This is a genomic window from Alteromonas profundi (assembly GCF_010500865.1).
GTDB lineage: Bacteria > Pseudomonadota > Gammaproteobacteria > Enterobacterales > Alteromonadaceae > Alteromonas > Alteromonas profundi.
Genome location: NZ_JAAAWN010000017.1, coordinates 1 through 57,671 on the forward strand (window position 1 = coordinate 1; position 57,671 = coordinate 57,671).

Sequence of the window (57,671 nt, forward strand, 5' to 3'; positions counted from 1 at the left end):
TATTAGCCACATCACTGGCGTCTCACCGACATTTATCGAAACAGGTCGTTGCTATTTATCGCCAGCGCATGCAGATTGAAGAAGGCTTTAGAGACATGAAAAGTACCAAATTCGGGCTTGGCTATGAACAGAATAAAAGCATAAGAAAGCAGCGTCTAACAACACTAGTATTGTTGACCACGTTAGCGTCACTAGTGGCTATATTATTGGGTATGGTGCTCGTCTCATCGAATAAGCATCGGCGCTTCCAAGCCAATACCGAAGCCAGAAGCGTGCTGTCATTCCATTACCTTGGACTCAGGGCTGTCGCTTGCCGAATACGATTCACTATGCGACAGTGGAAAGCTGCACTCAAATGGTACAGCTCTATAGTAGACGGGGCCTGGGCCGGAAGCGCATGAAATTAAATTCGTGGGGATCCCTCAGGGTCAGAGTACTTTCTCTGAATATTCTTCTTCAATTTCTATCGTATTTAATTTCCCACAGTTTATAGCTACTTCGCTTCTCCGTTAGAATATCCCTCTTTCTATACATGGCGCTATAGGGCAACGCTCTTTTTAGGTTATTGCCCTTTAAACAACGACACACTTAACGACCGCTTATTCTAGTTAACAAAGAATTAGCAAAAGTAACGATAATTCCATCCATATTTGTGTAACATAATGAAAAGTGCACTTTATCTAGCAATCTTCGCTCAGTACATAGAGGGGTTTGGCTAAAGCAATGACAAAACTATTTTCTTATGCTGCGCTCAAAGCGTTGCTCTTAGGAGTATCTCTACAATGTGCATATGCTACGCAAAATGAGTTCGCTGAGCCGGATACGCTTGTATTAGGCGTGGTTCAATTTCCCCCCTTATCATTAGAGATCTGAAGAACTATCGATGTTATGGAAGTACGATAGATCATTCTACGGCCATACTCGAAGAATTAGGTTATCAGGTACACGTTGAGTGTATGCCAGCCGCGCGACTTTTTACCTTGGTAGAGGCTGGCAAAGTGGACGTAACTATTAATATCAGTACGACAGGGGCATTGGAAAATAAAGTTACTATTATTTATCCACCTTACACGTATCTATCTATTGTATTAGCTAATCATGCAGAAAAAAGCGATGGAGAAACTGTCGCAGCGATTACGGGATATGACTATACCGGTTTACGCCAAGAGCTTGTTAAGCAGGGTTATACCTTTATTGACGTTCCTTCCTCTTTAGATGCCATAAACCTATTTTTACACAATCGTACCAGTAGTCTCATTTCCTATTTACGACCTTATGAATACTATCTTGATAATCGAGTACCTGATAAAAGTGTCAAAACGCACCATATTAAACGGGATATTCCAACTTACTTTGCTATCTCTCGTACGTCGAAGTGGCATGATGAATTAATCAAAAGATTTAAAGACTACAGCGAAAGCCAACAAATTAGCCTCTTTATCGAAAAGTTTAAACAAACTACTAGCAAACAGTTGGCCCCCGCACAGAAAAACGCAACATCCACTAATTAGTTTAAGACATAAAAAAACCAGCTTATCGAAGCTGGTTTTTAATTTACGTAGAAACGAAGGATTACTTCGCTTGACCTTGCTTAGCTACTGCATCCATCATGGCCTTTACAGCCTCAGGATCGCCAAGGTATTCTTTTGAAATAGGCTTTAAGTTTTCGTCCAATTCGTATACCAAAGGTACGCCGGTAGGAATATTCAACCCAAGTACTTCTTCATCAGACATACCATCGAGGTACTTAACTAATGCGCGTAAGCTATTTCCGTGCGCTGCGATAATAATGCGTTTGCCATCTTGAATATTTGGACGGATAACATCATGCCAGTAGGGGAGAACGCGTTCGATAGTAAGCTTAAGGCTCTCACCACGAGGCAGAATTTCTGCATCTACGTTGTTATAACGGCGATCGTGGCCTGGGAAATGTTCGCTTTCTGTTTCTACAGCAGGCGGCGGTATATCGAAGCTACGACGCCAAACTTTAACCTGCTCTTCACCATGCTTGGCCGCTGTTTCCGCTTTATCCAGCCCAGTGAGTGCACCGTAGTGACGTTCGTTTAATCGCCAGTGTCTCTCTACAGGAAGATAATGTTGACCCATTTCTTCAAGTGCAATATTAAGTGTTTTAATGGCGCGTAGTAAGACTGAGGTGTAGGCTTGATCAAATTCAAAGCCCGCATCTTTTAAAAGTTTACCTGCGGTTTTTGCTTGCGCAACACCCGTTTCGGTTAGGTCCACATCGTGCCAACCAGTGAAACGGTTTTCAAGGTTCCACTGACTTTCACCGTGACGAATAAGTACCAGTTTATACATAGTAAAGTTACCTGCGGCGTTAAAGTTAAAATGCCTGACACTAATTTAACCAACTCACTCATTGGCTAGACGTGCAGACGTATATATTAATAATCTGGCTATCATCCTTGATTGCTAATAAAAAATCCAGTTTGTCTCGTTGTAAATACACTGGTAAGCGTAGACTGTGTGCGTATAAGGAATACCGTACATCCCTCAGACATTTGTATTATGCGACATTCCTTTATAGTGTTAGCAACACCGCATAGATAAAAGGCGGAAGAAAGATGAACTTTTTTTCACCTTGTATGCGTATACACAGTGAGTGACGGTCATTTGAGTTGCCATCTCGCTTCGCGCAAAAAAGCATATTTGCTAACGGGCTATTCTGCTTTCTTATGTACCGTCTATAAAAATATATTGAACAGGCAAATAAGGAAGGTGAGCACGTGAAATATCAATCATTTACCACTATCGAGAGCAATGGATCTTCTTATAAGGCCATAAGCTTTGATAACTTAGACTCTCACTACGCGTTAGACCGACTTCCTTTTTGTATCAAAATCTTGTTAGAAAACCTGCTTCGTCACGAAGACAAAGAATTTGTAACAAGTGAAGATATCGAACAGGTTGCAACGTGGAATACCCAAAATCATGTTGATCATGAAATTTCTTTTGTTCCTGCCAGGGTAATATTGCAAGACTTTACCGGCGTTCCCGCTATTGTTGACTTAGCCGCTATGCGCGACGCAATTGATAAATTGGGCGGCGATGCACAAGCTATCAACCCATTAAACCCTGTTGAACTAGTAATTGACCATTCGGTAATGGTTGACTACTTTGCCCAAGAAGATGCACTAGAAAAGAACACTGACATTGAAATTGAGCGTAATAAAGAGCGCTATCAGTTTTTGAAGTGGGGGCAGTCCAGCTTTGATAATTTTAAGGTGGTTCCACCGGGGCGCGGCATCGTCCACCAAGTAAATCTTGAGTATCTTGCTCGATGTGCATTTACCAAGCAGCAGGACGATGAAAACCTCATTTACCCCGACACTCTCGTAGGTACTGACTCCCATACAACCATGATCAATGGTTTGGGCATACTAGGCTGGGGTGTAGGCGGCATTGAAGCCGAAGCAGCCATGCTTGGCCAACCTGTAACTATGCTGTTGCCTAAAGTAGTAGGCTTTAGATTATCTGGGGAGCTCCCCGCCGGCGTTACCGCTACCGACATGGTGCTTACTATTACGCAACAACTGAGGCAGCATGGTGTAGTGGGCAAATTTGTTGAATTCTACGGTCCGGGCCTTAAGCATCTAACGACCGCTGACCGTGCTACCATCGCTAATATGGCACCAGAGTACGGCGCCACTTGCGGTATCTTCCCTATTGATGATATAGCCTTGGACTACCTTCGCTTAACCGGTAGAGATGAAGCGCAAATTGAGTTAGTTGAGACGTACGCAAAAGCGAGCAACCTGTGGCACGACGATACCACCAAAGATGCTGAGTATCACGAGACCCTTGAACTTGATCTTGGCGAGGTTGTTCCATCAATAGCTGGTCCTAAGCGGCCTCAAGATAAGATTGCGTTAGACGAAGCTGCTAGTGCGTTTAGGGAGTGGCATCGCACGCAAATTGACGTCAAAGTATTGGACGAAGAAACTGACCTCATTGCTGAAGCGGGATTAGGTAGCAGCGATGATGTGGACGAAGATCATGATTCTTTCGTCGAATTTAGAGGGAGTAAGTTTAATTTAGAAGACGGTGCAATTGTTATTGCGGCAATAACCAGCTGTACCAATACTTCAAATCCCTCGGTGCTAATAGGTGCCGGTTTGTTAGCACAAAAAGCGGTTGAGAAAGGATTAACCACGAAACCATGGGTAAAAACATCGTTAGCGCCGGGATCACAAGTGGTCACCCAGTACTTAGAAGATGCACAACTTATGGAGTCATTGGAGGCGCTTGGTTTTAACCTAGTAGGCTATGGTTGCACCACGTGTATTGGTAATTCTGGCCCTCTCCCCGATGCAGTGACTGACGCGATTAGAAAGGCAAAGCTGACAGTAACCTCGGTGTTGTCAGGCAACCGTAACTTTGAAGGGCGTATACATCCTGACGTGGCAGCGAACTATTTGGCTTCGCCTCCCCTTGTTGTCGCGTATGCCCTTGCGGGTAATATGAACATAGATATTACCAAGGAGCCGTTAGGGCAAGACCAAGACGGAAGCCCCATTTACCTTAGAGATATTTGGCCGAGTAAAGAAGAAATTGACGAACGCATTGCTAAATATGTTTCGGGCAAACTGTTTAAAGAAAAGTACGCCGACGTGTTCAAAGGCAGTGGTGAGTGGAATGCGCTCTCTGTAAGTGAAACCTCGGTTTATGATTGGCCTGATTCTACTTACATTAAGCACCCGCCATTTTTCCAAACAATGGGAAGTGAGCCGGAAGCGCTGACGTCTATAAATAACGCACGTTGTTTAGTAAAGGTTGGCGATTCCATTACTACCGATCATATCTCGCCCGCGGGCGCGATAGCTGTCGATAGCCCCGCAGGGGAATATCTACAGGAAAAGGGGGTATCGCCAAAAGACTTTAACTCTTATGGCTCACGTCGAGGTAATCATGAAGTAATGATGCGTGGCACCTTCGCAAATGTGAGGCTACAAAACCAACTTGCACCGGGTACAAAAGGCAGTGCCACTACTCACTTCCCTAGTGGGGATGCGATGTCTATCTTCCATGCTGCTATGCGCTATAAGGAAGAAGGCGTACCCGCCGTTGTGATTGGTGGGAAAGAATATGGTACGGGGTCGAGTCGTGACTGGGCAGCAAAAGGACCTTCGTTAATGGGCGTGAAGGCCGTACTTGCTGAAAGTTATGAGCGTATTCACCGCTCAAACTTAATTGGCATGGGTATTTTACCCTTGCAGTTTAAACAGGGCGATAGCGCAGACTCGTTGAATATTCGAGGAGATGAGACCTTTTCAATTGATAGTGTAACGCGTGGTCAAAAAGAGGTTCAGGTACGAATGTCCTCCTCTAAGGGCGAGGAAAAGACCTTTATGATGGATATACGAATCGACACTTCTAACGAGTTTACCTACTTTGAACACGGCGGTATTTTGCACTACGTAATACGCGAGTACTTAAAGCAAGGCTAGAATGTTCTTCGTACAACTGCCATAGACTATTATCAAAGAGAGCCACAGGAATGTGGCTCTCCTTTTTAGGGAGTTAGTCGCCACCAATAATTTGAACTTGCGCCAGATCGGTATCGCCTTTAAGCACTTTTAATATGGCATCTTGTACCAGTGTACGCATCCCATCGGCTGCTGCTTGTTGCTTCATATCAGCGACGCTCGCTTCTTTATACACCAAGGAGCGTAATTCAGGGGTCATACCGAGTAATTCGTGCACCCCCGTTCGGCCTTTATAACCAGTATTGCCACATAGTTCACAGCCCTTTGCACGATACAAAGGAAGGGGAGAGGGAAGAGATAGCTCTGCCATATATTTTTCACCGTATTGGCGTGTAATAAAGGCGAGGTCTTTTTCGCTGGCCGCATAGGCTTCTTTGCAATTACCACATAGCGTGCGAATAAGGCGCTGGGCTAGTATGCCTACGCACGCATCCGAAAAGTTCACTGGGTCTAAGCCTAAATCTAACAGACGGGTAATGGTTTCGGGCGCCGAGTTTGTATGTAAAGTAGACAAAACTAAATGGCCGGTTAGCGACGCTTCAATACCTGCATGGGCGGTTTCTTTATCGCGCATTTCACCAATTAGAATAATATCGGGGTCGGCTCGAAGGAAAGCCCTTAACGCATTTGCGAACGTAAAACCAATTTTGGGACTGACCTGAACTTGCTGTAAACCAGGCTGGGTAATCTCAACAGGATCTTCTGCTGTCCATATCTTCTTCTCAGGGGTATTTAAATAACCGAGAATGGCATGAAGTGTGGTGGTTTTCCCCGAGCCGGTCGGGCCCACAACCAATAAAATACCATGAGGTTTTTTGATCATATCTTCAAGGCGACGCCAGTTATTCTTAGCTAAGTTCATCTTCTCGATAGGCATGGCGCCACCAGTGGCCAGAATACGCATTACTACGCCTTCGCCCGCTACGGTAGGAATTGTTGCTACACGAACCTCAACTAGCTGCCCATTCATTTTAAAGGCAAGCTTGCCATCTTGGGGCACACGCTTTTCAGCAATATTCAGATTAGACATTATTTTAATGCGTGCAATCACCGCGTTATGGTGGGAATTAGGCACTTGGCTCATATCGCGGCACACACCATCTACCCGCATTCTAACTCGCGTAGGGGCGTTCTTTTCGGGGTCGATATGAATATCGGAAGCACCCAAGCGTTTCGCATCATGCAAAACACGACTGACTAAACGCACCACGGCCGGAGCATCGTCAGATAGCTCATCTACTTGATCGTCACTCTCTTCTGTCGAGCTTCCAATCTCATCGAGAATCTCACTCATTTCCCCCGGCGCGCCGCCCCCTGTGCCTTCACCAAGGTATTGCATAACATGATTAGGGAGTGATACCGCAATATCATAGCTGTCTATCCCTAAGGCACTCTCTATTTCCATGAGTAACGCCGCATTATTAGGTTCAGCCATCAACACGATTGGTTTTTCATGTACATCAGCGATAACCACAACTAAATTTCGTTTTAGATAAGACAGATTTAAGCGGCTATCGCTTTGGTACATATGATACTTATCAGGGTGATAGGCAATGAAAGGAACTTGGTAGTGAATAGATAAAGAGTGGCCTATTTGCGCTTCTGAAATACGTTGTTCTGATATTAAACGCTGGATAACCTGGCTTTCATTTTTGCTTGACTCAATGAGTTCGCGAAGGGCTTGTTCGCTCATAATATTTTGGTGAATGAGTAAATCAAAGGGATTATTCGTGCCGCCTAGTTCGTAGCGGAATTTCGCGCCCATGATAGTAGCGAGTTCTTGCGCAGCTTGAAGGTCGTCGCCATTAAAGCTACCCACTTGCTTATTAATAATCTGCATCACCCCCATTAACACGCCAGCGTTAAGGATGGGCACGCACAATATATTACGGGTTTTAAAATCACTGGTTTTATCAAACTTATCGGCAAAGCGAAGACGGGGATGAACTTCTCTCAGTTCCTGCGCATCATAGGGATTAACAATTATCAAAGGTGTTTGAGCAAGAGCAACGTATCCAGCAATAGACATTGGGCTAATGGGCACCTTGATTTCCAGCGTTTCTTTGCCTGTCTTAAAACGCGCGACTAAGTCTTGGTGCTGGCGGCGGCGCTGAAAGATACTCATTCTTTGGGCGCCAAACATCGCTAAGATAATAGGCTCTAATTCACTATAGGCATCCATTAGTGAAAAATGGCGGCTAAGAATACTTTTTATTTTTTGTAGTGTTTGCTGTCTGTCGGTGTCTAACATGCTTTAACGAACTTCACGCTGCCTGGTTACTTACAATGTATCATACTGGGATAACGAAAGTTTTAAACGGCATTTTGTTCAGATAGCGACTAATGGTGTAAGAAAAAAAGCGTCTGTTTGGGTAAATTTCGTCTACTGATAAAGAATCGAAAACCAAGGCGCACCAAAAAGATGAATATTTACACAGCAAAAGCTTGCGTTAAAAGCAAATGCCTGTATAATTCGCGCCCACTGCCTACATAAGGCATTGAATTTTTAGCCACGACCTCACTGTTTTTAGGGTGGTTGTCAAAGCAACAGGTTCATCATTACTGATAAGACTGTCGCGGGCGTGCTGAGAATAAAGAACAGGGTTCCAATTGGGAACCATCGGTTTACGCACATCCTTTCTTTCCGAAATAAGTGGAAGAGGAAGGGTGAATTTTTTTGTTCTTTCGATTGGAGCTTAATCGATGCCAAATCAAAGAATTCGTATTCGTTTGAAAGCGTTTGATCACAAGTTGATCGATCAGTCTACGGCTGAAATCGTTGAAACGGCGAAACGTACTGGTGCTCAGGTCAGCGGTCCTATTCCTCTGCCTACTCGCAAAGAACGCTATACAGTATTGACATCTCCTCACGTAAATAAAGATGCACGTGACCAATATGAGATTCGTACTCACAAGCGTTTGGTAGACATCATCGAACCAACTGACAAAACAGTTGACGCGTTGATGCGTTTGGACTTGGCTGCCGGCGTTGATGTTCAAATCAGCCTGGGCTAACAAGAGAGGGTAATAACAATGGCGATTGGTCTAGTCGGTCGTAAAGTGGGTATGACTCGCATCTTCACTGAAGATGGTACGTCTATCCCTGTGACTGTTATTGAAGCGACCCCAAACCGTGTTACTCAGTTACGCACTGAAGAAACAGATGGTTATCGCGCTCTTCAGGTTACTACTGGAACTAAGAAAGCTAACCGCGTCAACAAAGCTGAAGCAGGTCATTTTGCTAAAGCTGGTGTTGAAGCTGGTCGCACTCTAGTTGAGTTTCGCCTTGAAGATAATGAAGGTGTTGATATTGAAGTAGGCGGTGAAATCACTGTTGAAATCTTTAACGACACTAAGAAAATTGATGTAACTGGTACATCAAAGGGTAAAGGTTTTGCTGGCGCAATCAAACGTTGGAACTTCAGTTCACAACGTATGACGCACGGTAACTCTCTATCTCACCGTGCACCTGGTTCGATTGGTCAAAACCAATCACCTGGTAAAGTTTTCAAAGGTAAAAAAATGGCTGGTCAGCTTGGTAACAAGCAAGTAACTACCCAATCTTTGGAAGTTGTACGTGTTGACGTAGAAAATAGCCTTATCCTTGTTAAAGGTGCCGTACCTGGCGCAACTGGCGGCGATGTAATCGTTAAGCCAGCTGTTAAAGCGTAACGTCTGGGGAGTGAACTGATGGAATTAACATTGAAAGATGCGCAAAGCGCTCTTGAAGTATCCGAAGCGACCTTTGGACGTGAATTCAACGAAGCCCTGGTACACCAGGTCGTTGTAGCTTACGGAGCAGGTGCTCGTCAGGGTACAAAAGCGCAGAAAACTCGCGCTGAAGTTCGTGGTGGTGGTAAGAAACCATGGCGTCAAAAAGGTACTGGCCGTGCTCGTGCTGGTACTATCCGTAGCCCAATTTGGGTTGGCGGTGGCCGTGCATTCGCAGCTAAGCCTCGTGACTTTGATCAAAAAGTTAACAAGAAAATGTACCGCGGTGCACTTAAGAGCATCTTGTCTGAACTTATCCGCCAAGACCGTTTGGTTGTAGTAGAGAAGTTTGGTGTGGAAGCACCTAAGACTAAAGAGCTTATTTCAGCACTTAACGAATATGAACTAAATGATGTTCTTATCGTTACTCCTGAAGTTGATGAAAACTTGTTCCTAGCGGCACGCAACTTGTACAAAGTTGACGTACGTGACGTAGCAGGCATCGACCCAGTGAGCCTGATTGCATTTGAAAAAGTGCTAATCACTGCTGATGCGGTTAAACAACTTGAGGAGGCGTTATCATGAAAGAAGAACGTCTACTGAAGGTGCTAGTAGCACCGCACGTTTCAGAAAAGTCTACTATGGCTGCTGAAGCAAACAACACCGTTGTATTTAAAGTAGCGAAAGACGCGAACAAAGCTGAAATCAAAGCTGCAGTTGAAAAACTGTTTGAAGTTGAAGTTGAAGGCGTTCGCACTGTTAACGTTAAGGGTAAAACCAAGCGTCACGGTATGTCTTTCGGTAAACGCAGCGACTGGAAAAAGGCCTACGTGGTTCTTAAAGAAGGTCAGGACATCGACTTTGTCGGTGGCGCTGAGTAAGAAGGGGATTAGAAATGCCATTATTGAAAGCTAAGCCAACTTCTGCCGGTCGTCGTCACGTTGTTCAGGTTACTAACCCTGACCTGCACAAAGGTGCACCGTACGCACCTTTGCTAGAAAAGAACAGCAAATCTGGCGGTCGTAACAACAATGGTCGTATTACTACGCGTCACATTGGTGGTGGTCATAAGCAACACTATCGTGTGATCGACTTTAAACGCAACAAAGATGGCGTTCCAGCCAAAGTTGAGCGTTTAGAATATGATCCAAACCGTTCTGCAAACATTGCACTAGTATTGTACGCAGATGGTGAACGTCGTTACATTCTGGCTCCAAAGGGTATGAAAGCAGGTGATGCAATCCAGTCTGGTTCGGGTGCTCCGATCAAGTCTGGTAACACACTACCTATGCGTAACATCCCTGTAGGTACTGTTGTACACGCAATTGAAATGAAGCCTGGTAAGGGTGCACAAATTGCACGCTCTGCTGGCGCTTACGCTCAGATCTTAGCACGTGACGGAAACTACGTTACCTTGCGTCTACGTTCTGGCGAAATGCGTAAAGTACTATCTGATTGCCGCGCCACCATTGGTGAAGTGGGTAATGCAGAACACATGCTTCGTTCACTAGGTAAAGCTGGTGCAACTCGCTGGCGTGGTATCCGTCCTACCGTTCGTGGTGTTGCCATGAACCCGGTTGATCACCCACACGGTGGTGGTGAAGGACGTACGTCAGGTGGTCGTCACCCAGTAACTCCTTGGGGTGTTCCTACCAAAGGTAAGAAAACCCGAAGCAACAAGCGTACTGATAAGCTTATCGTACGTCGTCGAAACAAGTAATAGCGAGGATTCACCATGCCACGTTCTCTCAAGAAAGGTCCATTTATTGACCTTCACTTGCTGAAGAAGGTAGAGGCTGCAGTGGAAAAGAACGACCGTAAACCAATTAAAACTTGGTCTCGTCGTTCTATGATCATCCCAGATATGATTGGGTTGACCATTGCGGTCCATAACGGTCGCCAACATGTACCTGTCATTATTAGTGACGAAATGGTCGGCCACAAGTTGGGCGAATTTGCGCCAACGCGTACTTACCGCGGCCATGTCGCGGATAAGAAAAGCAAACGTTAAGGGGTAGGATAAATGGAAGCATTAGCTAAACACCGTTTTGCCCGCACGTCGGCTCAAAAAGCACGCTTGGTTGCGGATCAAATTCGCGGTTTACACGTTGAGAAAGCTTTAGAAGTTCTTGCGTACAGCCCGAAGAAAAGCGCAGCGCTAGTAAAGAAAGTTTTGGAATCTGCAATTGCTAACGCAGAGCACAATGAAGGCGCGGATATCGACGAGCTAGTCGTTGCCAAAGTTTTCGTTGACGAAGGTCCAACTATGAAGCGTATCAAGCCACGTGCTAAAGGCCGTGCTGATCGTATCTTTAAGCGCAGCAGTCACATCACTGTGGTTGTAGCGGATAACTAGGAGTAGATAATGGGACAGAAGGTACATCCTACAGGTATACGCCTGGGTATCAGCAAACCATGGACTTCTACCTGGTACGCTAATACTGCAGATTATGCAGATAACCTGTATAACGATCATCAGGTACGTCAGTATCTGACTAAACAGCTTAAAAACGCTTCACTTTCTAAAATCGTGATTGAGCGTCCTGCTAAGAGCATCCGTGTGACTATTCACACTGCTCGTCCAGGCGTGGTTATCGGTAAGAAAGGCGAAGACGTAGAAAAGCTACGTAACCACGTATCTAAGCTAGCCGGTGTGCCAGCTCAGATCAACATTGCCGAAGTACGCAAGCCAGAGCTAGATGCTCAGCTAGTGGGTGATAGTATCTCTAGCCAGCTAGAGCGTCGTGTAATGTTCCGTCGTGCTATGAAGCGTGCGGTACAAAATGCAATGCGTCTTGGTGCTAAAGGTATCAAAGTTGAAGTTAGTGGCCGTTTGGGTGGAGCTGAAATCGCTCGTTCTGAATGGTATCGTGAAGGTCGCGTACCTCTGCACACATTCCGTGCAGATATCGATTACGCAACTTCAGAAGCTGCAACTACCTACGGTATCATCGGCGTAAAAGTATGGATCTTCAAAGGTGAAGTATTAGGCGGTCTGCCTACAACTCAAGAGCAAGTACCACCTGCTCAACCTAAGAAGAAAGGCCGCAACGCTAAGCGAGAGGGCTAATCATGTTACAACCAAAGCGTACGAAATTTCGTAAAATGCATAAAGGTCGTAACCGTGGTCTTGCTATTGCGGGGAGCAAAGTAAGCTTCGGCACTTACGGTCTGAAATCAGTTGGCCGTGGTCGCATGACTGCACGCCAAATCGAAGCAGCGCGTCGTGCTATGACTCGTCACGTTAAACGTCAAGGTAAAATTTGGATTCGAGTTTTCCCTGACAAGCCAATTACTGAGAAGCCTCTAGAAGTGCGTCAAGGTAAAGGTAAAGGTAACGTTGAGTACTGGGTATGCCAAATTCAGCCTGGTCGTGTTCTTTATGAGATGGAAGGTGTTCCTGAGTCTCTAGCACGCGAAGCGTTTGAACTGGCAGCGGCAAAACTGCCATTTAAGACAACCTTTGTAACTCGGACGGTGATGTAATGAAAGCGACTGAACTGAAAGAAAAAAGCGTAGAAGAGCTGAACGCAGAGTTAATTAACCTGCTACGCGAACAGTTCAACTTGCGCATGCAGCACTCTACTGGTCAACTTGAAAAGACTGACCAATTGAGAACTGTACGTCGTAACATCGCGCGTGTTAAAACCATTCTGACTCAAAAGGCTGATGCGTAATGACTGAGCAAAAAATTCGTACAGTACAAGGTCGTGTGGTTAGCAACAAAATGGATAAAACCATTACTGTTGTAGTTGAACGTTTTGTTAAGCACCCTATCTACGGGAAGTTCATCAAGCGCTCTACTAAGCTTCACGCCCATGATGAAAGCAACGTATGCAACAAAGGTGACGTAGTAACGATTCGTGAATGTCGCCCATTGTCTAAAAACAAAAATTGGACTCTAGTTGACGTTGTGGAAAAAGCTGGCGTTTAATCGCTAACTTTTAATACGATAAAAAAAGCCGCTCTTAGTAGCGGCTTTTTTATACCTAAAGTTTGACGACTTGGTGATAAAGTGAGCTATAGCTTTTAGCCATATGTGCTGGGCTAAAGTGGGTGCTGATATGCTTATAGAGGTTATCTCCCAGCTTTCTGCAAAGCGCTTCATCATCCAATAAACGTATAATTGCCTCTGACATACCCTCTATATCGCCAGGAGAAATCATAATGCCGGTTTCTTCATGTTCTACAATTTCTGGTATTCCCCCTACCGGGCAGGATATAACCGCTTGTTTGCACGCGCCAGCTTGTAACAATATAACGCCCAAACCTTCCGCATAAGCGGGATGTAATACCATATCAACACAGGGCAAAATTTTGTCTACATGCTGAGTAAAACCGCATAGTTTGATATGGCTAGTGAGCTTGTGTTCATCAATAAGTGATTGGTAGTAATGCTGCAGCTTACCTTGTCCAAAGAGCAGGCAGGTTACATTAGGATTAAGGTTAATCACTTTTTTCATAGCCAAAATGATATCGGCTTGGCCTTTTCTTGGGATGAGTTGCGCAAAGTTAGCAATTACTTTGTGATGTTTATCAATAGCGAACTGTTTGTACAACCAGCCTTTGTGACCACAGGGCTCGAAGTCATCTAATTCTACACTTGAATGAATAATAGGCAGCAAGCGAACATCTTCGCAATGCTGTTGTACTACCTTATGCACGCCTTTAGAGATACTGGCTACGGCGGCATATTGGCGATATTTGTACTTTGCCAACGTGGACTCTTTATTATCGACGCGACGGGTACAAATTGCAGGTATTTTGGTTAGTTTTGCTAACAGTGCTCCCCATACATCGGCACCTCTTCGGCTGTGAATATGTAATACGTGGGGTTTTATAGCACTGCAAATGCGCTTCATTCTTATAAAACCAAGTACGTCCATTTCTCCGCTATAGGCAATAGGATGCTGTTGACAGTTAGCGATAGGGGCGTCGCTAATTTCGCTATCAAGTGGGCATATTAGATGATTCTCAATGGTCTTGGTTTCGGCCAGTGCGTTTAGCAAGTAGGTTACTTGCTTAGCGCCGCCGTATAGGTGCCTGCCTAGTTCAATGTGTAATATACGTAATTTCATAAATATCCCCTTATTGCTGAAATTACATGAGTAGGCTCAATTTCACGCATGCAGCTATAAGCCCCTTTACACGTTGGCTTTCGCCTACAAGGTGCGCAGGCTAAGTTTCTGTAAAGTACCTGGGTATAAGGGCTGTCGGTTTCAGTGTAGGGGCATGTTGAGCCAAACAGCGCAACAGTAGGTATTGAAAAAGCCGTACCTATATGGGTAAGACCGGTATCCACGCCAATGAGCACAGCGCAGTGTTTGATGATAGCAATAGACTCAGGCAAGCTGGTGTGCCCTGCTAAACAATGCACATCGGACTCACTAAAAGACAAAGCTTGTGCTTCACACTCATCGCCTGGCCCGCCAAGAACAGCGATCGGCGCGCTTGTTAGCTTTCTTAATTCATTAATTAAGCTTAGCCAGTGTGCTAATGGCCAATGCTTTTGAGGGCGAGTGGTGAAGGGGGCCAGTGCGATGTAAGGAGACGTGATGTTTAGCCGTTGAAGCGAGGCTAAGGCGTTTTGATTAGCGTTGTAACTAATTTGTATATCGAGTACATAGTCACTGGTGCCGAGCCATTTAGCCAATGCACGATATTCGCTACTTATCATAGTAGATACAGGCTTATCGATAGCATGGGTTAAAAGGGCATGGCTATGCTCTTTACTAACAAATCCAATACGCTCTTTTGCGCCACTTAGCCATGCTAGAAAAGCACTTTTTAGTAGCCCTTGCGCATCTATCGCAAGCGTAAAACCCTGCGCTCTAAGCTCACTGCGAAAATGCCAGATAGCCTTCAGTAGCGCAAAATAACGTTTTTTTGAAGCCAATTTTTGCCATGTACTTTTAGGCCAGCAAATAACCTCGTCTACCTGCGAATGATGCCGCACCATGTCTGCATAAGCCGGTTCAATTAACCAGGTTACCTTGGCATTGGGCATCGCCCTTTTTATGCTGGACGGGAGACCTGAAGCCATTACAATGTCGCCTATTGCGCTTAGTCTAATTAGTAATACGTTTGGCGGAAGGGAAGTTGACGGCATAATACTTAGAAGTAGTTTAGAATGCCCTTTAGCTAATCATAAGTTCGCGACACTTTGATTACGGAATTAGCTTCATATATTTGACGCTTGCGGTGGGTAATGTTACTCACTACCTAGCCTTTCATTAGAGTAAACATTGGTCATGTCAGTGGTAAATAACAAACAATATCGTCCAACGCTTTTAGAAGATATATGCAGATGGGGATACTCATTTCTTTTAGTTCTCGCTATCCCATTTGCGTTTGTTACCTTAATGCGCCGAGGGCAGACCCGTAATAAAGATTATAATCGTCGTCGTTTCGAACGTTTTGGATTTGTTTCACACCCTCGTAAAAAAGAAGGCTACCTATTCCACTGTGTTTCGGTAGGGGAAGTTGTAGCGGCTTCTTGCATAATTAAACGGATAATGCAAGACGAGCCAGATATTCAAATAACAGTTACAACCACTACGCCCACGGGATCGGCCCGGGTACAAGATATATTTGGAGATTCGGTACATCATTTCTATCTGCCTTACGATTTACATATGGCAATGGCGGGCATGATTAAGCGCATCAGGCCCAAAGCCGTCTTTATTACCGAAGTAGAATTATGGCCGAATCTTATCCATGCATGCTGGAAGCGGAATATACCAACCATGGTTGTCAATGCCAGAATGACAGACCGCTCGGCAAGGCGCTATAAAAAAATCGGTAAGCTTTTTAACCCCATGCTTAATAAGTTGAGTCATGTGTGCGCTCAAGGTAAACGAGATTATGATAATTATTTATTTCTAGGCATGCCGCAAACACGGCTAACGCTTACCAACAATATAAAGTTCGACCAAGTAGCTTCGTTAACGAATATACCCAATAACTTTTGTGGAATAGAAAAGGGCAGTTGTCCTGTTTTGGTGGCAGGCAGTACCCATGAGCTAGAAGAACAGATGATGATAGATACATGCTTAAAGCTATGGCCCAAGCATGCTGATTTAATACTCGTTATTGTGCCCCGCCACCCAGAACGCTTTGAGCATGTGGCAAAGCTAATTGAAACCAACAAGCTCGATTTTATCCGTACCAGTCAATCAAACCCCTTTATAAACCATGGGACTAATCGTGGGGCTAAAGGGAAGGTTATTTTGCTAGATGAAATGGGTAAACTTAATCTTGCATATAGCATTGCGACTATTGCCTTTGTTGGCGGCTCCATTGCGGATAGAGGCGGGCACAATGCGTTGGAGCCCGCAGCGTTTTCCGTGCCTATTCTTATGGGGCCGAATACTTATAACAACCCGGTTATTTGTGCCTACTTAAAAGAGCGTGGTGCATTGTACACTTTTGATAATGCAGAGGCGTTTGCAGCGCAGTGTGAATTATGGCTAAGTAAAGAAACAGAGCAACGTGCAGCCGGCGGAGCCGGTCGCCAAGTACTTGATGAAAATAAAGGCGCTTTAGACGCAACATTAGCGTGCATTCGCAGCGTAATGTAAGTTTTTTTACGTATGATCTACACATGATCACTGCAGATAGGGTGAAAATTGGTCACCAAAGCGGTGCGGGTATGCACCAATCAGCTGCAGTAGATAGGACTTATCTCTCTGTTATACTTTAGTTTAATTTTAAGTGTTTGTTATATAAGAGTTTTGCAATGTTGGCCCGCCCATTGCTATTATACCGTCGACGGCGTAGTTATGGTAAAATTCAAACAATAAAACCCCGCTTAAGAGGGTCACCAAACTACACGTTTTCCAGGGAGAGGCACCCTGCCATTTGGCGGGGTGCTTTCTTACACAACCTTCCTATTCGCTTTTATCTTCTTCGGGCATTATCAAGCTTATAATTCGCCATCCAGACTTAGGTTCGATGCTATTTCCATTAATAAAGGTGTAGCTTTTCCCTTCTTTATCGATAGCCAGAAGAGGAGTCGCTCTATCATTGTATTTACTGGTGTAGTCTTCAAATGAGAACTCTTCGCTTAGTCGTGTTGTCTTAACATTCGCTCCTTGATTAACCGCAGTAGCTAAATAGCCATATGTCACGCCTTCATCAAATAGGGTGAGTTTCTGCGCGTATTGCTCGCTTACTTGATGGCTAGGCCGGGTAGCCTGTTCATTACTGGTAAGAGACCAAACCTTGTTTTTCCCTTGGGTATATTCAAAATGATAAGAAATAAGAGGGTTAAGTTGCTTATAAGGCGACATTATCAACACTGTACCAAAGCTAGCAATGTCTAGATGCCGTGACGCATGGTCAGACATAGGGTTACCGAAATAAACGGGTATATCCATCATGCGTGCAGCTCTAATGGCATCCCAGTTAGTATCTGCGACAGTTACCGCAATATCTTGATTTAGCATCTCGCAGGCAAGCATACGGTTGAACTTACTGCCGCCAAAAATAAGATAAGCTGTGGGGGCGGGGGCGCGTACTTTTAGTAAACTGGCAACGCTGCGAGAGGTCAGGCTTTGCACTACTACGGTAGCAATAATCACTAAAAATACCATAGGCACGATAATACCAGCGCCTTCGTAACCTATTTCTTCAAGTTTTAATGAGAACAGCGCTGATACAGCGGCGGCGACAATACCTCGCGGAGCAATCCAGCTTAATAGTGCTATTTCATTCCACTTTAGCCCTGTGCCAATGGACGATGCGAGTACTGAGAGTGGTCGCGCAATAAACATAATGGCCACTACAATGATAACCGCTCCCCATCCTACATCAGCAACAGACTGTAAATTTAATCGCGTGGCTAATAAAATAAATAGGCCTGAAATGAGCAATACACTGAGGGTTTCTTTAAACTCTAAAATGTCTTCCACTTCCACATTTTTCATGTTTGCCATCACTACGCCAGTTATCGTGACTGCCAATAACCCAGATTCATGTGCGACGTAGTTCGATGCCGCAAAGACACCCAAAATAATTGTTAGTACGGCGGTGTTGAGAAGGTAATGAGGGATCCAGTCATTACGCACGCATAAACCCAAAAGGTATCCGGCTGCCAGCCCTAATACGCTACCAATACCAATCGTTTTACCAAACATTAAGAAGGTATGACTGATGGCATTGCCTTGGGATGCAACGATAAACTCAAACACTAAAACTGCAAGCAACGCCCCGATGGGGTCAATAACTATGCCTTCCCAACGTAGGATGTTGGCAAGCTTAGTGTGCGGTCGCACAGTACGTAGCATAGGGACAATTACTGTTGGCCCCGTTACGGTGACAATGGCGCCAAATAAAAAAGACATCTGCCAGGACAGGTTTAAGCTGTAATGTGCAGCCACAGCAGCGATACCCCATGTAACCATAACCCCAATACTGCATAAATTGCGCACCATATTTCCATGGCCCGCAATATCTCCAAATTTAAGGGTTAATGAGCCTTCAAATAAAATAATAGCGACAGATAAGGACACCACGGGAAACAAGAGATCGCCAAATAACGCATCGGCGTCGAGTACCCCAAATACGGGCCCAACTAAAATACCTACGATTAAAAGCGGCAATATTGCGGGTAGACGTATCCGATATGCAAGGTACTGACAGCCTATTGACAGTAACCCTACGGCTACGAGTGACATTAATGGGTCCGACAAGGCAAATTCCTTAAAAAACGATTGAGTGACATTCCATCTGGTGGCAGTGCATGAAGATAGCCTCGAGAGCGAGGTTTTACTAATCCTGCACTAGTTAAAACTAAGTTTAGACTAAGGCGGATCAAATCGCTTTGAACTACATTGCTATAAATTCTTAATTTGCGTAATCTTTTTATTATCTTCCTTTTTTGTTGAGCGTGAACATTGTGATTCAGCACTTCGTTGGTTTGTGTACATTAGTTGCAACTATTTCTACCATGGGATGTGTATCTGCGTACCCTGAACCCACCCAACCGTTAACCTTTTCGCCGGTTATTGAATTGCCGCAAGCACTAGAAGAAACCTCTGGATTGTTTTGCACCGACAATGGCCTTTATACATTAAACGACTCGGGCAACGAGGCCAACGTGTTCGCGTTATCCTACAGTGGGCAAATTCAGCGTACGCTATCGCTCAATCTTACCAATAATGATTGGGAGGCGATCACAGGAGATGATGACTTTTTATACGTGGCCGATGTAGGCAACAATAAAGGGAAGCGGCAACGCGTGCGTGTGTACAGAGTTGCTCGCAACAATAAAAACGATATTAAAACCTATACCCTTACTTATACGGGGAATAACCCGCAAAGTAATATGGCCTATGCCCACGATTACGACAGTGAAGCAATGCTTGCCCATAATGGCGAGTTGTTAATGTTTTCTAAAAGTTGGCGTACCGGTGTGGGCAAGGTATACAAAATACGCGATGATGAAAACCAAGCGCTTTCGCCGTTTGCCGAAATAACCGGTCTACCAGGGGTTATTACAGGAGTAGATTTTGATAGCACTCGAGCTTTGTATGTTGTTGTTGGCTATAAATCGGACCCTTTCGGTAACTTCTCAACATTTATAGCGCAACTTGATAGCGCCTTTAAGCCGATAAATATTTGGCCCCTTGAGCAATATAAGCAGGTAGAAGGCGTATGCGTAGACGCCGCAGGCGATTACTGGTTTTCTGAAGAAGCCACTGAAGGCCGCAAGGCTTCATTAACACGGGCCCGGCTGCAATAGTGCAAAGCCGGTTGCCCATATGTTGGTTACTTTTAGGCTATGCTTATAGTTTAAACTTTGTTACTTGGCGAGATAGCTCCTCAGCCAAAGAGTCTAATTGCTCACTCACCGCTACTAAGGTTTCTGTCACTCTTAACGTGTCATCACTTGTTGCACTAATCTCGTTAATATTACGGCTAATGTCTTCAACTACCGTTGCTTGTTCTTCGGTGGCTGTGGCTACCTGTGTGTTCATATCGGTAATCTCAGTTACTTCGTCACTAATTTGAACCAGTATTCGGTCGATATCCGCGGTGGCTGTTACTACGTGTTGCGTTTGCGATTTACTATCGAGCATTTGCTCTACCGCGTCTTTTGAGTCTTGTTGGAAGCGATCAATTTTTACCTGAATTTCGTCGGTAGCATCAGCGGCACGTTGTGCTAGCGTTCTCACCTCATCCGCCACCACAGAAAACCCGCGGCCATGATCACCTGCGCGTGCTGCCTCAATAGCTGCGTTTAGCGCGAGTAAATTGGTTTGTTCTGAAATACTGCGAATAGTATCTAAAATGCCGCCAATAGCAGAAGTATGCTCATCAAGAGAGAGGATAACCGCAGATACCGTTTCGATTTGTTGATTTAAGTGGCTAATGGCATGTACTGCACGCTGCGTTACTTCTCGGCCTTGCAGCGAGCTATTCGCCGCTTGATTGGCGTTTTGTGCTGCATGCGAGGCGGATTGGGCGACATCTGCTACAGTAGTACCCATTTGAGTGAGTGCCGCGGCTACCTGAATAGTTTGATCCCGCTGTTGGCTGCTAGATTGCTTCGTATGTTGAGACTGATTCGCCACTTCTGTAGCTGATGCTTTCAGTGCATGAGTACTTTTTGCCACCGAAGAAATAGTGTGATGTAAATGTTCGATAAAGGCATTAAACCCTCTTACTAGCCTCGCCGTTTCTTTTTGCTCTGGTACATTTATGCGCGTGCGTAAATCACCTTCTCCCTTACCGAGTTGTTGAAATATATCGGCTAAGGATTCTATAGGTTTCGTCAATGATGCTGCCAGCCATATACCAAATACCGCAAATACAGCTGCAATCACCAATGCCCAAATAATAATATGCCTACTGCCTTCATTCAGTGAAGCGTACAGTTCATGCTCGGGGACTTGTGCTACTACGTACCATCCGGCTTTTTCTACATAAGTACTGGCAAACAGTATATCTTTATCAGCGTCTTCGCTAGTGGCCATGGAAAACGTTTGCTTTTGAAGTAATATGTTTGCTGTTGTCGCGTCGCTTATTGATGCTAATTGTGCACTTCCTAACAAAGTAGTGTCGGGGTGCGCGATAATGGTTCCGTTACCATCAACTAAATAAACAAAGCCTGTTTGAGCAATTTTTACATCATTGATAATTGTAAGTAATTCATCGACAGATTTAGCCACCCCTGACATTCCGCGGCCTGATACTTGTTGGTAATTGGCGAATAAGCGATATCCTTGGCCCGGCTCATTGTACAAACTCAATGAAATAGGTTGCCCACTATCTCTGTACGCAAAAAACCATCCATCTAATTCATCATTCTTGAGCGTTCGTAGAAAGCCGTCTTGGTTCCAGTACTTATTGGTTTCTCTATCAACAAAGGACGCGACGGTTAGGTTATTAAACTGCACTATTTCTTTGAGGTACCTTACTAAACGTTGTTCACCAGCCGCATTAGCCCCAGCTTGCGACCAAGCAAGAATATCAGGGTTAGAAGCAACACTGTGGGCGACCGTTAGCATGACACTTGCTTCCCTATCAACTCGGTTACCAATTTGTTTGAGCAAAGCGGGTAACTGCATATGCTCCATATTGTCTTTTACGAGGTCACGGGCAATCCATTGGCTAATGGTACCTACCAAAATTGTAGCTGCGATTACAGCGACCATAAGAGCAATTATAATTTTTTGTTTAATACTGAATGTCATGACTCTCGACCACGTTGAGAAACACTAAAGATATGACGTGGCATTGCAGGCTCAGCAACGTCCGAGTTTAATTACATACCTATGGCAGGAGACAAATGATTAGAATTTTTATTGGGCTAAGTGCCTAAAGCCATCTATATACTGTTTTTATTATCGGCAAACTACTACTTTTATTTATGCTTTTTTTAAGCTTGCGATAAGATTTAATAGTGTGGCAATTTTGACCAAAAGGTCAAGGAAAAGCTGAGCCGGGGGCATATTGGCTCAGCTTTGTAAACAAGACTTAATAAGTTGTTTTTTATTTGTTATTGCTTTCCTGAGGCACTGGGAAGCCTCTATCACGCATTAACGCATCTACTTTGGCGTCGCGACCACGGAATTTACGGTATGCTTCTGCTGGGTCCATTGCGTTGCGAACGGAGAACAAGTACTTCACTAAGCGATCTCCCACTTCTTTGTCGTAAAAACCTCCAGGCGCTTCCATAAAGGCTTCGGCGGCATCAGCAGTTAGAACTTCAGCCCACATGTAGCCATAGTATGCAGCTGCGTACCCTTCGCTTGAAAACACATGGCCGAAATGTGGAGAACGGTGGCGCATAACAATTTCTTCTGGCATGTCCAATTTCGCCAATTCCTCTTTCTCAAACGCATCTGGTTCAATCTGACTAGGGTCAGTAGTATGGTACTTCAAGTCCATAACGGCAGAAGCCATATACTCTGTGGTTTTGAATCCTTCATTGAAGGTCGAGGCTTTTTTGATTTTAGCGACTAATGCTTCAGGAATGGGTTCACCGGTTTCATGATGCACTAGGAACTGATCTATCACTTCATCTGTGGTCAACCAACGTTCTAATAGCTGAGATTGAAACTCTGTATAGTCACGCACACCCGAATGGGAGGTAGGGTACTTCACATTAGCTGATAAAAAATGAAGTGCGTGTCCAAACTCATGGAAATAGGTTTCTGCGTCGTCCCATGAAATAAGCGTGGCTTCGCCTTCCGCCCCTTTTACGAAGTTTGAGTTGTTTGAGGCCAACACAGTCTTCTTACCATCAAAGGTGGTGTACGAGCGATAGGTAGTAGCCCACGCGCCAGAACGTTTACCTTTTCTGGCGAAGGGGTCTAAATACCATAGGCCAATGTGCTCACCTGTATCTTTATCGGTTACTTCCCATACTTTTACATCATCATGGAATACCGGAACCTTGCCTTCTTCCACCGGCGTAAACGAATAGTTAAACAAGCGACCTGCCACATAGAACATGGCTTCTCTGAGTTTGCCTAATTGCAGGTATTGTTTCACTTCGTTTGAGTCTAAATCGTATTTCGCTTGGCGTACTTTTTCTGCGTAATAACGGTAGTCCCACGGCTCTATAGTAATACCTGCACCTTCAGCATCTGCAATGGCTTGCATATCCGCCACTTCTTCTTCTACCCGAGCAATCGCTGCGGGCCATACCGCCATCATTAAGTCCATGGCGTTTTCAGGAGTTTTCGCCATCCGATCTTCTAGACGCCACTGAGCATAATTATCGTAGCCAAGAAGTGCTACGCGCTCGTCACGCAGAGTGAGAATGCGTTTAATAATTTCATTGTTGTCAAACTCATCGGCGTTGTCGCCGCGGTTATAATATGTGCGCCATACTTTTTCCCGCAACTCGCGGTTAGTCGAATACGTTAGGAAAGGGTCCATAGACGAACGAGTATTAGTGATTGCGTATTTACCCGTTTCACCTCTTGCCTCAGCGGCCGCTTTTGCCGCGGTAACGAATGACGCCGGCAAACCACCAAGCTGCGCTTGTGTAATGTAGGTTACGTAATTTTCTTCATCGGCAAGGATATTGTTCGAAAACTTAGTTTGAAGGGTAGCGAGTTCTTGATTGATTTCGGCGTAACGCTTTTTCGCCACATCGTCCAATGTAGCGCCATTGCGAGCGAAACGGTTGTAACGCATCCATGTAACACGCTGTTCTTCAGGGGTAAGCTGCTCCATTTCATCCGATTCGTATACGGCTTTTACGCGGGCGAAAAGTTTCTCATTTTGAATAATTTTAGTGCTAAATGCGGAGAGTTTCGGCGACATTTCTGCTTGAATAGCGCGAAACTCCGGGCTCGACTTATTCGAACTCCATATGCCGTAATAAGTAAATACGCGGCTTAGTTCAGCGCCTGCTCTTTCCATTGCTACAATAACGTTTTCAAATGTAGGTGGGGCATCGTTATTGGCTATCGCCTCTATTTCTTCAAGGTTCAACGCCATAGCTTTCTCAAGAGCGGGTTTTAGATCTTCCAGCTTCATTTTATCAAAAGCAGGCACTCCGCCGTAAGGGCCTTGAAAAGGTTGCATAAGTACATTGTCATACTGTGCACTGTCACTGCCCATAACAGTTTCACTTTTTGTTTGCTCAGGCGCACTAGGCTGAGAGCAGCCGCTTAGCGCCATGACCACAGCAAGCGCTGTGAGAGAAGAAGAAAACTTACCCATAGATATTTCTGCCTTATTTTGTTGTTATGAATGAGTAACACAGCAGCAAAATAGCCAAGGCAATCTGTACTGCATTACTCAGATTTTATCTTGTCCTCACCATCATATTAGAATGTAAAATTAAGTGAAACACTGTTGAGCGTAATTCTGTGCAAGATACCGATTTCTATTAAGGCGCTCCCGCCTAGCGAAACAGTATGTAATTCATCGAAAATGACAAACTTTCAATTGGCATTAGCAGTATTCATATTTACACTGCGTGGGTTTTAAGGTGGCTACTTTCTATACCGCCTCATCCCATATTTTTTTGATATAAAGTGAGTCAAATGTTTGAATTTTTACTGCATGGGTTTCCCGTTGCATTTGCCTTGGCATCTTTTTGGTCGAACACCGAACGTAAGTTGCTGTACCTTAATTTAGGTCTTTGTGTGGCAATTGGATCTTTGTTGGCCTTCGAGCAGGCATGGGGTGGTGCAATTGTTATTGCCGTGGCGGGAATGAGTACAAGTTATCGCCTAATTAAACAGAAGTTGCTATCGCCTATCGCTACCTACATCACACTTATTACCATGATGTGCTTAGTGTTAACGGTGAATAACCTAACCGGTAAAACCTCTTTAATCGAAACCATGCCGGCGTTTACCTTTATGGCCTATCGCTTTGGTGAGCTTCATTGTAAGGAAGCAGGGTTGCGTGTATGCATGATTGTGGGTTCGCTTAACTTTACTGTGTATGGCGTCATCACCCAAACCTGGGGTTTAGCAATAACCGAAGCCTTATTTGCGCTTTCTAACCTGTGGTATTACGTAAAACTCAGACGCGCTATGCAGGTGAGCCCTGTATAGGTTTTAGCAATATAAATGTCTCGTGTTAGGTGAATACAAGAATTAAAAAACCCGAAGGAGGATCTTCGGGTTTTTTATTTAAGCTAACGTATCGTTTAAGCCATTTAGCAACCGTTTACCCGTTTTTACGTTAGGCAAACACAACGGTTTTATTGCGGTGAATGATTACGCGATCTTCTAGGTGGTAACGTACCCCATGGGCGAGCGCAGTGACTTCACAATCTTTACCTTTGCGAACCATGTCGACAGCGCTATCGCTATGACTAATACGTTTAACGCTTTGCTCAATGATTGGGCCTTCATCTAAGTCTTTAGTGACATAGTGACAGGTAGCACCAATCAGCTTCACACCACGGTCATAAGCTTGCTGATAGGGTTTTGCGCCTGCAAAACTTGGCAAGAAGCTATGGTGGATATTAATCGCTTTGCCGGCAAGTTGCTGACAGAGCGAGTCTGGCAAAATTTGCATAAAGCGCGCAAGTACGGTGAGATCAATCTTGTACTCATCAAGCAAGGTAGAAATTTGCGCGAAGGCGGCTTCTTTACCTAGCGCTTTAAAATCAACCCAATGGAAAGGGACTTTGTACCAATCGGCAAATTGCTTCATTTGCGGGTGGTTACCAATAATCACTGGAATGTCGCAGTGTAGTTCACCGGTGTGCCAGCGATGCAGCAAGTCAACTAAGCAGTGGGATTCAAGGCTAGCAAGTAGGGCTACTCGCTGCTTTTTCGATGACGCGGTAAACTTCCAGTTCATTTGGTATTCGGTAGCTAGCGGAGTAAACGCCTCCACAAAGCTCTGGTGGTCAAGCTTCAGTGAATCTGCGCCTATTTCATGGCGCATAAAAAATCGACCGGTTTGTAAGTCGGTATGATGGCTTGCTTCCACAATGGTTGCATTATGGTTGGCTAAAAACTGGGAAACACTGGCGACCAAGCCCACTTGATCTGGGCAGTCTATAACTAATCTATAGGTTTGTTGCATGAATATGTGCAGGTTCAAAAAACAGGCACCCTTTTTACCCATCCCCGCCCGCTAAGTAAAGGGCTTTAGCGTAAAAATACGGTAATCCCGTAGTTCGCTTTGCTATATCTAATAGCGTGGCTTTTTAGTTGATTAAGTCCTTCGTTGAATTTACTCATCGGTGATGCCCCTACGTAACTTTTCGCGCACCGTCATAGCGTGCTTTAATGGCCAACTTTGGCGAATGGGGTAACGCACACCTTGTGGGGTAGAGACTGATTCAAATAAATGAAATGCAGAGGCATGCACATCGATGTGCGGCGGGTATAAGGGCATAGGTAGTGCGGCGGTGGCTTTGCGCACCACAGTCACATGGGGTTTATATTCGCGATTGTCAACCTCTATAGCTGCACGACGTGCCGCTTTTCGTGTGCTGCGGGCAAGTTGCATTAATTCATTGGGGGGCGATGAAGGGGCGGCAAATAAAATTTTAGGACCGTTCCATATGCCACTGCTATCAAGGTCAATAGAAAACGGTGAATGCGCTAAGTTATCCAATTCACTCATTAGTGCCTCGTGCTGCCTAGGGGTAATTTGGCCTAAAAAACACAGCGTAATGTGGAAATTCGCCGCGTCTACGGCATAAGGGTGTATCGCCGCTTGCTCTCGGCTCGCTGCTTTTTGTTTCCCATTTTTATTTTTCGATTTACTGCTAAATTCAGCACTCGGCATTCTAGAAGATATCTCGGGCAGGGCTTGTTGCCGCCAACTGTCTAACGCCAATTTTTCACTTACCGCTAAGTCCACCCCGATAAAACAGCGCATAAACAGGCTCCGTATATGTTCGCAGAGAACATTATTTTGGCATACAAAGCAACGAGGAAATAGGGGGGAGAAGGTAGTTGAGATAAAAATTGCAGTAAATATAACCGCTTCGCCGAAAACGAAGGTTGCTTGTGTATGTGTATTGATTGACGAATAAACGCAGCGAGATTTTCATAACCCATGCACTGTCCGTTACTTCAGGTACAATAGTGTTAGCCATTTTTTTATTATGCAGTGTGTATGTTGCAAGTGTTATCTCATTTACCCGCGTTCTCCTTAGTCGAGCCTCTTCGACATGCTATCGATAGCCAAAATTTAATTATTGGTGCGCCGCCAGGGGCGGGTAAATCAACGGTGTTGCCTTTATCTTTATTACATGGCAACAGAAAAGGTAAAATTTTACTGATGCAGCCACGGCGTGTGGTGGTGCGTAATTTGGCGCAGTACATGGCTGGCGTATTAGGTGAGCGGGTAGGAGAAACCGTAGGCTATCGCATTCGAGGCGAAAGTAAGGTGTCGGCCAGTACCCGGCTGGAAATTATTACCGAAGGGATTTTATCCCGCATGATCCAAAGTGATCCTGAGCTTGCTGGGGTGGCGGTGATTATTTTCGATGAATTTCACGAACGCAGTATTCACAGTGACTTTGGTTTAGCCTTAGCGTTAGAAGTGCAAGCCGGATTACGTGACGACTTACGTTTAATGATTATGTCTGCCACGCTAGAGACCGCGCCTATTGCTTCGCTGCTTGCACAGCATAGCCCGGTTCCTACTACACAATTGGCTAGCGAAGGCCGCAGTTTTCCAGTAACGGTGAACTACACCAAAGACGTATTGGCGCACGAGGTTATCCCTCATTGTGTTGAAGTTATTATGAACGCTGTGGCAAAACATCAGGGGGATATCTTGGTGTTTCTGTCCGGTGCCGGTGCTATACACGCCGTAGCGTCTCGTTTATCGGGGCATCAGCAGCAAAACGACTATATTATTCATACCCTTTACGGCGCCATGGGTAAACAAGCCCAACAAGCGGCTATTGCTCCCGACCCTGAAGGACAGCGTAAAGTTATTCTGGCTACCAATATTGCCGAAACCAGCTTAACCATTGAAGGCGTAAAGGTAGTGATAGACAGCTTATGGGAGAATTCGGCAGAATTTCACCCCAGCAGCGGTTTAACCCAATTAACCCAAACACGTATTTCAAAAGCCTCTGCCATTCAAAGAACCGGCCGCGCTGGACGTGTAAGTGAAGGGGTGTGCTACAGGTTAAGTGCAAAGGAAAGCTTTGAGCGCTTTGCCGAGCATAGTGCGCCGCAAATTTTGCGTGAAGACGTAGCGCCGTTATTATTAGAAACGCTGAATTGGGGTACCCATTTTTCAAACCTCGCCATGCTAACTCAGCCTTCAAAGGCACAAAGTGCCATTGCCACGAAGGCGCTAGAGGAAATTGGCGCAGTGAATAAAAAGGGGGATTTCACCGCCTACGGACGATCGTTAGCGCAGATACCTTGCCACCCCCAGCTTGCCCATTTATTGCTGTTTGCAAAACAAAATATCAGTGCTGTGGCACAATTGAGCGATACACAAAAACGCGCAATAAAAACTGCCGCGCCTTTTATCGTGGCACTAGCCCAAGCGCAACTTCAAAGTGAACGTGTGTTGATTAGCGATGCGTTGTTGCACCTCACGCCCGCTCAGCGCAACGACATCACCAAACAAGCCAAACGCTATGCGCAATTCGTGGGGCTCAGTGAGCAAGCATTAGACTTAAGCGCGTTAGATGATGAGGCGTTGGGGCTGTGTATTGCCATAGCCTTTCCCAGGCAGGTGGCGTTTAAAACCTCTGCCTCGTATAAATTAGCGGGCGGCAAAGGCGCCAATCTAGACCTTGCTAACCCGCCGCAATGGATAGCGGTGCTGCATGGGCAGCATATCGGTAACAGCGTGAAAATTCGATTGGCGCAGCCCATTGCAGAGGCGCATCTTAAAGCGCTTTATCCTAATCAATTTACCTCATCGCCCAAGGTGCAATTTAATAAAGAGTCGCAGGTGATGGAAGCAAGGAAGGTGACATCTTTCTATGCCATAGAATTAGCCTCGTCGCCCTTATCAAAAAGTGAAAGAGCGGATGACCCCCAATTTTACTTACAGGAAACCGCCTCGGCATGGTTAGGTTACTTAGATGCATTGCCGTTAAAGCAATGGCCGTTGTCACCAGCCAATTGGCGCTGGTGGTATAGAGTTAAACTGGCGGGACAGCTGAACTTACCGCAGCCTCAGGCCTACGATACGCCTGACCCGTGGCCTACGTCCCTAAGCGAATTGCTTGCTCAGGCTCGGGAGCAATTGGCACAGTCTCTTGGCACCTGCAAGAACCTACAGTCGTTACATGGGCTGGGATGGAGCAAAATATTAACCAGTGCCTTAAGCTGGCCTCAGCAAGATGCCCTTAGCCAAAGTTTGCCTGACAGCGTAGTTATTCCCACGGGGCGCAAAGCAAGCTTAGATTACCGCGAAAATGGGGACGTGGTGCTATCAGTAAAAATGCAGGAGCTATACGGGCTATCTAGCCCTTATGTGGTTGCCGATGGCAAGGTGAAAATTACCTATGAATTATTGTCACCTGCGGGCAGGCCACTGCAAACCACGAAAGACATTGTGGGTTTTTGGCAGGGCAGTTATAAAGAGCTGCAAAAAGAAATGAAAGGGCGATATCCAAAACATTTTTGGCCGGATGACCCCGCAAATGCCACACCCACTACAAAAACCAAAAAAGCGATGGATAGACATGCCGCTAAGTAAAGTATCTTAGCGGCATGCTAATTAACCGGGCATTCTAACTCGTGGTTTGGCTTGGCGTTACCTTTAAAGCAGCCATAACATCTAAACCTGGGAAGCCGTCGGCAATCATCTTATTTGCAATTTGATAGTTGCGGATACCCTCACGAGTAGCGGGCCCAATAATGCCATCGGGCTTACCCACATCGTAACCCAGTTGGTTTAATTTACGTTGTAAGGCAATAATGTCTGTTCTGCTATAGGCGGGCAGATCTGGCAGGGTGGCTTTAATGCCCGGCGCGCCGGCAATTCTGTCGGCCAATACGCCCACGGCAATAGCGTAGAACTCAGAGTTATTCCACCGCATGATCACGCGGAAATTAGGATAGGCAATAAATGCCGGGCCAGCATGCCCTGCTGGCACAATCACATAGGCGGTAGTGTCATCTTCACCCAAGGGGCTGCCATCGGCTTTCGTCACACCTAGTTCATGCCAGTCACTGAGGCTACGCCGATCTTTATAGCCGGAGAGCTGAAAGTTGAAGCCCTCTGGTAATGTAACCTCACGTCCCCAGCGGAAACCCGGTTTCCACCCCAAGCTTTTGAGGAAGTTTGCCGCCGAAGTTAACGCATCTTCTTCACTGTTCCATAGGTTTATCTGCCCGTCGTCGTCACCATCTACAGCATAATGGGTATAGGCCGAAGGCATAAACTGAGTATGACCCATTGCGCCAGCCCATGAACCCACCATTTCGTCTTTGGTTAAAGATTCTCGCTCAAATAACTTAACTGCGACTAGGAGTTCTTGTGTGAAATAGGTGCTTCTGCGAGGATCACAGGCTAAGGTGGCCAGTGAGTCTAGTACAGGCATTTTTCCTTTGTAATTACCAAAGTTGGTTTCTAGTCCCCAAAACGCCAATAAGTAGTGTGGCGGAATACCGTACTTGTCGTTCAGTGCATTGAGCAATTTTTCATGTTTTGCCAACATCTCTTGGCCCTTAGTGGTGCGCCAATCGGTGACACGCTTACTAAAGTAGCCGGGGAAAGTTTGCACAAATTCAGGTTGAGAACGGTCAAGCTCAATGACTCTGGCTTGATACTCAAGTTTAGGGAAAATAGCGTCTACCGTTTGCTGACTGACCCCTTGCGCCAATGCTTTATCTGCAAGTTGTGCAGTGCATACTGCAAAATCCTCAGATGCTAGCGCAGGGCCTGCCGTTAATAGTGATAGCGCAGTGAGCCACTGCATACCTTTACTCTTTAAGCGCATAAATGTATTCCTGTATAGCGTAGGCTTATGCTATCGCATAGTGACGGCGTAACGCGAGAAAAATTCGAGGCTTACTCCTTACTCGGCGCTTGCTTAACGATGTTTACAACCGAAGGATTGCCATTTAACTCAGCCAATTCAATTAAATAACTCTTTTGCAGCTTATCGAGGGTTTGATCGCCAAGCAACTCAGACACGCGATCACTTTCGCCACGTACAATAGCAGATTTCAATCCAGCCATATTCGCTATAGTGTGAGGTGTAGAATCTGATGACATTAGCAGATCTCCTTTAATATTGTAGGTATAGTAAGGTACGGCGTGAGTAGCAATAACGTTTACCCGCGAAGCGAGGTATTTTTCTAGTTGTTGGCAACGTTGCGCGGTGGTAGGGTTCACCTTCCAACAGGGAGCCAGGCAAAGCAAGCATTACACTTGCCTGAGCAAGTATCAAATTCGTATTCACAAAGTGGCATCTTACGTGGCAAAACAGAAACCCAAATCTGAAAAAAAATCTTCTTGGTTATTTAAATTTTTCTGGCGCTTTCTTCTCGTCGGATTGGTTGTTCTTGGCGCGTATGCCTTTTATCTCGATGCCCAAATAAAACACGGCTTCTCTGGTAACAAATGGGAAGTACCGGCGCAGGTGTTTGCACGCCCTTTGGTACTTAGCAAGGGAGAAGAGATTACTGTACAAGAGGTAATCGACGAACTGTCACTTTTAGGTTATCGAAAAGTCGCTAAAGCCGACAGTAGCGGTGAATACAGCTACGCCAACAAGGTGTTAGAAATTCAACGTCGAGCCTTCCAGTTTCCTGAAGGCGCAGAGCCCCTTCGCCATCTTGTGATCACGTGGCAAGGAAACCGAATTCATAACATTCAAGATGTAACCCAAGGCCGGCCTTTCGGTACTATTAGATTGGAACCTTGGTTGGTGACACGTATGGTGAGCGGCAGTCGAGAGGATCGTATGTTGGTAAGCTTAGATACGATCCCAGAGTTGCTACCCAAAACACTGACCTTGGTGGAAGATAGAAACTTTTATAACCATTATGGCGTGGCCCCGCTCTCCATCTTACGGGCGCTAATGGCGAATATCGCCGCAGGTAGAACCGTTCAGGGAGGAAGTACGTTAACCCAGCAACTCGTTAAAAATATGTTCCTTACGCGTGAGCGCTCAATCGTACGTAAGGTAAAAGAAGCCATGATGGCGGTGATTATCGATGCACGTTACAGCAAAACCGAGATACTTGAAGCCTATCTAAACGAGGTCTTTTTAGGTCAAAACGGCGACATGGCGGTACACGGTTTTGGGCTGGCCAGCTATTTTTATTTCGACCGCCCTGCAAATGAATTAAGTGTGCCTGAAATTGCCACGCTGGTGGCTATGATAAAAGGGCCTTCCTATTATAATCCAAGACGTAACCCAGAACGGGTAAAAACCCGCAGAGATCTGGTGTTACGTATGCTATTTGATGAAAATGAAATAGATAGAGCAGAATACGAAAAGTATATCAATATGCCGTTGGGTCTCGCCTCAGGCGCGAGTTTAGCGAGCGGTAAGCATCCTGCGTTTATGGAGCAGGTACGCAGAGAGTTAAAAGATATACTGGCAGACCCCACCCTTCAAGATGCAGGGGTTAAGGTATTTACTACCTTAGATATTGTCGCTCAGCGCAGAGCCGAAAAAGCTTTATCAAATACGTTAGCTTCGCTACAGAAAAACCGTAACATTCCTCTTGAAGCGGCCATGGTGGTTACCGACAGTAAAAATGGGGAAGTAAGAGCCATTGTGGGTGGCAAAAACGTGTCATTTAAAGGGTTTAACCGCGCCCTTGATGCCAAACGTCCTATTGGTTCACTGGTTAAGCCTGCGGTATACCTCACTGCACTAGAAGACCCTACTACGTTTAATTTAGCCACGCCCCTAGAAGATGAACCTATTACGCTGGAAAGTAGAAACGGACAGGCGTGGTCTCCGCAAAACTACGATAAAACCTTCCGGGGGCAAGTGCCGTTATTACAGGGGTTAACCGAATCGTTGAACGTGCCCACTGTTAATTTAGGTATGCAAGTTGGTTTAGACGCAATTGCTGATACGCTCGCGCGTTTAGGCGTTAATGAGCCAGTAGATAAAGTACCTTCGCTTACGTTAGGTGCGTTTGAACTTACCCCGTTTACCACCAATCAAATGTATCAAACGCTATCAAACGGCGGTCGGTATGTTCCCCTGCATACTGTGTCAGCGGTGGTAACAGCAGAGAATGCCTTGTTGTGGAAAAAGGCCGAGTTTTATTCTCAGCGTACCGATGAGGCGGCAACATATCTTCTTAATTATGCGCTGTATAAAGTAACTATAGATGGCACAGCAAAGCGCATTGGGGCTAATTTTGGCAATATTAATATGGCCGGAAAAACCGGTACCACCGATGATTATCGGGATAGCTGGTTTAGTGGCTTTGATAGAAATAACGTGGTGACAGTATGGGTGGGTAACGACGACAACCAACCTGTGGGCTTAACTGGCGCGTCAGGTGCGTTACCTATTTTCTTAAATTACATGAAATCTCAGTCGCCAAAATCACTATCTCGCCGCTTCCCCGAAGGGTTAGGAATAGCGCATTTCGATGCAAAAACCGGTGCGGTAGTGGTACCTGGTTGTGCAGGCAGCATGAGTGTACCAGCTATTCTTGATGTGCTACCTCCGCCGCAACAAGATTGCGCAGGTAAACCAGTACGCTCAACATCACCTGATGGTGATAAAGATAAAAAGAGCTGGTGGGAACGCTGGTTTGGTTAAAAAATCTCCAAGAAGGTGATAGAAAGCGTCGTGATACTAAACTTTCTATCACCCTCTGGAGCAAAGCCCAGGGAGGGGATAGGAACAAAGCGGTTACGTGTGGTTAATGAAGTGACGTAGCGTTGAAAAGAGCAACGCGCTTACCGCGAACGCAAAAACGGGTCCTAGCACTAACATCAACAATATACTCGTGGCCAACATAGGTTTACCTCACGCGTCGTTATCGTTACCGTTCACAGGCTTCGTGATAGGCGTAATAGTAATTTCTGCAAGCAGAGGAGCACTTTCGTCATTTTCTGGCTCGAACTTATGGGCGGCAGTCAGTACGTCATAATTCACCTCAAGTGCCATCGATTCTTTCACTTCATTCAGTGAGCTTTTCACTAAAAAATCTGTGTACAGGGTTAGGTCGTCAGAAGCTTCATCAGCTAAAGCCGATGGCACAACAAAAGCCGTAGCAGACAGCGCAGCGATAGCAAGCAAAGTAAAGGGTTTGCGAATAGTAAACATAATCATCTCCTTGAATTTAATGTGTAAACTGCATTCTTCACTACTGCGCTGCAGTTATTTGTCGTTTCGAACTCATTGCTGGGTTATGTATTAGCACCCTTGTTGCGCTGAGCATGCTTTTTACATAGCGAGGGATGTGCCACTTTTTATTTTCAATATAAGCCTCTGTTTTTTATAAATAATTTACCGGTGGCCTTAAGCGCGCCGAAACGAGCTTTTTGGCTAATTACTAAATATTGGTTTTTTTGATAATTGGGATGGTCAAATTCGCTAACGTTTATTTGTTATTGAATAATGGCAAAGCAGCGGTGAGCGTGTCATTTTGACCTTAAATCCGTTAAGTTTGGGTTATTGTATATAGCCGTAGGCGCTAAAAAGTAGGTGAAGCAAATGTGTGGGTTTATTCAACGGGTCACTGACTCACCGGCAGTGATCGATCTTATCGAGCAAATTGGTCTTGGACACTTAACAGGTACTTTCAAGAGTGAAGCGCAAGGCGTACTTAATTTCTACCCTGCTTTTGGAAAGAATCCCTCGCGCATGATCAGCAACCTTATTGTATCTTCGGATACCGTAGTAGATGCCACTTGGTGGTTCGATTGCAAAGCTAACGGCGATGCTTTGGTTGTAGGAGATAGAACAACCTTTAATGCGCGCAACCTTGATAGTCCCTTTTGGAAGGGAGCCATACGCTATCATCGCGCGCTAGTGATAGCGACGGCAGTGGGGGAATCAAATAAAGAAGGGGCTAGCAATGCGCACTACCTTATGGAAGGTGAAAAGGCGCTGTTAATTGGTGCAGTTTACCGTGAATACGACAATGGTCTTTACTCAACTGCTGTCATTACGCGCCCGCCCCACGAGCGTTTTAGCAAATATCACAGTAAATCTATCCCTTGCTTTCTTCCCCCTGATAAAGGGTTCGTTGGGGCGTGGTTAAACGGCGAAGCGGACGACCCGATAGTGCAATCAGAACTCGCCAACCCAACGATTCATACGCCCCTTAAGGTGACAAGGGTTAAAACCTTTAAAGGAGGACAAGCCTTAAGTGAGCCTGAAATACTTGCCGCCGATTAAAAACTAGGGGAACATTTTTTAGCATGTGTATGCTAACCCACATATGTACATAGCCTCCTTTGCACTATGGTTTTTATAGGGCCTAAAAAGCCACGTATAACATAGGAAGGTGAGCATATTTTCCACGTTGATAACCAGTAAAGCTGCATGGTAAACCTAGTCAGTCTTCGTTTGTTATTGGGAAGTGGCGAATGAATGGCCATTGCAAGAAATACATGCCGCAGGGGCGGCGTAGGTAAAGGTAGTATGCTTCAGACAAATAATGACAAAGTAGACACCATAGTAGAATGGGTTAAGCGAGATGCTTTGAGGGTAAAAGCGTTAAAACAGGTTTACGACTTAGGGTTACCACAATGCTATATAGCGGCGGGGTTTGTGCGAAATCTTGTATGGGATGCTTTGCACAAGGTGGAGGTAGCAACGCCGCTCAATGATGTCGATGTGATTTATTTTGACCCTAAGGAAAGAAACCAAGAAAGCTATCTTGTTTATGAGTCTATGCTTCGCGCGCGTATGCCCGAAATTAACTGGCAAGTTCGTAATCAAGCCAAAATGCATATTCGTAACCAAGACCTACCCTATAAAAGTACGTTGCACGCTATGCAGTTTTGGCCAGAGAAAGAAACGGCGGTTGCGATTAGTTTAACGGGGGCAGGGCACTATGAATGTATCGCCGCTTTTGGTTTCGCGTCCTTGTTTAGTCTTTGTATTACCCATAACCCTAAAAGGTCACGTTCAACATTTAAAAGTCGTATCTACTCAAAGGGGTGGTTGGTTCAATGGCCACGCTTACGCATTGTGGAGTAGCATCTTTTAACCTTGTGGAATAAACGAGGCAAAAGCGAATATGCCTGATACGCCCCGTATCCATGAATGCTTAGATTAACTTATTCCGCCCCTTTCATTTTTGCGATAAGCTGCCAAATTAGGGCTAACATACAGCCAGCAATTAGGCCAATAACGCCATCAGCAATAACCGACAACACTAGCTGCATTTGTGGCAATAATTGGGTAAATAACTCGGCGATATGATGCATAGGTTCAATATTATGAGTAAGAATACCCCCCCCTACTAAAAACATCGCAATAGTGCCTACGATAGCAAGCGTTTTCATTAGGATGGGAGCCGAAACAAGTAGCGCTCGTCCCATAAAGCGTTGCGATGTATTCATACTTTCGGTTAACGACTTACGCAGTAGGTAGAGACCTACATCATCCATTTTTACTATAGCAGCAACCAAGCCATAAACGCCTACGGTAATTGCCACACTCAGTGCGATAAGCACGCCTATTTGGGTAGTAAAACTCGCGGCACTAACACTTCCTAGCGCAATAACTATTATTTCAGCAGACAGAATAAAGTCGGTACGGATCGCCCCTTTGATTTTAGCTTTTTCGAAGGCCACCATGTCGGTACTGCTATTACTAATTGCAGCTAAACGAGCTTCACGTTCTTGTTGCTCACCGCCATGGGAAAAGTACTTGTGAAGTATTTTCTCTGCCCCTTCAAAACATAGGTATAAGCCCCCACATACCAGCAATACGGTAATCAGAGCAGGGATAAAGGCGCTAATTAACAGCGCCGCGGGTACCAAAATAACTTTATTCAGCAAAGATCCCTTAGCTACCGCCCACACCACAGGCAACTCTCTATCTGCTTTGACGCCTTGTACTTGATCAGCGTTTAGCGCTAAGTCATCACCTAACACGCCAGCGGTTTTCTTTGCCGCAACTTTTGACATTACAGCAATGTCATCCATCAAGGTTGCGATATCGTCAAGCAATGCGAGTAAATTTGCAGCTGCCACCTAGTTATTTCCTTTTCAAAACATAAAAGTGCAGCATACGTTGCAATCGCCTCAATTGGCAACGGTAACCTGCTATATTAACCAAGCAAGCGTTTAAAAGTGTAACCTGTAAAAAGGGGGAAACCGTGTTAATCACGGTCACCGGGTATTATTTGGATGACTACAAAGGATATCAATGTTAGCCGCACTATCTGTTCGTTCATACACAAAGACTATGCAACAACATTCTCACGACTTTTATCAATTGGTACTCCCCCTCAATGGGCATATTGCCATTCAGGTGGCGGAATTTAATGGTAATGTTGGGGTAGGTGAAGGTATTTGTATTGCGCCTAATAGACAGCATCATTTTAACGCAGAGCAAGCGGCGCGGTTTGTGGTGGCTGATTTAGCCGTGGTACCGAATAATCTATCCACAGCGCCAAGCCCGGTGTTTAGAATTACCCCACCTTTACAGTCTTTGCTTGGTTATATTGAAGTACAGTTAACCCATAGTTATAGCAATGCACTACAAGCTTCGATGGTGGCTTTGTTTACGCAACTATTGGCATCCCAACCCACGGTAAAGCAACTAGACGCGCGCATTACTCCCGTATTGAGCCGTATACATCAAAACATTGCATCTGCACATACTGTTGCCGACTTAGCAAAAACGGCGTGTATGGGAGTGACGCAATTTAAACAAAAGTTCACCGATGCAACGGGCATGGGGCTTAGAAGCTACTTAATTAAGCTAAGAATGGACAAGGCAAGAGCGCTATTAAGTCAAACAGATACGCCCATAATACAAGTAGCTGCGCTGGTGGGCTATGATGATGTGTCCTCGTTTACGCGAAGGTTTACCCATTACTTCGGTAACCCACCAAAATATTACCATCGAAAGAATGGCTAATAGTGTCTAAATAACCAATAATTTCGGCTAATCTGCAAAGAATATCTACGGAAAATGGCTTAGGGTAAATGTCTGGTATTTAGGCCTATAACTTCCCTAGGAGGACGCAGATGGCAACAACAAGCGGCGTTATCGCCATATTAATGTGGGGGCTACTAGCGGTTTTGAGCGTCTATTCTGCGTCTTTTCCGCCTTTTCAGTTGCTATTCGTCTGTTTCGCCGTATCAAGCATTATTGTCATCATCAAGCGGTATAGTAAACGTGAACAGGTATGGCGTTTACCCAATTTAACCGTACAGCAATGGCTCTTTGCCACCGGTGGGCTATTTGGATTTCACTTTTGCTATTTTATGGCGGTGCGTTTTGCGCCGCCAATAGAAGCTAGTTTAATTGCTTATTTATGGCCCCTTATGTTGGGGGTTGCTGTGGCTACACGTTCTCAGCGACATTTTGCCGTGGTGGGGGGCCTCGTCGGATTTGTCGGTTGTGGTGTATTAGTTACTGGGGGAAAAACAATCGCATTTAATAGCGACTATATCTTGGGTTATGCCTTTGCACTCTCTTGCGCCTTTATTTGGACAGGCTATTCATGGTTTATGTCGCAAACCGAAAGTCAAGTTGAGGATATTGGGTGGATTTCAGGTGTGGTAGCTTTGCTTGCATTAGCCGCTCACGTAGGTCTAGAAGAGTCGCATTGGCAATTTAGCTGGCAAGATTGGCTAAGTGCTATATTGCTCGGGCTTGGCCCGGTGGGAGGGGCGTTCTATTTATGGGATATAGGGTTAAAATTTGGCAACAAAGCATTATTGGCAAGCTTAAGTTTTGCCACGCCAGTTATATCAAGTTTAGCGCTTTACCTATGCGGCTTAAGTGTATTGACCAATGATATCACCGTGGCGTTAGGGCTTATTGTGTCGGGCGCCCTGATAAGTAATGCGCTGCCTTCCGTATGGGCACGTTATAAATTACGTTATCATCAGATATAAGCGCCCCTGAAGTAAGTGTTTTTGACCAAAGTGATTATAAAATAAATACATTTAAAGTAAGTGTGTACTTACTTTTATTGATCTTTATTTAGTCGCGCTTCGATAAATTTGTCGTGTTCTGCTGAGTCTGAGCACGTTAGCGTACCGCCCGCATACGAACTTAGCAGCGCCAACGTTTTGTTTGTTGCGGTAGCGCAATTTACGCGTTTTGTTGGGCGCTGCTCCTTGTCTGACGCCTGCTTCCCTTTGCGTGTATCGACTAAATCCGGACTGTTTTTCTTTTCTCGAAATTCACGGGCTGCGCGGCGACTTTCTTCTATTATCGCCTGTTCTTGTTGCTCGGCCAAAAAATCCATTGCACCGGTTTTCGGGGATAGGTTAAGGCTACCCGCCCGTTGGTTTCGCTGCGACGAAGTAGTATTGGGTTGTTTTGGTACAGGTTCTTGTACGTCGGGTGAGGGCGAACCTGTGGCCGGTTTCACAGGTGTCTCAGAAGATGGCAAGGGCTCTTGTTTCGGTGATTTGGTCGTTTTTTCTTGCGCTTGAGAGGGCATTTTGGGTGCCTGTTTTTCTGGTGAGGAGACAGGCTTTGCTTCTTCTGGTTCTATAACTGCTTTTGGTTTAGGCGGTGGCGTCACCTCTGGCTTAACCGCAATTGAAGGAACATAGAGACGAGCATGTATCGTAGGCTGGTCGGGTTTAGTTTGTTCAGGCACGGGAATAGGTTTAGCCAATAGTACGGCCAATAATACCAATAGGTGAAAGACCCCTGAGACTACTAGCGCTCGCCCCCAAGGTTTCTTTGGAGGTAACGTTAGTTGTGCGGGTCGCTGGTCAATAGTGAAAGTCAGTGTGCTCATCAAGAAGTACTGACAATTTCGCCAATATAAAAGTTCAACGTATGTTTTATCTCACATTTTTGTCTATCCATCCCTACTGCGCGCCAAACTAGGGCAGCGAAATACCGTTGCACAAATATGGTGCATTAAATGTCGCCATTTTGAGTCAGGTTTAATTTAAGTGATTGATATTTAAGCGTAAGTATTTGTGGCACATCTCTTGGTACATGAAAGGAAAGGTCACACTAAGTGCCATATAACCATTACATACTGGGAGCAACTCATGAAACTAGTCACAGCTATCATCAAGCCTTTTAAGCTAGATGATGTTCGTGAAGCCATTTCAGAAATCGGGATTGACGGGTTAACCGTTACCGAAGTGAAAGGTTTCGGACGTCAAAAAGGACACACTGAACTCTATCGCGGCGCAGAATATCAGGTGGATTTCCTACCTAAGGTCAAGCTTGAAATTGCGGTACAAGATGATCAGGTTGAACGCCTAGTTGAAGCCATTGTTGGTGCAGCTAAAACAGGCAAAATTGGAGACGGCAAAGTGTTTGTATACGACCTTGAACACGCCGTTCGTATTCGAACGGGTGAGTCGGATAGCGACGCGCTGTAAGCCACTACGATATATTTGCGGAGAAAACCATAATGGAAATCACTTTTGAACTTGGGTATGCGCTAGATACCTTTTATTTCTTAATCTGCGGTGCACTTGTTATGTGGATGGCTGCGGGTTTTGCCATGCTTGAAGCAGGTCTTGTTCGAGCGAAAAATACGACTGAAATTTTGACCAAGAACGTAGCATTGTTTGCTATAGCTTGTACTATGTACATGATTTGCGGTTACGACATCATGTATGGCGGCGGTATATTCTTAGACGGTATTGTGGGTGACGGCGCTACAGGTATTGCAGAAGACCCGGCTACTTACGCCCCTTCAGCAGACTTTTTCTTCCAAGTGGTATTTGTTGCCACAGCGATGTCTATCGTTTCTGGTGCCGTAGCTGAGCGTATGAAGCTTTGGGCATTCTTAGCCTTTACCGTAGTAATGACAGGCTTTATTTATCCCATGGAAGGCGCATGGACATGGAATGGCGATGCAGTATTTGGCATGTATGTTCTAGGCGACCTAGGTTTCTCTGACTTTGCCGGTTCGGGTATTGTTCACATGGCAGGTGCTGCAGCGGCACTAGCAGGTGTGCTTGTACTTGGTGCTCGTAAAGGTAAATATACCGCTGATGGTAAAGTAAATGCGATTCCAGGGGCAAACTTACCTCTAGCTACATTAGGTACATTCATTTTGTGGATGGGCTGGTTTGGCTTTAACGGTGGCTCGGTACTCGCTACCGCAACTGTTGAAAGTGCAAACTCTGTTGCAGTGGTATTTATGAACACTAACGCGGCAGCAGCGGGTGGTGCCATTGCAGCACTTATCGTCGCTCGTATCTTATTCGGTAAAGCTGACCTAACCATGGTACTTAATGGTGCATTGGCTGGTCTGGTAGCAATTACTGCCGAGCCTTCAACGCCAACTGCGTTACAAGCAACCCTGTTCGGTGGCCTAGGCGGTATCTTAGTAGTACTAAGTATTGTTACCCTAGATAAGCTTAAGATTGATGATCCAGTAGGTGCTATCTCTGTACACGGTGTAGTTGGTCTACTTGGTTTGATTTTGGTTCCTTTCACAAACGACGGTTCAAGCCTAGTTGGTCAGCTAGTGGGCGCGTTAACTATCTTCGTTTGGGTATTCGTGACAAGCCTAATCGTATGGCTCGTAATTAAAGCAATTATGGGTGTACGAGTGAGTGAAGAGGAAGAATTCGACGGCGTAGATATGAGTGAGTGTGGCTTAGAAGCTTATCCAGACTTCACCGCTGGCCGTTCGTAAGTAAGTCAGATAAGGCAAGTATTACAACAACAATAATGCCTTCATCCCTATAGTTAAGCCCTGCTTTTGCAGGGCTTTTTTCGTTTTTCATAAACGTGAAAATAACGCTACACTAGAAGCAATGACACATCGTCAAGGTGTGGCATAGTATCAAGCGTCCTATTGGGGGCGTAAATTTTGATAGGAATGAAGTATGTGGTTGCGAACGATATTAACGATGCTGGTGTTATCAATGGTTACAGGGCCTTTAGCCAGTGCCTACGACAGAGTTACCGGCAAACCTTTTGCTAGCCGTTCAGAGGTTATTGCGCAAAAGGGGATGGCTGCTACGAGCCAACCCCTGGCCACACAAGTTGCCCTAGATATATTAAAACAAGGTGGCAGCGCCGTTGATGCAGCCATAGCGGCGAATGCAATGTTAGGCCTTGTTGAGCCTACTGGCGCAGGCATAGGGGGTGACCTTTTTGCCATGGTATGGGATGCAGAAGCACAAAAGTTGGTGGGGCTTAATGCCTCAGGGCGTTCGCCCCGACAACTTACCGCAGAGGTATTCGCCGAAAAAGGCTTGAATACAATCCCTAAGTCTGGCCCCCTAACGGTGTCGGTTCCCGGTGCTGTGGATGGCTGGTTTGAATTGCACAAAAAGTTTGGCAAGTTACCTATGACTACCTTGCTAACCCCTGCCATCGAGTACGCAAGAGAGGGGTTTCCTGTTTCAGAACTTATTGCCCACTATTGGCAAGTTAACACCGCCCGTATTGGGCACTTTGAGGGCTTCGCACAAACCTTTTTAATTAATGGCAAGCCACCACAAAAAGGCGATATATTCAAAAACCCTGGGTTAGCTGCAACATACGAAAAAATAGCAACAGGCGGGCGCGATGCATTTTATAAAGGTGACATTGCCCGCATTATCGATGCGTATATGAAAGAGCAAGGCGGCTTTCTTTCATATCAAGACCTCGCTTCCCATTCGTCTGAATGGGTAGAGCCGGTATCGGCGAATTACCGTGGCTATGACGTATGGGAGCTCCCCCCGAATGGGCAAGGGATCGCGGCACTGCAAATTCTTAATATTTTAGAACGCTACGATATTGAAGGTATGGGGTTCAATTCAGCCGATTATATTCATACCTTTGTTGAAGCAAAAAAACTGGCATTTGAAGATAGGGCAAAGTTTTATGCCGATCCCGCGTTTAATGATATTCCGGTAGATTGGCTAATATCTAAACCCTATGCTGCAGAACGTCAGCAAATGATCGACCCAAAACGCGCGGCCACGCGAGTGGATGCGGGTATTTATGAGGGTGACACGGTTTATTTAACCGTGGCTGACAGTGAGGGCAATATGGTCTCCCTTATTCAAAGCAACTATAGAGGTATGGGCTCGGGGATGACGCCGCCAGGCCTTGGTTTTGTGTTGCAAAGTCGAGGGGAGCTATTCACGTTACAAAAAGGGCATTTTAATGAATATCGTCCAGGAAAGCGGCCTTTTCACACTATCATTCCAGCTTTCGTAACCCGAAACGCTAAGCCGGTTCTAAGCTTTGGGGTGATGGGCGGCGGCACACAACCGCAGATGCACGCGCAGATTATCGTTAACATTCTCGATTTTGGTATGAATGTGCAGGAAGCCGGTGATGCCCCGCGTATATTACACAGTGGCTCAAGTAGCCCCACGGGTGCGCTTATGCGCGATGGCGGGTATGTAAGTTTGGAATCAGGTTTCTCTGAGCAAGTGCAACGGACGTTGATGAACCGTGGCCACAGATTACAACGCACAGTGGGCGCATTCGGCGGCTATCAGGCGATAGCTTGGGATGCACAGAAAAAGGTGTATATTGGTGCTTCAGAAAGCCGAAAAGATGGACAAGCAGCTGGGTATTAATAGACACTCAATAACGACCGCGACAAGGTGAAATAAAACAATAAGTACGCCTATGACCCAACCACAAAAAGGTATATGTGCAGAGCCTAATTTGCATGCTCAATATTTACTGCTTAACGTTGTTGATGACGACAGTGAAGCGGTGCGCGCTAAACTTGCAAGGGTGTTAGATATTTTCGAGCATTTCGAAAATGAACACTACGAAGCCATGGTAACGGGCGTTGTTGCTATTGGTACAGGCTATTGGTCTGACGTTTACCCTGGCCTTATACCTGTCGAGTTGAAACCCTTTCCCGATATGCAGTGTGAAGACAGAAGCGCGCCAACAATGCCGTGCGACCTGTTCATCCAAATTAGGGCCGATCGGATGGACATCTGTCACGCTATTGGTATCGAAGTAATGGATTTATTGCGCTTGCATGTAGAGTTAGTTGAACAAATACGCGGGTTTCGCTATCTCGATGGCCGCGATCTTAACGGTTATTTGTACGCCACGGATAACCCTCGGGGTATGAAACGACGAAAAGTTGCAATTATTGGGGAAGACGACCCAGACTTTAGTGGCGGTAGTTACTTACATGTACAGCGATATCGCCACGACCTAAGACGTTGGAATGCACTATCGAGCAGGCAAAAAGAACAGGTAATGGGTACCACTCAAGAGCACAACCTTGCTAGCGTTGAGCAAAACCCCTCGTCTCATTGTGTGCGCGCTAGCATCGCGGCTCCAGATACCGCAGAGCCAAGCTTAGTCAAACAGGGTATGCCCTATGGAGATATGTTGTCTCAGGGCTTGTTTTTCGTGTCTTGCTGCGCCAGCGCGGCGCCTTTTAAGGCGATGTTGCATAGCCAAATCTATGGTAACGGAGAGGGCGATTACGATAGGTGGTTAGACTTTACTAGTGCCGAGACGGGCGCTGCATTTTTCGCTCCGTCGATTAACTTTATTCGCGAAAAAGCGAAATCCGCTGCAGCGTCAGATGCGTAAATGTGCAAATAGCCTAAGAGTAGCCAAGGCTACTCCATGCTTTTTAACTGTGTTGGGTTGTATATATCCCAACACAGTCACGTAGTTTGTTTATTAGAGCGTAGCGAAGACTTTATCTGCCGCAGCGAGCGTTTTGGTAATAATATCTTTATCGTGGGCCTTGGATACAAAACCTGCTTCATAGGACGCAGGAGCAAGGTATACGCCCTCAGCAAGCATGCCGTGATAAAACTTTTTGAATTGCTCAGTATTGCAGTTAATCGCTTGGCTGTAATTCGTTACCCGCTCAACATCAGTAAAAAATAGCCCAAACATACTGCCTGCCACATTGGTAGTGAGCGCAATACCATGTTTATCAGCAAGTTGCTGCATTCCATCTACCAGCGCCTGAGTATTTTCAAAAATACCCTCATAAAGGCCTTCTTGTTGAATACCTTCCATCGCAGCTAAGCCCGCCGCCATGGCGATAGGATTACCTGATAAAGTGCCGGCTTGATATACTGGGCCTGTAGGGGCGATATGCGTTAGGATGTCGCGTTTACCCCCAAAACACCCCACAGGCATGCCCCCACCGATCACCTTACCTAAGCAGGTTAGATCAGGCGTGATCCCGTAGCGTTCTTGGGCGCCGCCGCGGGCAACTCGAAAACCTGTCATCACTTCATCAAAGATAAGCAAGCTGCCGTAGCTATCACAAACCGCGCGTAGGCCCTCTAGAAAACCGTCTACCGGAGGGATGCAATTCATATTGCCCGCTACGGGCTCAACAATGATACAGGCTATATCATCGCCATGCGCTTCAAATACTGCCTTAACACTGTCGATATTGTTGTACTCAACAGTGAGGGTGTGTTCAGCCACGTTTTCTGGAACGCCTGGTGAGCTAGGCACCCCGAGAGTAAGCGCACCTGAGCCGGCTTTAACAAGAAGTGAATCGGCGTGGCCATGGTAGCAACCTTCAAATTTCACAATTTTGTTGCGTCCCGTATACCCTCTTGATAGGCGAATTGCTGACATAGTGGCTTCGGTTCCTGAATTCACCATACGCACCATTTCCATGGAAGGCACCAGCTTACTTACTGTTTCAGCCATTATAATTTCGGCTTCGGTAGGTGCGCCGAACGACAAACCATTATACGAGGCGTCGATAACGGCTTGGCGAATTTGGTTATCGTTATGCCCTAGCACCATGGGGCCCCATGACTGAACGTAGTCGATGTACTGTTTACCATCGGCATCCCAAATGTAGGGGCCGTCAGCTTTCGTAATGAAGCGTGGTGTACCGCCTACCGCTTTAAAGGCACGAACCGGAGAGTTTACCCCACCAGGAATGGTTTGTTGGGCGCGAGAAAAAAGGGCTTCAGATTTTTGCATGTAATTGCTTACTCTTATTGCTGAACCAAACCACTTCTCGTTCGTGCTTGCTGACCAAGTTTTCTACGCCTAAGGTAAGCGCAAAAAGAGCCATTCTCACTAGCACGCCATTGTCGGTCTGTCGAAAAATGGCAAGGTTTGGGTTTAGATTTAAATCATTATCTAATTCGTTGGCTTCCATACGTGAATCCCGTGGAAGTGGATGCATAATCACGGTTTTAGATTGGAAGTGACGGGTATAAATAGACTGATTTAAGCGGAATTTGCCTCTGTATTTATTCGCTTCGTCTTGGGATGGAAAGCGTTCTTCCTGTATCCGAGTTTGATAGCAGATATCGGCGTCCATGTTGCCTTCAAGGGTATCGGTGATAGTTAGCTGATGACCCGCATTTTCGATAGCATCAACCACAGGTTGCGGCATGGCGAGCTCTTTGGGCGAAATTAAGGTAAATCGAATATTATTGAACAAACACAAAAGGCGAGACAAGGAGTGAACGGTTCGTCCGTAACGAAGGTCGCCAATCATGGCTATGTGTAAGCCATCAATACTGCCACCACTGTATTCTCGTTCTCTCTTTATCGTAAAGAGGTCAAGTAGGGCTTGTGTAGGGTGTTCGTTAGCACCATCGCCACCGTTAATTACCGGCACCCGACTGCCTTCAGCAAATTCAGCTACCGAGCCAGCAGCAGGATGACGCATGGCGATAATGTCAGAGTAGCCGCTGAGTACCCGGGCAGTGTCATACAATGACTCACCCTTTGCTAATGCTGAACTAGACATTCCCGTGGTTTCACGCACTTCACCACCGAGAAGGTTAAAGGCAGTGCCAAAGCTTACTCGGGTTCGCGTGCTAGGCTCAAAAAAGAGATTTCCTAAAATAGCGCCTTCTAACACCGTGGTGCGCTTTTCACGTCTTGCGTAAGGTTGCATGGAATGCGCTACCGAGAAAATTTTCTCAATGGCGTCGCGATCGAATTGATTAACCGAAAGAATGTGGTTACCGGTAAAGTCAGACATAGGGCACTCAATCATCAACGAATGAAAACGAGCGTAGTGTATAACAAAGCATGCCCTATGTAATCTTTCAACCCACATATCCGATTACAAATTAACGTTTTGAAGTAACTTTTATAGGTAGGCTACACTGACGTTTGCCAGTAATACTCGAAAAGACAGATAATTTTTGCTACTACGTCTGACACATGGGCAGCAATTTGAGGCTCAGTCATCGGCGTGGCAAGACCACATAATAACAGCATATGAAACTCACCTTTTAGCAGCCCGCAGAAGTCGTAAGCTAATTGTAATGATTGTGCGTCACTTAATTTATCTTTGCCATAAGATTTAAAGGCAGTCGCTAAGGTATCAAGGCTTGCTTTAGGCCCCGCCTGGTGAAAGAGATCGGCTACATGAGAGGAGTTGGGCGCCTCTGCAATAATAACGCGGTAAACCGCCACCGCGTCCGGGTCTTGCAGCAAACGAATAAACTGGCTGCCTACTTGGGTTAAATACTGTTCAAGCGTCTGGTTATGTGACGCGCTATCTATTTGCAACGAATCTAATTGATAGGCCTTGCACTTATTCGTAATGGCGGCTTGAAATAAACTGTCTTTACAGGAAAAGTGAGAATATACCGTCTGTTTAGACACCCCAGATTCTTTCGCTACCCTGTCCATAGATGTAGTAGTAAATCCCTCTTTAAGAAACAGCTTTGACGCAGCAGATAAAATTAATGCGCGTTTTTCTGCACTTTTAGGGCGGCCTTGGCGGCGCTTTTCTTGCTCGAACAAAGTAACCTCGAAATAAAAAAATCATTATCAAACTAGACGGTCTAGTATTTATAATTTAGCATGCTAGTTATTAAAAGCCAAATTGGGCTGTGGAATCTAAAGGAACATGCCACATGAACGATGTCTCTCATGCGTTGAAAAAACCTACGTTGTCACTTTATTTTGCAATTGGGTTATTTGCTGTTGGCCTTGTTATTTTGTTATTCGCTGCCGGCTTACAGGGCGCGCCGCAGAGCGATACAGCGCCGCAGCCAACTATTGTGACTACCGATAAGGTACATATCCAACAGGGTTTTGATACACCGGTGTCTTTGTATGGTCTTATTGAGTCGGCGCAAGCCTCTCAGTTGGCGTTTGATACTACCGGGCAGGTTATTTCTATCTTGGTCGATGAGGGGGATAGCGTGGGGCAAGGGCAAATAATAGCAAAGCTCGACGAGCAAAGGTTGGTGGCAAAACGTGGCGAGTTATCTGCAGCGCTAGATAGAGCGAATGCTAATTTAACCCTCGCTCAGCTTAGCGAAGAACGTATTACTAATCTCGTGGATAAAAAGCTAGAAGCATCACAACGTCTTGATGAGGCCACCGCATCCACAAAGGCAGCATTAGCGCAAGTGAGCGAAATTGAGGCAGCGATAAATAGTCTTGACGTAGGGTTAACGAAAACGACGTTAACAGCGCCTTTTAGCGGCATCATCAGCCGCCGTTTTGTAGATGAAGGTGAGGTGTTAAGTGCCGGAATGCCAGTATTAAGTATTACTAATCAACATTCTCCACAGGTGCGTATTGCGGTTCCAGCAGATATGTTGGATTATTTTCCTCCTGGTGAAAGCATCGCTGTAACCCTTAATCAAAAAGAGTTACGTGGGAAAGTCGTTCAGCACCTTCCGGTTAGAGACAGGCAAACCCGTACCGTAGATGTTTTGGTGTCTTTGCCTAGGGGGCTACGTAGTCGCCCCGGTGATATGGCGAGTATTGCGGGGTCTAAACATCATAAAGAAGTGGGTAGCTGGGTACCGGTGTCGGCGCTTAGTAATGGGGTACGCGGCTTATGGCGCATTTTTGTAGTTGATACAGACAGTAATATATTACAAGGTCGTAGTATTGAAGTGCTTTACTCAGATAGAGAGCAGGCGTTTGTACGCGGCGCTTTGGCCGACGGCGAACGCTATGTAACTACAGGTACGCATAAATTAGCGCCCGGCCAGCGAGTTTCGGTCCAAGCGTCTTCGCTTATGGGGGCACCGCGATGAACCCTTCGCCTGGCCATGAGGATAAAGCATACCCTTGGTACACCCTTTTTTACCGTAGAGGACATTTACTTGTTTTAAGTATTGTCATTCTATTAGTTGCCGGGCTATCGGCTTTAAATACATTGCCTCGCTTAGAAGACCCGCGCATAGACACTCGAAACGCGCTTATTATAACAGCCTACCCGGGCGCGTCTGCAGAGCGCGTTGAGGCGCTTGTCACCGATGTTTTAGAAGACCGTTTACGCGAAATTTATGAAATTAAAGAGGTGAAATCTACATCACGGGCAGGTATTTCTGTTATTACTATTGAAACCCAAGACTGGGTAGATAATAGCAGCAACGATGCGCTATTTAGTGAAATTAGAGATGTAATATCTGCTGCCTCTGCAGATTTCCCCGATGGCGTTGCGGCTCCAGTATTTGATGAGAAGCGGGGAGCAACGGCTTTTACCTTATTGCTCGCGTTGTCTGCCGACCACCCGCAGACAACCGCATTGACCCTTACCAGTAGATTAGCCGACGAGTTAACAGATAGACTTCGTAACGTAGGCGGCACTGAACTTGTACGCATTTATGGGGCGCCAGAAGAACAAATAAATGTCAGTATCTCCCCGCAAAAACTAGCGGCTACCGGTTTAACTTTACAGCAGATTAGCCAGCTTATTAAGCAAGCCGATCCTAAGTTGCCCGCCGGTGTGCTAGATACACAGACTCGCCAACTGCGCTTTAGTGTAGCCAAAGGACTCGATGGCGTTGCTATGATTGCTGCTATTCCACTTATTAACCAAGACGGCAGGTATCTGCGTGTGGATGATATTGCGGAGGTAACAAGAGGGTACGCCACGCCGCGCACTGATATAGCTATGCTCGACGGGCAAGAAGTCATTTTTATTGCTGCGCGCATGCAAACTTCCTTGCGTTCAGATGTCTGGACCCAACGTGCACTTGAGGTTGTTAGAAACTTCAATCGTGATTTTGAGGGTACGGCTACCGCCGAGGTCGCCTTCAAGCAAAATACCTATACCGCAGATAGACTCTCTGAGTTATCAGGCAACCTTTTACTTGGCTGCGCTGTGGTCATGCTTGTGATTCTATTATTTATGGGCTTCAGAGCCTCGTGGATAGTAGGACTCGCGCTTCCTTTATGTGCTGCATTTGCGCTATTTTCACTAAGCTTTTTTAACGAGCAAATTCATCAGATGTCGATTTTCGGCATGATCATCGCCATAGGCCTTCTTATTGACAATGCCATAGTGATTACCGATGAGATAAGAATAAATTTGCAAGATCCCGCGTTAACGCGGGTGGGTGCTATGGCAAAGAGCGTGGCACATTTATTTGCCCCTTTACTTGCATCCACGCTTACCACGGTACTGGGCTTTATGCCTATTTTATTGCTAAACGGAAATATTGGCGATTTTGTTGGACCTATCGCAATTAGCGTGGTGATGGCACTTATAGGCTCTTTGTTTATATCCCTTACTATTATTGCCGCCCTTGCAGCACGCTTTTTACCTCGTGGGAAGATCACTTTGCAGCCTAACGCCTCCGCATGGTGGCGAGTGGGTCTACAAGCCCCGTCTCTCTCACACGCTTTTAGTCGTCAATTAGGACGCTGGATAAAACGCCCCTACTTGGTGCTACCTATCGTTGTTCTTTTCTGTCTCTCTGGTTTTGTATTATCAGGTACGCTGGCTAACGTGTTTTTCCCCAGCGCAGACAGAGACCAGTTTGAGGTTTATTTATGGACGCCTGAAGGCAGCAGCATAAACAATACCCATGCGTATGCGAAGAAGTTAGATGAAATCATTCATCAAAAAGACGGGGTTAAGCAAGTTACGTGGTTAGTGGGCGGGTCGGCCCCTTCTGTTTATTACAACCAAGTAATGACACGAGACAATCTTGCTAATTTTGCAAACGCCGTGGTAACCACAGAAACTGTCTCACAGGCATCAGCGCTTATTGGCGAGTTACAACATGAGCTGGATACCAGCATGCCGCAAGTGCAGGTGGTAGTACGCGCATTTGGGCAGGGGCCACCGATTGCCGCCCCTGTAGAGGTAGAGATATTGGGGCCAGACGTGGACGTGCTTAACGAGCTTGGCCAGCGTGTACGTTTTCTATTGTCGGAAATTCCAGGTATCTCTCAATCTATCGCCAGTATCACAATGGGCGAACCCGAGCTCAATGTAGATGCCTCAAGCGACACTCTCTCTTACCTCGGTCTCACGCTATCCGACCTAGCCGCACAAATGCAGGTTAATTTCTCGGGTCTAGCCGGTGGGTCTGTATTGGAAAGCACAGAAGAAATTCCTGTATCGGTACGATTAACAGAAGCCTTTAGGCAGGATGTGGCAGGAATAAATGCCATGCCCATTTCCATTAATTCACAAGGTGAGCAAACGTGGTCTACATTAGGCGCGATAGCAACAACACGTTATTTACCATCAATAAGTAGTATTACGCGGCAAGACGGCGAGCGGGTAAATCGTGTTCAAGCGTATTTATTACCGGGTGTTCCAGCGGTAGATGCTAGCAATGCACTAAGAGATAAATTAGCTGATTCACTTAATTTACCGCCAGGGTATCGTATTCATTTAGCGGGAGATGCTGACGAACAACAACAGGCGCTCGGGCAACTAGGAACTTATGCACCGGTTCTGTTGGTACTAATGGTTACTACACTCATTTTAACGTTCACAAGCCTACGCATGGCCGGGGTGATAGCGGTGGTTGCCGTTTTATCGGTAGGTTTAGGTATGTTCAGCTTGTGGGTTTCTGGTTTACCAGTGGGCTTTAATCCGCTACTTGGGTCTGCTGGGCTTATTGGCGTAGCAATCAACGGCTCAATTGTGGTTATCGCTGCAATCAACGCTAACAGCAAGGCAAAGCAAGGGGATACGAAAGAAATCGTTAAAGAAACCATGGGGTGTAGCCGCCATATTCTTTCTACCACATTTACCACTGTGGGCGGATTAGTCCCGTTATTATTATTCAGCGAGGGCAGTTTCTGGCCCCCCTTAGCCGTGGTTTTAGCCGGGGGCGTGGGTTTCTCGGTTATCTTATCGTTGGTATTTACGCCTACCCTCGTGGCCGCGTTTCAGCGTTACCGCTATCGCACGGGACACTAACACCTTAGGCGAATAAAAGGTAAACTAACACACATAGTATCGCGTATTTAATTTAACGAATTACAGGCTCTTCTACATCCGTATGATAACGCACCTTAAAAAGTGGTGGAAAACCAACTGCCCTCGTTGTGCGCGTATACGGTTATATGTGTTGTGGGCCATTATCATGTTGGTTGTGTATTTTTATGTCTGGCAGTAGCGCAGAACCCATTTTTATCCGAGCCGCATCAAAAAGTAACGGCATTACGAGTATTGTAATAGGTGCAGCCGGACTGGCGGTATCAGCCTTATGGTTTGTGGTATTACCAAGTTGGCTTTTTTTGGCCGGTATTTTTATCACCAGCGCATCGTTGGTGGCGCTTCTTATTGGCTATTTTAAAGTAAGAGAGCCCGAATTTAGCTTAGAAATAACCAAACAACACATTGTATATCGCCATCGTTTAGGCAATTGGCAGATCGATTGGGATAACTTACAGCGCGCAGGCTGTCCGCGCATACGTCAAGGCTTAACCCATGTTGAGCTTGAAACGGTAGGGTTTAAACTTACCGATTACAGCAACTTTTTACATTCTATTTCACCACGTCTGGCTACGCATTTGCTTATGGAACAGCGACCGTTGTTACTGCAAAATACCGATGAAAATTGTGCGTCGGGTAATTGTTACGAGCAAACCATGTTTGACGATAATCATTTTAAGCTGAGCGATGGCACTGTACTTACTGGCGTTAAGGCAATGCTGGCAAACCGCATGGTTGAATTGCGCCGCCGTTTGGGCTTCGATGTCTATATTGCCACCTCAGACATAGATCGCACCCCTGGGGAGTTCGCTGCGTTTATCGCGCAATGTCAGCAAGCCAGGGTAACTCCCCAAACTGCGCCTTAGGTTACCGCCTTAAGTTATACCTAGCTGACTTATCTGCTTTTTGCCCCCTAAGATCATCTGCTCGGCTTCATTTAATAGCGCGGGAAGGTGTTCTTCTACCAGAAAATGCTGCCCCAGTTTAAGCGCCGATTCAAGTTCATCGGCTAATTTTTGCAAGCGGGGTACACCTGTGTAACAGCATGCACCATGTAGCTTATGTATTTCGCTTTTTAGCCCATGGTAGTCTCGTTTGGCCCACATAGCTTTTAGTGATGTCACAGAAACAGGAAGCAATTCAATAAAGTCGTTTAATAATTCACTGGCCGCTAGGGTATTTTGATTGGCGCGTTTTAGGGCTAACTGCCAATCAAAAGAAGGCAATTGAATATGGGTGGGGGCCATATCGTGACACCAGGTTCGTATTAACCCAATAAGCTGGCTTATTTCTATGGGTTTAGGTAAATAATCATCCATCCCTGAGGCAAGTAAACGCTCTTGCTCTTCTTTAAATGCATGGGCGGTTACCGCAATAATGGGCGTTCCTAAGTTTAACGGCGTTTGACGAATGTCTCTCGAGGCTTGTAAGCCATCCATACCCGGCATTTGAACATCCATTAAGATGAGATCGAACTCTTGTGTTTGACACTGGTTTATCGCATCTTGTCCGCTTAGCGTTGTTACCAGTGTTACTGGCGAACTGTCTAGCCAAGTGTGGAGTAGCTTTAGGTTCATATCCATATCATCCACCGCCAGAATTTTCACCTTGGGCAGCGCATTAATCTTTTGTTGTAATGGATTTCGCGGTGCAATTTTCTTGCTGTGTACTAAGCTATCGAGCTTGGTTTCAGTCATTGGCATACGCAACTGGGTATGGAAGTGCTGCGTTAAGCTAGGGTATTGGGTAAAGGGCTCAGGACCAGAATACCAAAGGATACGTTGTTTTGCTGGGAATAGAACAAAGCGGCTTAACAAGGTATCCCGATGTGCCATTTTAGAAACCGGTACAGTAGCCATAAAGAAATCGGCGTGAATGTTAAGTTTCGATAAATAATCTAACGACTCAACACTGGTAACTGCAGCGCCCAACTGTTTTAGCATAGCCGCGCTCGCCCGTCGTGTGGCGGGGACTGGGTCGAAGATAACCACGGTTTTATTGCGCCAATCAGGATCTGGACTTAACGCGTATTTTTGACTTAAATGATTGGTTCTGAGGGTAACATTAAAGGTAGAGCCAATACCAGGAGTGCTCTTTAAGGTTAAATCGCCGCGCATAAGTCGCACTAATTCACGGGTGATCACTAGCCCTAATCCCGTGCCCTGATAGTTTCGATTTAGCGCATCGTCTACTTGGGAAAAGGCACTGAACAATTTCTTACGGTCAGTGCGGCTAATACCTATTCCGGTGTCTTCAACGATAATGTTTATTTCATGAATACCATGCGCTAAAGGGCGCCCAGAAATGGTCAGTGTAATGGTTCCTGATGAGGTGAACTTTAGGGCGTTACTTAGCAGGTTATTTAGAATTTGTTTAATCCGAAAAACATCGCCAATTAGCTTCTCTGGTAGTGGCGACAAATCAAGAACAAACTCCAGTTTCTTGCTATGTGCCGATTTCGCCATAATTGTTACCATTTCCTCTATCAACTTGGTCGGCGAAAAAGGATGATTGTTAATTTGCAGCTTGCCGGCTTCTATTTTTGAAAAGTCGAGTACGTCGTTAACAATGGTCAATAAGTTGTCAGCAGCGGTATCGATAATGCGTGCCTGCTCTTGCTGATCTGGGGGGAGTGAGGCATTAGTCAGCTCACGACTAAACCCGAGTATTGCGTTCAAAGGGGTGCGAATTTCGTGGCTCATATTAGCCAGAAACTGCGATTTTACGTTGCTGGCTTTTATCGCATCTTTTCGTGCGATGTCTAGACGCGCATTTTGCTCCTCTATCAGCTCCATATTATTACGTAATTCGTCAGTGGCCTGAGCAACATCATGTTCTAGTTGGCTACGGCTTTTTTCCATAAGCGCTAACGAAAAAAGCCCTGCTTCTAGGAATACCCCAACTTGAAAGCAGTAGGTGGTAAAGTCGTTGGAAGGTAAAACACCGACTAAACTGAGCATGCCCACAATGGCACTCATCGCGAGCATAGACCAGGCAAATATAAAGTAGCGCGCAGGTTTAAAGCGGTTAAAAAAGGCCTCGAAGCCGGCATAGATATAACTACAAATAGCAATTAAGCCTACGCTGTATACAAGGTTATTTTTCCAAATAGAAGGCAAAACATCTAAAAAGCAGATAACACCCACTATCGCCTGAATAGCCAACATTACAACCACAATAGGGTGGGCGAAACTGGCGTTCTTTTTAGTCTCGAGAAAGCTGATGGTAAATATGCCAGAGCAAAAGCCAATAATTACAAAAATAAGCTCGGTATGCCCTACTAGCCACGATGGAATACCAGTAGGGAAAAAGAAATGAATGTGCCCGCCCCATACAAACTGCCACAGCACTACCGCCAATATATAACTTATATAGGCAATTAAACTTTTTTCTTTTACCTCGAAAAACAAAACGAGGTTGTAAATTGCCAATATCAGTAGGCCACCATAGAACAACCCCCATAATAAGCTATCCCATTGAAAGTAAGTGCTATGATAGGGTTCAGGAAGTATTTTCAGCGGCGTGATAAGACTAGACGATAAGCTTTCAATACGGATATAAATATCCACCCTGTCGGTGTTAGGAAAGTTAACCCTAAAGGTAGGTATGCGAAAGCGCTGTTCTGTTTGGGCCTTACCTTGGTGGCTTTGTGCCAACACCTTGCCATTTTGTACGAGATAAAAATCCACCTTATCTAGCTGGCTAAAATTAATCGTCAGTACCCAATTCTTCTGACTAGAGATATTCGATAATGACGTCAGTAGCCACATGCCTTGTGAACGAAACCCAAAGTTAGGGTTATCTTCGGGGTGCATCCGAAAGTCTCGTTGACGTTTAGTCACATCATTGATGGTGAGGGGGAGATCAGACTCGTAGAGGTAATAGAGTGAAGAGGATAAGTCTACGGGAGTATCTTCATCGAACATTTGCTCTATGTGCTGCGCATAAACCTTAAGAGATGCAAGGGATACAAACAGCGTAAAGCAAAGCAATAACAATCGGGAGAAATGCATGATCTAGAGTCTTTTTATATTCTTGGTATATTAAACCACTCAATGCGCTATTGTACAAAGGGCGATCAGAATAAAGCTATCGTAGAAACGGCGAGTGTGTAATATTGCACTACAAAGCGCTTTACCTCACAATACCAACACGCAGACACACTTTTATTGTGTATACAGTGTGCTAATTGGCTTCTTCTCATTATACCGCTCGTTACCCTTTGTGGTTAACGTTCGATAGTGCAAATAACAAAACGAAAAAATTATCATGAGCGACGAGATCATCATCAACCGCGACGGTGTAGAACAACTTCCCCTGCGACGATTTACCGAAGATGCGTACTTAAATTATTCTATGTACGTCATTATGGACAGAGCACTTCCTCATATTTCGGATGGGCTTAAGCCGGTACAAAGGCGCATTATTTATGCGATGTCAGATTTAGGCCTAAGTGCCAATGCTAAGTATAAAAAATCTGCGCGTACTGTGGGTGATGTATTGGGTAAATTTCATCCCCATGGCGATTCTGCCTGTTACGAGGCTATGGTGCTTATGGCGCAGCCGTTTTCCTATCGTTACCCATTAGTCGATGGACAAGGAAACTGGGGGGCGCCCGATGATCCTAAGTCTTTTGCCGCTATGCGTTATACCGAAGCTAAGCTTTCTCGATTTTCTGAAGTATTACTAAACGAGTTAGGACAGGGCACGGTTGACTGGGTGCCTAATTTCGATGGAACCTTAAATGAACCTAGCATGCTGCCCGCTAGGCTGCCGCATATTTTGTTAAATGGCGTTACCGGCATTGCAGTGGGTATGGCTACCGATATTCCCCCCCATAATGTAAGAGAGTTGGCAGCCGCATGCGCCATGTTGTTAGACAACAGCAAAGCCGATTTACAGGATGTGCTAGCGCACGTTAATGGCCCTGATTATCCCACCGAAGCTGAAATTATTACGCCAAAATCAGATATACAGAAGCTGTATGAAACTGGACGTGGCTCAATAAAGATGCGCGCCGTATATCATGAAGAAAGTGGTGATGTGGTTGTTACTGCGCTACCTCATCAGGCTTCAGGCGCTAAAATATTAGAACAAATTGCATCTCAGATGCAGGCGAAAAAACTGCCAATGGTAAGCGATTTAAGGGATGAGTCAGACCATGAAAACCCTACACGCTTAGTTATTACGCCGCGCTCTAACCGGGTCGATATCGCGCAACTTATGCAGCACTTGTTTGCCACCACCGATTTAGAAAAAAACTATCGCGTAAACTTAAATATGATAGGGCTAGATGGCCGCCCTCAGGTGAAAGATCTACGCACTATTTTGACTGAATGGT

49 protein-coding genes (1 of these 49 running past the window's edge) are annotated in these 57,671 nt (G+C 45.6%); 31 read left to right on the top strand and 18 right to left on the bottom strand.

Going from position 1 to position 57,671, the window contains the following annotated elements; all coding sequences use genetic code 11:
- Both GTH32_RS12785 and GTH32_RS12790 read left to right on the top strand, forming a co-directional pair.
- Positions 1-401, top strand: a 401-nt coding sequence (locus GTH32_RS12785; RefSeq protein ID WP_163086235.1) for a transposase, incomplete at its 5' end; no start/stop codon positions are given.
- Between the two features lie 459 nt (positions 402-860).
- Positions 861-1,511: a transporter substrate-binding domain-containing protein gene (locus GTH32_RS12790; protein WP_425482371.1), complete on the top strand. Its 651-nt coding sequence runs from the start codon at positions 861-863 to the stop codon at positions 1,509-1,511.
- 61 nt (positions 1,512-1,572) lie between these two features.
- Here GTH32_RS12790 and gpmA read toward each other — a convergent pair whose 3' ends face one another.
- Positions 1,573-2,319 carry a 2,3-diphosphoglycerate-dependent phosphoglycerate mutase gene (gene gpmA, locus GTH32_RS12795; protein ID WP_163086237.1) on the bottom strand — a complete coding sequence of 249 codons (747 nt, stop codon included), beginning with the start codon at positions 2,317-2,319 and terminating at the stop codon, positions 1,573-1,575.
- Between the two features lie 428 nt (positions 2,320-2,747).
- On the opposite strand from gpmA, the gene acnA reads away from it, so the two are divergent.
- Positions 2,748-5,468, top strand: coding sequence for an aconitate hydratase AcnA (gene acnA / locus GTH32_RS12800; RefSeq protein WP_163086239.1), 2,721 nt, complete (start codon positions 2,748-2,750; stop codon positions 5,466-5,468).
- Between the two features lie 73 nt (positions 5,469-5,541).
- Here acnA and GTH32_RS12805 read toward each other — a convergent pair whose 3' ends face one another.
- Positions 5,542-7,758, bottom strand: coding sequence for a GspE/PulE family protein (locus tag GTH32_RS12805; protein ID WP_163086241.1), 2,217 nt, complete (start codon positions 7,756-7,758; stop codon positions 5,542-5,544).
- Positions 7,759-8,210: 452 nt separating this feature from the next.
- On the opposite strand from GTH32_RS12805, the gene rpsJ reads away from it, so the two are divergent.
- Genes rpsJ through rpsQ form a run of 11 tightly spaced genes read left to right on the top strand, consistent with a single transcriptional unit; the run spans position 8,211 to position 13,152 of the window.
- Positions 8,211-8,522: a 30S ribosomal protein S10 gene (rpsJ, locus tag GTH32_RS12810; RefSeq protein ID WP_006012796.1), complete on the top strand. Its 312-nt coding sequence runs from the start codon at positions 8,211-8,213 to the stop codon at positions 8,520-8,522.
- An 18-nt stretch (positions 8,523-8,540) separates the two neighbouring features.
- Positions 8,541-9,179, top strand: a complete 639-nt coding sequence (gene rplC / locus GTH32_RS12815; protein WP_163086243.1) for a 50S ribosomal protein L3 — start codon at positions 8,541-8,543, stop codon at positions 9,177-9,179.
- Between the two features lie 18 nt (positions 9,180-9,197).
- On the top strand, positions 9,198-9,803 hold the full coding sequence (gene rplD, locus GTH32_RS12820; protein ID WP_163086245.1) for a 50S ribosomal protein L4: 606 nt from the start codon (positions 9,198-9,200) through the stop codon (positions 9,801-9,803).
- A complete protein-coding gene (gene rplW, locus GTH32_RS12825) occupies positions 9,797-10,099 on the top strand; it encodes a 50S ribosomal protein L23 (protein WP_163086385.1) in 303 nt (100 codons plus the stop codon). The genes rplD and rplW overlap by 7 nt, the downstream gene beginning before the upstream one ends.
- Before the next feature lie 14 nt (positions 10,100-10,113).
- Positions 10,114-10,938 carry a 50S ribosomal protein L2 gene (gene rplB / locus GTH32_RS12830; RefSeq protein ID WP_163086247.1) on the top strand — a complete coding sequence of 275 codons (825 nt, stop codon included), beginning with the start codon at positions 10,114-10,116 and terminating at the stop codon, positions 10,936-10,938.
- Between the two features lie 15 nt (positions 10,939-10,953).
- A complete protein-coding gene (rpsS, locus tag GTH32_RS12835; protein ID WP_163086249.1) occupies positions 10,954-11,229 on the top strand; it encodes a 30S ribosomal protein S19 in 276 nt (91 codons plus the stop codon).
- A 12-nt stretch (positions 11,230-11,241) separates the two neighbouring features.
- The gene (gene rplV, locus GTH32_RS12840) at positions 11,242-11,574 is read left to right on the top strand and encodes a 50S ribosomal protein L22 (RefSeq protein ID WP_012516962.1); all 333 of its coding nucleotides are present in this window, start codon (positions 11,242-11,244) and stop codon (positions 11,572-11,574) included.
- 9 nt (positions 11,575-11,583) lie between these two features.
- Positions 11,584-12,288, top strand: coding sequence for a 30S ribosomal protein S3 (gene rpsC, locus GTH32_RS12845; protein ID WP_163086251.1), 705 nt, complete (start codon positions 11,584-11,586; stop codon positions 12,286-12,288).
- A 2-nt stretch (positions 12,289-12,290) separates the two neighbouring features.
- A complete protein-coding gene (rplP, locus tag GTH32_RS12850) occupies positions 12,291-12,704 on the top strand; it encodes a 50S ribosomal protein L16 (RefSeq protein WP_163086253.1) in 414 nt (137 codons plus the stop codon).
- On the top strand, positions 12,704-12,895 hold the full coding sequence (rpmC, locus tag GTH32_RS12855; RefSeq protein ID WP_013785727.1) for a 50S ribosomal protein L29: 192 nt from the start codon (positions 12,704-12,706) through the stop codon (positions 12,893-12,895). Before rplP ends, rpmC begins: the two co-directional genes overlap by 1 nt.
- On the top strand, positions 12,895-13,152 hold the full coding sequence (rpsQ, locus tag GTH32_RS12860) for a 30S ribosomal protein S17 (RefSeq protein WP_163086255.1): 258 nt from the start codon (positions 12,895-12,897) through the stop codon (positions 13,150-13,152). The genes rpmC and rpsQ overlap by 1 nt, the downstream gene beginning before the upstream one ends.
- A gap of 55 nt (positions 13,153-13,207) precedes the next feature.
- On the opposite strand, the gene GTH32_RS12865 is transcribed toward rpsQ, so the two are convergent.
- Complete coding sequence (locus GTH32_RS12865; RefSeq protein ID WP_163086257.1) at positions 13,208-14,296, bottom strand: glycosyltransferase family 4 protein; 1,089 nt, start codon at positions 14,294-14,296, stop codon at positions 13,208-13,210.
- Positions 14,293-15,261, bottom strand: a complete 969-nt coding sequence (locus GTH32_RS12870; RefSeq protein ID WP_246223254.1) for a glycosyltransferase family 9 protein — start codon at positions 15,259-15,261, stop codon at positions 14,293-14,295. The genes GTH32_RS12865 and GTH32_RS12870 overlap by 4 nt, the downstream gene beginning before the upstream one ends.
- Positions 15,262-15,469: 208 nt before the next feature.
- On the opposite strand from GTH32_RS12870, the gene GTH32_RS12875 reads away from it, so the two are divergent.
- A complete protein-coding gene (locus tag GTH32_RS12875; RefSeq protein ID WP_163086262.1) occupies positions 15,470-16,798 on the top strand; it encodes a 3-deoxy-D-manno-octulosonic acid transferase in 1,329 nt (442 codons plus the stop codon).
- Between the two features lie 309 nt (positions 16,799-17,107).
- On the opposite strand, the gene GTH32_RS12880 is transcribed toward GTH32_RS12875, so the two are convergent.
- A complete protein-coding gene (locus GTH32_RS12880) occupies positions 17,108-18,910 on the bottom strand; it encodes a cation:proton antiporter (protein ID WP_163086265.1) in 1,803 nt (600 codons plus the stop codon).
- Positions 18,911-19,116: 206 nt separating this feature from the next.
- Here GTH32_RS12880 and GTH32_RS12885 point away from each other — a divergent pair, with 206 nt between their 5' ends.
- Positions 19,117-19,962, top strand: a complete 846-nt coding sequence (locus GTH32_RS12885; protein ID WP_163086268.1) for a hypothetical protein — start codon at positions 19,117-19,119, stop codon at positions 19,960-19,962.
- A 43-nt stretch (positions 19,963-20,005) separates the two neighbouring features.
- On the opposite strand, the gene GTH32_RS12890 is transcribed toward GTH32_RS12885, so the two are convergent.
- Positions 20,006-21,916, bottom strand: coding sequence for a methyl-accepting chemotaxis protein (locus tag GTH32_RS12890; RefSeq protein WP_163086271.1), 1,911 nt, complete (start codon positions 21,914-21,916; stop codon positions 20,006-20,008).
- Positions 21,917-22,214: 298 nt separating this feature from the next.
- Positions 22,215-24,401, bottom strand: a complete 2,187-nt coding sequence (locus tag GTH32_RS12895) for a M3 family metallopeptidase (protein ID WP_163086274.1) — start codon at positions 24,399-24,401, stop codon at positions 22,215-22,217.
- 326 nt (positions 24,402-24,727) lie between these two features.
- On the opposite strand from GTH32_RS12895, the gene GTH32_RS12900 reads away from it, so the two are divergent.
- Positions 24,728-25,246 (top strand): YgjV family protein, encoded by a 519-nt coding sequence (locus GTH32_RS12900; protein ID WP_163086275.1) that lies wholly within the window; start codon positions 24,728-24,730, stop codon positions 25,244-25,246.
- A 130-nt stretch (positions 25,247-25,376) separates the two neighbouring features.
- On the opposite strand, the gene purU is transcribed toward GTH32_RS12900, so the two are convergent.
- Positions 25,377-26,231, bottom strand: a complete 855-nt coding sequence (purU, locus tag GTH32_RS12905; RefSeq protein WP_163086386.1) for a formyltetrahydrofolate deformylase — start codon at positions 26,229-26,231, stop codon at positions 25,377-25,379.
- Positions 26,232-26,381: 150 nt separating this feature from the next.
- Complete coding sequence (gene thpR, locus GTH32_RS12910) at positions 26,382-27,035, bottom strand: RNA 2',3'-cyclic phosphodiesterase (RefSeq protein ID WP_163086278.1); 654 nt, start codon at positions 27,033-27,035, stop codon at positions 26,382-26,384.
- Between the two features lie 240 nt (positions 27,036-27,275).
- Here thpR and hrpB point away from each other — a divergent pair, with 240 nt between their 5' ends.
- Positions 27,276-29,837, top strand: a complete 2,562-nt coding sequence (gene hrpB, locus GTH32_RS12915) for an ATP-dependent helicase HrpB (protein ID WP_163086280.1) — start codon at positions 27,276-27,278, stop codon at positions 29,835-29,837.
- 34 nt (positions 29,838-29,871) lie between these two features.
- Here the strand turns inward: hrpB and GTH32_RS12920 are convergent, their stop codons facing one another.
- Positions 29,872-31,083: a lytic murein transglycosylase gene (locus GTH32_RS12920; RefSeq protein WP_163086283.1), complete on the bottom strand. Its 1,212-nt coding sequence runs from the start codon at positions 31,081-31,083 to the stop codon at positions 29,872-29,874.
- A gap of 71 nt (positions 31,084-31,154) precedes the next feature.
- Positions 31,155-31,361, bottom strand: coding sequence for a hypothetical protein (locus GTH32_RS12925; protein WP_163086285.1), 207 nt, complete (start codon positions 31,359-31,361; stop codon positions 31,155-31,157).
- A gap of 202 nt (positions 31,362-31,563) precedes the next feature.
- Between GTH32_RS12925 and mrcB the strand changes: the two genes are divergently transcribed.
- Entirely contained in the window at positions 31,564-33,882 is a 2,319-nt protein-coding gene (mrcB, locus tag GTH32_RS12930; RefSeq protein ID WP_343033430.1) for a penicillin-binding protein 1B, read from the top strand.
- 210 nt (positions 33,883-34,092) lie between these two features.
- On the opposite strand, the gene GTH32_RS12935 is transcribed toward mrcB, so the two are convergent.
- Positions 34,093-34,392, bottom strand: coding sequence for a hypothetical protein (locus GTH32_RS12935; protein WP_163086288.1), 300 nt, complete (start codon positions 34,390-34,392; stop codon positions 34,093-34,095).
- A 390-nt stretch (positions 34,393-34,782) separates the two neighbouring features.
- On the opposite strand from GTH32_RS12935, the gene GTH32_RS12940 reads away from it, so the two are divergent.
- Together GTH32_RS12940 and GTH32_RS12945 are read left to right on the top strand one after the other, a co-directional pair.
- A complete protein-coding gene (locus tag GTH32_RS12940; protein WP_163086291.1) occupies positions 34,783-35,469 on the top strand; it encodes an SOS response-associated peptidase family protein in 687 nt (228 codons plus the stop codon).
- 246 nt (positions 35,470-35,715) lie between these two features.
- Positions 35,716-36,276: a nucleotidyltransferase family protein gene (locus GTH32_RS12945; protein ID WP_163086293.1), complete on the top strand. Its 561-nt coding sequence runs from the start codon at positions 35,716-35,718 to the stop codon at positions 36,274-36,276.
- 80 nt (positions 36,277-36,356) lie between these two features.
- Here GTH32_RS12945 and GTH32_RS12950 read toward each other — a convergent pair whose 3' ends face one another.
- A complete protein-coding gene (locus GTH32_RS12950; RefSeq protein ID WP_163086296.1) occupies positions 36,357-37,277 on the bottom strand; it encodes a DUF808 family protein in 921 nt (306 codons plus the stop codon).
- Between the two features lie 175 nt (positions 37,278-37,452).
- Here GTH32_RS12950 and GTH32_RS12955 point away from each other — a divergent pair, with 175 nt between their 5' ends.
- Together GTH32_RS12955 and GTH32_RS12960 are read left to right on the top strand one after the other, a co-directional pair.
- Positions 37,453-38,169, top strand: coding sequence for a helix-turn-helix domain-containing protein (locus tag GTH32_RS12955; protein WP_163086299.1), 717 nt, complete (start codon positions 37,453-37,455; stop codon positions 38,167-38,169).
- Between the two features lie 110 nt (positions 38,170-38,279).
- A complete protein-coding gene (locus GTH32_RS12960) occupies positions 38,280-39,155 on the top strand; it encodes a DMT family transporter (protein WP_163086302.1) in 876 nt (291 codons plus the stop codon).
- A gap of 74 nt (positions 39,156-39,229) precedes the next feature.
- On the opposite strand, the gene GTH32_RS12965 is transcribed toward GTH32_RS12960, so the two are convergent.
- Complete coding sequence (locus GTH32_RS12965) at positions 39,230-40,015, bottom strand: hypothetical protein (RefSeq protein ID WP_163086304.1); 786 nt, start codon at positions 40,013-40,015, stop codon at positions 39,230-39,232.
- Between the two features lie 262 nt (positions 40,016-40,277).
- Between GTH32_RS12965 and glnK the strand changes: the two genes are divergently transcribed.
- The 4 genes from glnK to GTH32_RS12985 all read left to right on the top strand — a co-directional run bounded on the left by glnK (position 40,278) and on the right by GTH32_RS12985 (position 44,763).
- Complete coding sequence (gene glnK / locus GTH32_RS12970; protein ID WP_012516988.1) at positions 40,278-40,616, top strand: P-II family nitrogen regulator; 339 nt, start codon at positions 40,278-40,280, stop codon at positions 40,614-40,616.
- 32 nt (positions 40,617-40,648) lie between these two features.
- Positions 40,649-41,887, top strand: coding sequence for an ammonium transporter (locus GTH32_RS12975; RefSeq protein ID WP_163086306.1), 1,239 nt, complete (start codon positions 40,649-40,651; stop codon positions 41,885-41,887).
- A gap of 217 nt (positions 41,888-42,104) precedes the next feature.
- Complete coding sequence (gene ggt / locus GTH32_RS12980) at positions 42,105-43,775, top strand: gamma-glutamyltransferase (RefSeq protein ID WP_203565484.1); 1,671 nt, start codon at positions 42,105-42,107, stop codon at positions 43,773-43,775.
- 52 nt (positions 43,776-43,827) lie between these two features.
- A complete protein-coding gene (locus GTH32_RS12985; protein ID WP_163086310.1) occupies positions 43,828-44,763 on the top strand; it encodes a Dyp-type peroxidase in 936 nt (311 codons plus the stop codon).
- Between the two features lie 93 nt (positions 44,764-44,856).
- On the opposite strand, the gene hemL is transcribed toward GTH32_RS12985, so the two are convergent.
- From hemL to GTH32_RS13000, 3 genes are all read right to left on the bottom strand, one after another.
- Complete coding sequence (gene hemL, locus GTH32_RS12990; RefSeq protein WP_163086312.1) at positions 44,857-46,137, bottom strand: glutamate-1-semialdehyde 2,1-aminomutase; 1,281 nt, start codon at positions 46,135-46,137, stop codon at positions 44,857-44,859.
- A complete protein-coding gene (locus GTH32_RS12995) occupies positions 46,124-47,155 on the bottom strand; it encodes an aspartate carbamoyltransferase (RefSeq protein WP_163086314.1) in 1,032 nt (343 codons plus the stop codon). Before GTH32_RS12995 ends, hemL begins: the two co-directional genes overlap by 14 nt.
- Before the next feature lie 122 nt (positions 47,156-47,277).
- The gene (locus GTH32_RS13000) at positions 47,278-47,928 is read right to left on the bottom strand and encodes a TetR/AcrR family transcriptional regulator (protein WP_163086317.1); all 651 of its coding nucleotides are present in this window, start codon (positions 47,926-47,928) and stop codon (positions 47,278-47,280) included.
- 113 nt (positions 47,929-48,041) lie between these two features.
- Here GTH32_RS13000 and GTH32_RS13005 point away from each other — a divergent pair, with 113 nt between their 5' ends.
- From GTH32_RS13005 to GTH32_RS13015, 3 genes are all read left to right on the top strand, one after another.
- On the top strand, positions 48,042-49,181 hold the full coding sequence (locus GTH32_RS13005) for an efflux RND transporter periplasmic adaptor subunit (protein ID WP_163086320.1): 1,140 nt from the start codon (positions 48,042-48,044) through the stop codon (positions 49,179-49,181).
- Complete coding sequence (locus GTH32_RS13010) at positions 49,178-52,312, top strand: efflux RND transporter permease subunit (protein ID WP_163086323.1); 3,135 nt, start codon at positions 49,178-49,180, stop codon at positions 52,310-52,312. Before GTH32_RS13005 ends, GTH32_RS13010 begins: the two co-directional genes overlap by 4 nt.
- Before the next feature lie 185 nt (positions 52,313-52,497).
- Entirely contained in the window at positions 52,498-53,196 is a 699-nt protein-coding gene (locus tag GTH32_RS13015) for a DUF2982 domain-containing protein (protein WP_163086326.1), read from the top strand.
- A gap of 9 nt (positions 53,197-53,205) precedes the next feature.
- Here GTH32_RS13015 and GTH32_RS13020 read toward each other — a convergent pair whose 3' ends face one another.
- Complete coding sequence (locus GTH32_RS13020) at positions 53,206-56,256, bottom strand: hybrid sensor histidine kinase/response regulator (protein WP_425482372.1); 3,051 nt, start codon at positions 56,254-56,256, stop codon at positions 53,206-53,208.
- A 343-nt stretch (positions 56,257-56,599) separates the two neighbouring features.
- Here GTH32_RS13020 and parC point away from each other — a divergent pair, with 343 nt between their 5' ends.
- On the top strand, positions 56,600-57,671 hold the 5' portion of the coding sequence (parC, locus tag GTH32_RS13025; protein ID WP_163086331.1) for a DNA topoisomerase IV subunit A. The gene runs 1,214 nt beyond the window's last position; 1,072 of the gene's 2,286 nt are visible here — the first part of the coding sequence; it begins with the start codon at positions 56,600-56,602; its stop codon lies off the right edge, out of view.

Coding starts and splice junctions, on each gene's coding strand:
- GTH32_RS13005 (WP_163086320.1), top strand. CDS start 48,042: ATGAACGATGTCTCTCATGCGTTGAAAAAACCTACGTTGTCACTTTAT.
- rplD (WP_163086245.1), top strand. CDS start 9,198: ATGGAATTAACATTGAAAGATGCGCAAAGCGCTCTTGAAGTATCCGAA.
- rpsQ (WP_163086255.1), top strand. CDS start 12,895: ATGACTGAGCAAAAAATTCGTACAGTACAAGGTCGTGTGGTTAGCAAC.
- rplC (WP_163086243.1), top strand. CDS start 8,541: ATGGCGATTGGTCTAGTCGGTCGTAAAGTGGGTATGACTCGCATCTTC.
- ggt (WP_203565484.1), top strand. CDS start 42,105: ATGCTGGTGTTATCAATGGTTACAGGGCCTTTAGCCAGTGCCTACGAC.
- GTH32_RS12895 (WP_163086274.1), bottom strand. CDS start 24,401: ATGGGTAAGTTTTCTTCTTCTCTCACAGCGCTTGCTGTGGTCATGGCG.
- GTH32_RS12865 (WP_163086257.1), bottom strand. CDS start 14,296: ATGAAATTACGTATATTACACATTGAACTAGGCAGGCACCTATACGGC.
- gpmA (WP_163086237.1), bottom strand. CDS start 2,319: ATGTATAAACTGGTACTTATTCGTCACGGTGAAAGTCAGTGGAACCTT.
- GTH32_RS12920 (WP_163086283.1), bottom strand. CDS start 31,083: ATGCGCTTAAAGAGTAAAGGTATGCAGTGGCTCACTGCGCTATCACTA.
- GTH32_RS12940 (WP_163086291.1), top strand. CDS start 34,783: ATGTGTGGGTTTATTCAACGGGTCACTGACTCACCGGCAGTGATCGAT.
- GTH32_RS12890 (WP_163086271.1), bottom strand. CDS start 21,916: ATGACATTCAGTATTAAACAAAAAATTATAATTGCTCTTATGGTCGCT.
- rplB (WP_163086247.1), top strand. CDS start 10,114: ATGCCATTATTGAAAGCTAAGCCAACTTCTGCCGGTCGTCGTCACGTT.
- GTH32_RS12955 (WP_163086299.1), top strand. CDS start 37,453: ATGTTAGCCGCACTATCTGTTCGTTCATACACAAAGACTATGCAACAA.
- thpR (WP_163086278.1), bottom strand. CDS start 27,035: ATGCGCTGTTTTATCGGGGTGGACTTAGCGGTAAGTGAAAAATTGGCG.
- GTH32_RS12935 (WP_163086288.1), bottom strand. CDS start 34,392: ATGTTTACTATTCGCAAACCCTTTACTTTGCTTGCTATCGCTGCGCTG.
- GTH32_RS12805 (WP_163086241.1), bottom strand. CDS start 7,758: ATGTTAGACACCGACAGACAGCAAACACTACAAAAAATAAAAAGTATT.
- GTH32_RS12925 (WP_163086285.1), bottom strand. CDS start 31,361: ATGTCATCAGATTCTACACCTCACACTATAGCGAATATGGCTGGATTG.
- GTH32_RS12960 (WP_163086302.1), top strand. CDS start 38,280: ATGGCAACAACAAGCGGCGTTATCGCCATATTAATGTGGGGGCTACTA.
- GTH32_RS12900 (WP_163086275.1), top strand. CDS start 24,728: ATGTTTGAATTTTTACTGCATGGGTTTCCCGTTGCATTTGCCTTGGCA.
- GTH32_RS12965 (WP_163086304.1), bottom strand. CDS start 40,015: ATGAGCACACTGACTTTCACTATTGACCAGCGACCCGCACAACTAACG.
- rpmC (WP_013785727.1), top strand. CDS start 12,704: ATGAAAGCGACTGAACTGAAAGAAAAAAGCGTAGAAGAGCTGAACGCA.
- hemL (WP_163086312.1), bottom strand. CDS start 46,137: ATGCAAAAATCTGAAGCCCTTTTTTCTCGCGCCCAACAAACCATTCCT.
- rpsS (WP_163086249.1), top strand. CDS start 10,954: ATGCCACGTTCTCTCAAGAAAGGTCCATTTATTGACCTTCACTTGCTG.
- GTH32_RS12945 (WP_163086293.1), top strand. CDS start 35,716: ATGCTTCAGACAAATAATGACAAAGTAGACACCATAGTAGAATGGGTT.
- GTH32_RS13015 (WP_163086326.1), top strand. CDS start 52,498: ATGTCTGGCAGTAGCGCAGAACCCATTTTTATCCGAGCCGCATCAAAA.
- rplP (WP_163086253.1), top strand. CDS start 12,291: ATGTTACAACCAAAGCGTACGAAATTTCGTAAAATGCATAAAGGTCGT.
- GTH32_RS12875 (WP_163086262.1), top strand. CDS start 15,470: ATGTCAGTGGTAAATAACAAACAATATCGTCCAACGCTTTTAGAAGAT.
- hrpB (WP_163086280.1), top strand. CDS start 27,276: ATGTTGCAAGTGTTATCTCATTTACCCGCGTTCTCCTTAGTCGAGCCT.
- GTH32_RS13020 (WP_425482372.1), bottom strand. CDS start 56,256: ATGTTCGATGAAGATACTCCCGTAGACTTATCCTCTTCACTCTATTAC.
- rpsC (WP_163086251.1), top strand. CDS start 11,584: ATGGGACAGAAGGTACATCCTACAGGTATACGCCTGGGTATCAGCAAA.
- rplV (WP_012516962.1), top strand. CDS start 11,242: ATGGAAGCATTAGCTAAACACCGTTTTGCCCGCACGTCGGCTCAAAAA.
- rpsJ (WP_006012796.1), top strand. CDS start 8,211: ATGCCAAATCAAAGAATTCGTATTCGTTTGAAAGCGTTTGATCACAAG.
- GTH32_RS12975 (WP_163086306.1), top strand. CDS start 40,649: ATGGAAATCACTTTTGAACTTGGGTATGCGCTAGATACCTTTTATTTC.
- GTH32_RS12985 (WP_163086310.1), top strand. CDS start 43,828: ATGACCCAACCACAAAAAGGTATATGTGCAGAGCCTAATTTGCATGCT.
- glnK (WP_012516988.1), top strand. CDS start 40,278: ATGAAACTAGTCACAGCTATCATCAAGCCTTTTAAGCTAGATGATGTT.
- GTH32_RS13010 (WP_163086323.1), top strand. CDS start 49,178: ATGAACCCTTCGCCTGGCCATGAGGATAAAGCATACCCTTGGTACACC.
- GTH32_RS12995 (WP_163086314.1), bottom strand. CDS start 47,155: ATGTCTGACTTTACCGGTAACCACATTCTTTCGGTTAATCAATTCGAT.
- GTH32_RS12870 (WP_246223254.1), bottom strand. CDS start 15,261: ATGGCTTCAGGTCTCCCGTCCAGCATAAAAAGGGCGATGCCCAATGCC.
- purU (WP_163086386.1), bottom strand. CDS start 26,231: ATGCAACAAACCTATAGATTAGTTATAGACTGCCCAGATCAAGTGGGC.